Annotated in this window: 52 protein-coding genes and 3 pseudogenes (2 of these 55 only partly in view); 28 read left to right on the top strand and 27 right to left on the bottom strand. The window is 62.2% G+C overall.

All coding sequences use genetic code 11. The features are described from left to right. The 3 genes from ACIOAU_RS09145 to gpmI all read right to left on the bottom strand — a co-directional run. A protein-coding gene (locus tag ACIOAU_RS09145; RefSeq protein WP_150571520.1) for a S41 family peptidase crosses the window boundary here: on the bottom strand, positions 1–688 show its 5' portion. Its footprint begins 629 nt before the window's first position; only the first 688 of its 1,317 coding nucleotides appear in the window; the start codon lies at positions 686–688; its stop codon lies beyond the left edge, outside the window. A gap of 74 nt (positions 689–762) precedes the next feature. Further along, a complete protein-coding gene (locus ACIOAU_RS09140; RefSeq protein ID WP_401181465.1) occupies positions 763–2,064 on the bottom strand; it encodes a murein hydrolase activator EnvC family protein in 1,302 nt (433 codons plus the stop codon). Between the two features lie 118 nt (positions 2,065–2,182). After that, positions 2,183–3,715, bottom strand: a complete 1,533-nt coding sequence (gpmI, locus tag ACIOAU_RS09135; RefSeq protein WP_101315602.1) for a 2,3-bisphosphoglycerate-independent phosphoglycerate mutase — start codon at positions 3,713–3,715, stop codon at positions 2,183–2,185. 204 nt (positions 3,716–3,919) lie between these two features. On the opposite strand from gpmI, the gene ACIOAU_RS09130 reads away from it, so the two are divergent. From ACIOAU_RS09130 to secB, 3 genes are read left to right on the top strand one after another with little or no spacing between them, the layout of a single operon-like run. Continuing rightward, on the top strand, positions 3,920–4,333 hold the full coding sequence (locus ACIOAU_RS09130) for a rhodanese-like domain-containing protein (RefSeq protein WP_101315604.1): 414 nt from the start codon (positions 3,920–3,922) through the stop codon (positions 4,331–4,333). Position 4,334: 1 nt separating this feature from the next. Next, on the top strand, positions 4,335–4,589 hold the full coding sequence (gene grxC / locus ACIOAU_RS09125; RefSeq protein WP_101315605.1) for a glutaredoxin 3: 255 nt from the start codon (positions 4,335–4,337) through the stop codon (positions 4,587–4,589). Positions 4,590–4,627: 38 nt separating this feature from the next. Beyond that, positions 4,628–5,113, top strand: coding sequence for a protein-export chaperone SecB (secB, locus tag ACIOAU_RS09120; RefSeq protein WP_103435737.1), 486 nt, complete (start codon positions 4,628–4,630; stop codon positions 5,111–5,113). Positions 5,114–5,164: 51 nt separating this feature from the next. On the opposite strand, the gene trmL is transcribed toward secB, so the two are convergent. Then, a complete protein-coding gene (gene trmL, locus ACIOAU_RS09115; RefSeq protein ID WP_103435738.1) occupies positions 5,165–5,620 on the bottom strand; it encodes a tRNA (uridine(34)/cytosine(34)/5-carboxymethylaminomethyluridine(34)-2'-O)-methyltransferase TrmL in 456 nt (151 codons plus the stop codon). Between trmL and ACIOAU_RS09110 the strand changes: the two genes are divergently transcribed. Continuing rightward, entirely contained in the window at positions 5,619–6,056 is a 438-nt protein-coding gene (locus ACIOAU_RS09110) for a hypothetical protein (RefSeq protein WP_150571220.1), read from the top strand. The two genes, trmL and ACIOAU_RS09110, sit on opposite strands and share 2 nt — an antisense overlap. Positions 6,057–6,540: 484 nt before the next feature. Here ACIOAU_RS09110 and ntrC read toward each other — a convergent pair whose 3' ends face one another. The 4 genes from ntrC to glnA form a co-directional block, all read right to left on the bottom strand. After that, positions 6,541–7,977: a nitrogen regulation protein NR(I) gene (gene ntrC, locus ACIOAU_RS09105; protein WP_101315613.1), complete on the bottom strand. Its 1,437-nt coding sequence runs from the start codon at positions 7,975–7,977 to the stop codon at positions 6,541–6,543. Further along, on the bottom strand, positions 7,974–9,059 hold the full coding sequence (glnL, locus tag ACIOAU_RS09100; protein ID WP_101315616.1) for a nitrogen regulation protein NR(II): 1,086 nt from the start codon (positions 9,057–9,059) through the stop codon (positions 7,974–7,976). Before glnL ends, ntrC begins: the two co-directional genes overlap by 4 nt. A 262-nt stretch (positions 9,060–9,321) precedes the next feature. After that, positions 9,322–9,855: a chorismate mutase gene (locus ACIOAU_RS09095; RefSeq protein WP_401181457.1), complete on the bottom strand. Its 534-nt coding sequence runs from the start codon at positions 9,853–9,855 to the stop codon at positions 9,322–9,324. Between the two features lie 156 nt (positions 9,856–10,011). Then, positions 10,012–11,418: a type I glutamate--ammonia ligase gene (gene glnA, locus ACIOAU_RS09090; RefSeq protein ID WP_101315620.1), complete on the bottom strand. Its 1,407-nt coding sequence runs from the start codon at positions 11,416–11,418 to the stop codon at positions 10,012–10,014. A 502-nt stretch (positions 11,419–11,920) separates the two neighbouring features. Between glnA and thiI the strand changes: the two genes are divergently transcribed. The 4 genes from thiI (at position 11,921) to ACIOAU_RS09070 (ending at position 16,946) form a co-directional block, all read left to right on the top strand. Continuing rightward, positions 11,921–13,375, top strand: coding sequence for a tRNA uracil 4-sulfurtransferase ThiI (gene thiI, locus ACIOAU_RS09085; RefSeq protein ID WP_150571217.1), 1,455 nt, complete (start codon positions 11,921–11,923; stop codon positions 13,373–13,375). Between the two features lie 127 nt (positions 13,376–13,502). Then, positions 13,503–15,323, top strand: coding sequence for a translational GTPase TypA (typA, locus tag ACIOAU_RS09080; protein WP_101315624.1), 1,821 nt, complete (start codon positions 13,503–13,505; stop codon positions 15,321–15,323). 234 nt (positions 15,324–15,557) lie between these two features. Further along, positions 15,558–16,142 carry a 2OG-Fe(II) oxygenase gene (locus ACIOAU_RS09075; protein ID WP_150571216.1) on the top strand — a complete coding sequence of 195 codons (585 nt, stop codon included), beginning with the start codon at positions 15,558–15,560 and terminating at the stop codon, positions 16,140–16,142. A gap of 6 nt (positions 16,143–16,148) precedes the next feature. After that, complete coding sequence (locus ACIOAU_RS09070) at positions 16,149–16,946, top strand: hypothetical protein (protein WP_401181451.1); 798 nt, start codon at positions 16,149–16,151, stop codon at positions 16,944–16,946. Positions 16,947–17,940: 994 nt separating this feature from the next. Here the strand turns inward: ACIOAU_RS09070 and ACIOAU_RS09065 are convergent. Then, complete coding sequence (locus ACIOAU_RS09065) at positions 17,941–18,345, bottom strand: YkgJ family cysteine cluster protein (RefSeq protein ID WP_101315626.1); 405 nt, start codon at positions 18,343–18,345, stop codon at positions 17,941–17,943. Between the two features lie 183 nt (positions 18,346–18,528). Here ACIOAU_RS09065 and ACIOAU_RS09060 point away from each other — a divergent pair, with 183 nt between their 5' ends. The 3 genes from ACIOAU_RS09060 to ACIOAU_RS09050 all read left to right on the top strand — a co-directional run bounded on the left by ACIOAU_RS09060 (position 18,529) and on the right by ACIOAU_RS09050 (position 22,766). After that, positions 18,529–20,979, top strand: coding sequence for a glycogen/starch/alpha-glucan phosphorylase (locus ACIOAU_RS09060; RefSeq protein WP_259074558.1), 2,451 nt, complete (start codon positions 18,529–18,531; stop codon positions 20,977–20,979). Positions 20,980–21,155: 176 nt separating this feature from the next. Next, positions 21,156–22,166 (top strand): class 1 fructose-bisphosphatase, encoded by a 1,011-nt coding sequence (locus tag ACIOAU_RS09055; RefSeq protein WP_101315630.1) that lies wholly within the window; start codon positions 21,156–21,158, stop codon positions 22,164–22,166. 3 nt (positions 22,167–22,169) lie between these two features. Beyond that, a complete protein-coding gene (locus ACIOAU_RS09050; RefSeq protein ID WP_101315633.1) occupies positions 22,170–22,766 on the top strand; it encodes a DUF924 family protein in 597 nt (198 codons plus the stop codon). A 53-nt stretch (positions 22,767–22,819) separates the two neighbouring features. Here ACIOAU_RS09050 and ACIOAU_RS09045 read toward each other — a convergent pair whose 3' ends face one another. Together ACIOAU_RS09045 and ACIOAU_RS09040 are read right to left on the bottom strand one after the other, a co-directional pair. Beyond that, the gene (locus ACIOAU_RS09045) at positions 22,820–23,605 is read right to left on the bottom strand and encodes a methyl-accepting chemotaxis protein (RefSeq protein ID WP_375140264.1); all 786 of its coding nucleotides are present in this window, start codon (positions 23,603–23,605) and stop codon (positions 22,820–22,822) included. 69 nt (positions 23,606–23,674) lie between these two features. Then, positions 23,675–24,712: pseudogene (locus tag ACIOAU_RS09040) on the bottom strand (cache domain-containing protein); the annotation flags it as partial. A 222-nt stretch (positions 24,713–24,934) separates the two neighbouring features. Here ACIOAU_RS09040 and bamE point away from each other — a divergent pair. Both bamE and ACIOAU_RS09030 read left to right on the top strand, forming a co-directional pair. After that, positions 24,935–25,189, top strand: a complete 255-nt coding sequence (gene bamE / locus ACIOAU_RS09035; protein ID WP_101315637.1) for an outer membrane protein assembly factor BamE — start codon at positions 24,935–24,937, stop codon at positions 25,187–25,189. After that, a complete protein-coding gene (locus ACIOAU_RS09030) occupies positions 25,186–25,758 on the top strand; it encodes a lipocalin family protein (RefSeq protein ID WP_150572667.1) in 573 nt (190 codons plus the stop codon). Before bamE ends, ACIOAU_RS09030 begins: the two co-directional genes overlap by 4 nt. Positions 25,759–25,762: 4 nt before the next feature. Here the strand turns inward: ACIOAU_RS09030 and ACIOAU_RS09025 are convergent, their stop codons facing one another. After that, positions 25,763–27,127 carry a formimidoylglutamate deiminase gene (locus ACIOAU_RS09025; protein WP_401181445.1) on the bottom strand — a complete coding sequence of 455 codons (1,365 nt, stop codon included), beginning with the start codon at positions 27,125–27,127 and terminating at the stop codon, positions 25,763–25,765. Positions 27,128–27,272: 145 nt separating this feature from the next. Between ACIOAU_RS09025 and hutC the strand changes: the two genes are divergently transcribed. The 7 genes from hutC to hutG all read left to right on the top strand — a co-directional run bounded on the left by hutC (position 27,273) and on the right by hutG (position 35,592). Then, positions 27,273–27,983, top strand: a complete 711-nt coding sequence (gene hutC, locus ACIOAU_RS09020) for a histidine utilization repressor (protein WP_178080811.1) — start codon at positions 27,273–27,275, stop codon at positions 27,981–27,983. Further along, positions 27,980–28,552, top strand: a complete 573-nt coding sequence (locus ACIOAU_RS09015) for a HutD family protein (RefSeq protein WP_401181442.1) — start codon at positions 27,980–27,982, stop codon at positions 28,550–28,552. The genes hutC and ACIOAU_RS09015 overlap by 4 nt, the downstream gene beginning before the upstream one ends. A gap of 167 nt (positions 28,553–28,719) precedes the next feature. Then, on the top strand, positions 28,720–30,393 hold the full coding sequence (gene hutU / locus ACIOAU_RS09010; protein ID WP_401181439.1) for a urocanate hydratase: 1,674 nt from the start codon (positions 28,720–28,722) through the stop codon (positions 30,391–30,393). A gap of 72 nt (positions 30,394–30,465) precedes the next feature. Further along, positions 30,466–31,998, top strand: coding sequence for a histidine ammonia-lyase (gene hutH, locus ACIOAU_RS09005; RefSeq protein WP_401181436.1), 1,533 nt, complete (start codon positions 30,466–30,468; stop codon positions 31,996–31,998). Positions 31,999–32,153: 155 nt separating this feature from the next. Beyond that, positions 32,154–33,557, top strand: a complete 1,404-nt coding sequence (locus tag ACIOAU_RS09000) for an amino acid permease (protein ID WP_188035177.1) — start codon at positions 32,154–32,156, stop codon at positions 33,555–33,557. A 15-nt stretch (positions 33,558–33,572) separates the two neighbouring features. Then, positions 33,573–34,778: an imidazolonepropionase gene (gene hutI, locus ACIOAU_RS08995; protein ID WP_220632931.1), complete on the top strand. Its 1,206-nt coding sequence runs from the start codon at positions 33,573–33,575 to the stop codon at positions 34,776–34,778. Positions 34,779–34,788: 10 nt separating this feature from the next. After that, the gene (gene hutG / locus ACIOAU_RS08990) at positions 34,789–35,592 is read left to right on the top strand and encodes an N-formylglutamate deformylase (RefSeq protein ID WP_188035179.1); all 804 of its coding nucleotides are present in this window, start codon (positions 34,789–34,791) and stop codon (positions 35,590–35,592) included. A 52-nt stretch (positions 35,593–35,644) separates the two neighbouring features. Here hutG and ACIOAU_RS08985 read toward each other — a convergent pair whose 3' ends face one another. Beyond that, positions 35,645–35,854, bottom strand: a complete 210-nt coding sequence (locus ACIOAU_RS08985; protein ID WP_188035180.1) for a hypothetical protein — start codon at positions 35,852–35,854, stop codon at positions 35,645–35,647. A 186-nt stretch (positions 35,855–36,040) separates the two neighbouring features. Between ACIOAU_RS08985 and pip the strand changes: the two genes are divergently transcribed. From pip to ACIOAU_RS08950, 7 genes are all read left to right on the top strand, one after another. Then, complete coding sequence (gene pip, locus ACIOAU_RS08980) at positions 36,041–37,012, top strand: prolyl aminopeptidase (protein WP_101315661.1); 972 nt, start codon at positions 36,041–36,043, stop codon at positions 37,010–37,012. Next, the gene (gene dtd / locus ACIOAU_RS08975) at positions 37,009–37,446 is read left to right on the top strand and encodes a D-aminoacyl-tRNA deacylase (protein WP_401181431.1); all 438 of its coding nucleotides are present in this window, start codon (positions 37,009–37,011) and stop codon (positions 37,444–37,446) included. Before pip ends, dtd begins: the two co-directional genes overlap by 4 nt. Before the next feature lie 263 nt (positions 37,447–37,709). Next, a complete protein-coding gene (locus ACIOAU_RS08970; RefSeq protein WP_224785537.1) occupies positions 37,710–39,425 on the top strand; it encodes a glucan biosynthesis protein G in 1,716 nt (571 codons plus the stop codon). Next, entirely contained in the window at positions 39,418–41,982 is a 2,565-nt protein-coding gene (gene mdoH / locus ACIOAU_RS08965; protein ID WP_401181428.1) for a glucans biosynthesis glucosyltransferase MdoH, read from the top strand. Before ACIOAU_RS08970 ends, mdoH begins: the two co-directional genes overlap by 8 nt. A 193-nt stretch (positions 41,983–42,175) precedes the next feature. Further along, positions 42,176–42,973, top strand: coding sequence for a transporter substrate-binding domain-containing protein (locus ACIOAU_RS08960; RefSeq protein WP_101322924.1), 798 nt, complete (start codon positions 42,176–42,178; stop codon positions 42,971–42,973). Positions 42,974–43,052: 79 nt separating this feature from the next. Continuing rightward, entirely contained in the window at positions 43,053–44,015 is a 963-nt protein-coding gene (locus ACIOAU_RS08955; protein ID WP_150571204.1) for an amino acid ABC transporter permease, read from the top strand. Further along, positions 44,008–44,742, top strand: a complete 735-nt coding sequence (locus ACIOAU_RS08950; RefSeq protein WP_101322925.1) for an amino acid ABC transporter ATP-binding protein — start codon at positions 44,008–44,010, stop codon at positions 44,740–44,742. The genes ACIOAU_RS08955 and ACIOAU_RS08950 overlap by 8 nt, the downstream gene beginning before the upstream one ends. Before the next feature lie 41 nt (positions 44,743–44,783). Here the strand turns inward: ACIOAU_RS08950 and ACIOAU_RS08945 are convergent, their stop codons facing one another. The 13 genes and pseudogenes from ACIOAU_RS08945 to ubiE form a co-directional block, all read right to left on the bottom strand. Beyond that, positions 44,784–45,647, bottom strand: coding sequence for a methyl-accepting chemotaxis protein (locus ACIOAU_RS08945; RefSeq protein ID WP_375140263.1), 864 nt, complete (start codon positions 45,645–45,647; stop codon positions 44,784–44,786). Continuing rightward, positions 45,639–46,727 (bottom strand): annotated as a pseudogene (locus ACIOAU_RS08940) (methyl-accepting chemotaxis protein); the annotation flags it as partial. The gene ACIOAU_RS08945 and the pseudogene ACIOAU_RS08940, both read right to left, overlap by 9 nt. Before the next feature lie 151 nt (positions 46,728–46,878). Next, entirely contained in the window at positions 46,879–47,592 is a 714-nt protein-coding gene (locus ACIOAU_RS08935) for a methyl-accepting chemotaxis protein (protein WP_401181846.1), read from the bottom strand. 141 nt (positions 47,593–47,733) lie between these two features. Then, positions 47,734–48,762: pseudogene (locus ACIOAU_RS08930) on the bottom strand (methyl-accepting chemotaxis protein); the annotation flags it as partial. 133 nt (positions 48,763–48,895) lie between these two features. Further along, positions 48,896–49,603, bottom strand: coding sequence for a 16S rRNA (uracil(1498)-N(3))-methyltransferase (locus tag ACIOAU_RS08925; protein WP_101315675.1), 708 nt, complete (start codon positions 49,601–49,603; stop codon positions 48,896–48,898). After that, on the bottom strand, positions 49,600–50,391 hold the full coding sequence (gene tatC / locus ACIOAU_RS08920) for a twin-arginine translocase subunit TatC (RefSeq protein WP_101315677.1): 792 nt from the start codon (positions 50,389–50,391) through the stop codon (positions 49,600–49,602). Before tatC ends, ACIOAU_RS08925 begins: the two co-directional genes overlap by 4 nt. Then, positions 50,388–50,804 carry a Sec-independent protein translocase protein TatB gene (tatB, locus tag ACIOAU_RS08915; protein WP_401181424.1) on the bottom strand — a complete coding sequence of 139 codons (417 nt, stop codon included), beginning with the start codon at positions 50,802–50,804 and terminating at the stop codon, positions 50,388–50,390. Before tatB ends, tatC begins: the two co-directional genes overlap by 4 nt. A gap of 3 nt (positions 50,805–50,807) precedes the next feature. Then, positions 50,808–51,092 carry a twin-arginine translocase TatA/TatE family subunit gene (locus tag ACIOAU_RS08910; protein ID WP_101315681.1) on the bottom strand — a complete coding sequence of 95 codons (285 nt, stop codon included), beginning with the start codon at positions 51,090–51,092 and terminating at the stop codon, positions 50,808–50,810. Between the two features lie 124 nt (positions 51,093–51,216). Next, positions 51,217–51,552: a phosphoribosyl-ATP diphosphatase gene (locus ACIOAU_RS08905; protein WP_101315683.1), complete on the bottom strand. Its 336-nt coding sequence runs from the start codon at positions 51,550–51,552 to the stop codon at positions 51,217–51,219. Position 51,553: 1 nt separating this feature from the next. Further along, positions 51,554–51,946, bottom strand: a complete 393-nt coding sequence (gene hisI / locus ACIOAU_RS08900; protein WP_101315685.1) for a phosphoribosyl-AMP cyclohydrolase — start codon at positions 51,944–51,946, stop codon at positions 51,554–51,556. Between the two features lie 73 nt (positions 51,947–52,019). Further along, entirely contained in the window at positions 52,020–53,630 is a 1,611-nt protein-coding gene (gene ubiB, locus ACIOAU_RS08895) for a ubiquinone biosynthesis regulatory protein kinase UbiB (protein WP_101315687.1), read from the bottom strand. Beyond that, complete coding sequence (locus ACIOAU_RS08890) at positions 53,627–54,250, bottom strand: SCP2 domain-containing protein (protein ID WP_181105772.1); 624 nt, start codon at positions 54,248–54,250, stop codon at positions 53,627–53,629. The genes ubiB and ACIOAU_RS08890 overlap by 4 nt, the downstream gene beginning before the upstream one ends. After that, positions 54,250–55,020: a bifunctional demethylmenaquinone methyltransferase/2-methoxy-6-polyprenyl-1,4-benzoquinol methylase UbiE gene (ubiE, locus tag ACIOAU_RS08885; protein WP_101315691.1), complete on the bottom strand. Its 771-nt coding sequence runs from the start codon at positions 55,018–55,020 to the stop codon at positions 54,250–54,252. Before ubiE ends, ACIOAU_RS08890 begins: the two co-directional genes overlap by 1 nt. 124 nt (positions 55,021–55,144) lie before the next feature. Between ubiE and ACIOAU_RS08880 the strand changes: the two genes are divergently transcribed. Then, positions 55,145–55,420, top strand: coding sequence for a polyhydroxyalkanoic acid system family protein (locus ACIOAU_RS08880; RefSeq protein ID WP_101315693.1), 276 nt, complete (start codon positions 55,145–55,147; stop codon positions 55,418–55,420). 98 nt (positions 55,421–55,518) lie between these two features. On the opposite strand, the gene ACIOAU_RS08875 is transcribed toward ACIOAU_RS08880, so the two are convergent. Continuing rightward, positions 55,519–56,420, bottom strand: the end of a protein-coding gene (locus ACIOAU_RS08875) for a hypothetical protein (protein WP_401181417.1). Its footprint extends 3,829 nt past the window's final position; only the last 902 of its 4,731 coding nucleotides appear in the window; the start codon falls outside the window, past its right edge — the gene reads right to left on this strand; its stop codon occupies positions 55,519–55,521.

Raw genomic sequence — 56,420 nt, 5'->3', positions numbered from 1 at the left:
GCTTGGCCAAGGCCTTGCCGACTTCTTCGCCGGTCTTGACCTGGAACTGGGTGATGCGGATATAACCGTAGCCGCTTTCCAGCAGCTGGCTCTTGACGCTCTTGACCTGAATGACCGCACGGGCGAGGGTCACGTCAAAAGGCGTGCCGCCATCGCGGACCAGGGTCAGGGTGATCTTGTCGCCGATCTTGCCGCGCATCTTGTCGACCGCTTCGGTCATGCTCTGGCCACGGGTCGGCGCGCCATTGATCTTGACGATCAGGTCGCCGGCTTCGATGCCGGCACGCGAGGCCGGGGTGTCGTCGATGGGCGAGACAACTTTGACGAAACCGTCTTCCATGCCCACTTCGATGCCCAGGCCGCCGAACTCGCCGCTGGTGCTTTCCTGCAGTTCCTGGAAGTCTTCCGGGCCGAGGTAGGCCGAGTGCGGGTCAAGGTTGCTGAGCATGCCCTTGATGGCGTTCTCCAGCAGGGTCTTGTCGTCCACCGGTTCGACATATGCCGCTTTGATGCGGTCCATGACTTCGGCAAAGGTGCGCAGCTCTTCCAGCGGCAGCGGCGACTTCGCCGTGGCCTCGGGAGCTGGCGTTGCGGCTGGCTTGGCCGGCTCGGCGGCATAGGCCAGGGGCGCGCCGATCGCCAGGGCGACGGTCAGGGCCAGTTGGGTGAGGCGAGGCGAGTGCAGCATGTCGAACGAACTCCTGATCCTGTTGGCGCTCCCGCAGGAGCCTCGGTGCAGCCACCGTAAATAAGTTGAAATGCCTAGCCACGGCACCATTGCGCCGGGTCGCTCGGGCGGCCCTGCTGACGAATGGCAAAGTACAGACCTGCGCTTTCCTGGCCACCGCTGTCACCCACGGTGGATATGGCTTCCCCAGCCTTGACCACATCACCGGCGCTCTTGAGCAGGCGTTGATTGTGGCCATACAAGCTCAGATAGCCATTACCATGGTCGAGAATGACCAGAAGTCCAGCCCCACGCAACCAATCGGCAAATACCACTCGGCCGCCGTGCACTGCGCGAACCTGGGTGCCACTGCTGGCGCTGATCATCACACCATCCCATTTGGCGCGGGCATCACCACCACGGGCATCACCGAAGCGTGCCAGCAATCGACCATTGACTGGCCATGGAAGTTTGCCCCGCGCTGCAGAAAACGCACCGCCATAGCTGGCGCCATCGCCGGAAACCATCGGGCCGAGGGTGGTCAGGGCCTTTTTCGGTGGCTCGGCCGGCGCCTCGGCTGGGGCCTGGCGTGCGGCCAAAACCTCCTGCTGGCGGCGTTGTTCGGCTTCGCGCTGAGCGATCAGGGCTTTTTGCCGCGCCTCCTCAGCTTCGCGGGCCTGGCGCGCGAGGGTTTCTTCGATGGTCTTGAGCACCTTGCCCAGCTCGGCCTGGTCCTGCTCGCGGGCTTGCAGCTTCTGGTCGCGCTGCTTCAAGTCGCTGTTGAGCTTGGCCAATACCGCCTTGCGCTTGTCGCGCTCGGCTTCGAGCTCCTGCCGGCGGCTGTCGAGGTTGCCGCTCTGGGCGAGCAACTGCGCCTGCTGGCTGGCAATGTCCTTCTCGACATTGGCCAACTGACGCAGGGTCTCGTTGAACACGCGCAACTGCTCCATACGCGCCTTGCTCAGGTAATCGTAATAGGTGAGGGTGCGGGCAAATTTCTCTGGGTTCTGCTGGTTGAGCAGCAGTTTCAGGTATTCCTCGCGGCCGTTGTTCTGATAAGCCGAGCGGGCCTGACTGGCAATCAGGCCTTGTTGTTCAGTGCGGGCGGACTGGAGTTTTTTTTTCTCGGTATCAAGGCGCTCCAGTTCGCCCTCGGTCTTTTTTAGTTCTTGCTGCAGGGCCTCCACCTGCTTTTCCAGGTTACCGATGTCGGTTTCGGTGCTCTTCAGGTCTTTTTGCACACCGGATTTTTCTTCCTGGAGCTTGCCCAGCATCTTCTTGAGCTCGGCGATGTCCTGGCGGGTGGCATCCAGTTGTTGCTGGGTCTGTGCGCGCTCATCGGCAAAGGCCGGGCTGAGCAGGCATGACAGGGCGAGAAGGATCAGGGCGCGGAACATGGAGTGGGCGTACCAGGGATGGAGACTGGCCTAGTATGCCCGCCTGGGCCTGCAAACAAAACGCCCCGCGGCATCTGCAGCGGGGCGTTTGTCTGGAAACAGCGGTGTAGCGGGCGGTTTATTCGACCAGAATCGAAGTCCCGGTCATTTCTGCCGGGATTTCCAGGCCGAGCAAGGTCAGCATGGTCGGTGCTACATCGGCCAGCACGCCGCCTTTACGCACCTTGAGCTGGCGCTTGCCGACATAGATGAACGGCACGGGCTCGGTGGTGTGCGCGGTATGCGCCTGGCCGGTGCTCTCGTCTTCCATCTGCTCGACGTTGCCGTGGTCGGCGGTGATCAGTGCTTCGCCACCGACTTTGTCCAGGGCATCGACAATGCGCCCGACGCAGGTGTCGAGCGCCTCGACGGCTTTGACCGCAGCGGCAAATACGCCGGTATGGCCGACCATGTCGCCGTTGGCGTAGTTGACCACGATCACGTCGTAGCGCTGCTGCTCGATCGCTTCGACGATGCGGTCGGTGACCTCAGGCGCGTTCATCTCGGGCTGCAGGTCATAGGTAGCAACCTTGGGCGACGGGATGAGAATACGTTCTTCGCCTTCGAACGGCTCTTCGCGGCCACCGGAGAAGAAGAAGGTGACGTGAGCGTACTTCTCGGTTTCGGCAATCCGCAGTTGGGTCTTGCCGTTTTTTGCCAGGTATTCGCCAAGCACGTTGTCCAGGCTGGCCGGGGCGAAGGCTGCCGGCGCGGGGATCTTCGCCGAGTACTGGGTCAGGCCGATGAAGGCTGCCACTTTTGGCTGGCGGGTGCGGGCAAACTCGTTGAAGTCAGGCTCGACGAACACCCGCGACAGTTCGCGGGCGCGGTCGGCACGGAAGTTCATGAAGATCACCGCATCGCCATCTTCGACAGTGACCGCTTCGCCAATCCGCGTGGCCTTGACGAATTCATCGCTCTCGCCGCGCGCGTAGGCGGCCTCAAGCCCTTCCACAGCGGTAGCCGCAGTGTGGTCGGCGCTGGAGTCGACGATCAGGTTGTAGGCCGCGGCGACGCGGTCCCAGCGGTTGTCCCGGTCCATCGCAAAGTAGCGGCCGATGATGCTGGCGATGCGGCCCTTGCCCAGTTTGGCGAACGCTGCGTCGACCAGTTCGAGCGACGACTGCGCGCTGCGTGGCGGCGTGTCGCGGCCATCGAGAAACGCGTGCAGGTAGATCTTCTCGGCGCCGCGCTGCGCGGCCAGTTCGGCCATGGCGATCAGGTGATCCTGGTGGCTGTGTACGCCACCGTCGGAGAGCAGGCCGAGGATGTGCACGGCCTTACCGGCGCCGACAGCCTTGTCGACTGCATCGCAGAGCACCGGATTGGTGAAGAACTCGCCATCGCGGATGGCCTTGGTCACCCGGGTGAAGTCCTGGTACACCACGCGGCCAGCGCCGAGGTTCATGTGGCCGACTTCGGAGTTGCCCATCTGCCCGTCAGGCAGGCCGACGTCCATGCCCGAACCCGAGATCAAGCCGTTCGGCTGGGTAGCGCAAAGGCGATCGTAGACCGGCGTCTGCGCGGCAAGGATGGCGTTGTATTCGACGTGTTCGCTGTGCCCGAAACCATCAAGGATGATCAGGACCAGAGGCTTGGGGGTGTTCGTCATCAATCGCACTCACGGTTGCCAGAAGATGATAAAGACCCGATTTTAGGGCAAATGCGCCACCCCAGGCGAAAATTCATCGTGTTTGCCGACTGGCGCTGCAACGTTTGCAGATGAATGCTGCACGCCTGCCCGGCGGGCGGGCTTTGGTGGGCCTTGGCTGCTGTGTATACTGGCCGACATTTTCAATCGCGTGGAACACACCTGATGGTTGCTAACCTGATTACATTTGCCACAAACCACTTCATTCTGGTGGCGATTTTCTTTGTTCTGCTGATCCTGCTGTTGCTCAACGAAATCCGTCGTGGCGGCCAGAGCCTGAGCAACGGCCAGCTGACTGCGCTGGTCAACGCCGACAAAGGCGTGGTGCTCGACATCCGCACCAGCAAGGAATTCGCGGCCGGCCACATCGTTGGCGCCCTGAACATCCCGCAAGACAAGCTCGCCAGCCGTATGGCCGAGCTGGAAAAGCATAAAGACAAGACCCTGATCGTGGTCGACAGCATGGGTCAGCAATCCGGTACCCATTGCCGTGAACTGCTCAAAGCTGGTTACACCGCGGCCAAGCTCAGCGGTGGCATTTCCAGCTGGAAAGCCGATAACCTGCCCCTGGTGAAGTGATATGAAGCCCGTCATCGTCTATTCCAGCGACTACTGCCCGTTCTGCATCCGCGCCAAGCAACTGCTGCAAAGCAAAGGCGTGCCGTTCGAGGAAATCAAGGTCGACGGCAAGCCCCAGGTTCGCGCCGAAATGAGCCAGAAGGCCGGCCGTACCTCGGTACCGCAGATCTGGATCGGCAGCACCCACGTCGGTGGTTGCGATGACTTGTACGCCCTCGAGCGCGCGGGCAAGCTCGACAGCCTCCTCGCGGCCTGAGTCACACCGCATTCAACCCATTAGGATTAGGATCAGCCATGACTGAGCAACAGAACAACGGCGCTGCCACTGACGACAACGCAGCACAATTCTCCATGCAGCGTATCTACGTGCGCGATCTGTCTTTCGAAGCACCGAAGAGCCCGCAGATCTTCCGTCAGCAGTGGGAGCCGGCTGTTTCGCTGGACCTCAACACCCGTCAGAAAGCCCTCGAAGGCGACTTCCATGAAGTCGTGCTGACCCTGTCGGTGACCGTCAAGAACGGTGACGAAGTGGCTTTCATCGCGGAAGTGCAGCAGGCCGGTATCTTCCTGATCAAGAACCTTGACCCGGCTTCCATGAGCCACACCCTCGGCGCGTTCTGCCCGAACATCCTGTTCCCGTACGCTCGCGAAACCCTGGACAGCCTGGTAACCCGCGGCTCGTTCCCGGCGCTGATGCTGTCGCCAGTGAACTTCGACGCCCTGTACGCGCAGGAAATGGAGCGCATGCAGGCCGCTGGCGAAGCACCGTCGCTGCAATAAGCACGGCTGCCAGACCGAGAAAAGCGCCCTGTTGGGCGCTTTTTTTGTGGCTCAGACAAAGCCCTGCTGGCGCCAGGCCTCATATACCGTCACCGCCACGGTGTTGGACAGGTTCAGGCTGCGGCAGCCCGGGCGCATCGGCAGGCGCAGCTTCTGCTCGGCGGGCAGGGCGTCGAGTACTTCGGCCGGCAAGCCGCGGCTTTCCGGGCCGAACAGGAAGGCATCGCCTGGTTGGTAGGCAACCTCGTGAAACGGGTGCGAGCCCTTGGTGGTGAAGGCGAACAGACGCGGCTGGCCGAGGCTTTCCAGGCACGCCGCCAGGCTCTCGTGGCGCTTGAGCGTGGCATACTCGTGGTAGTCCAGCCCGGCCCGGCGCAGGCGCTTGTCGTCCAGCTCGAAGCTGATCGGCTCGATCAGGTGCAAGGCGCAGCCGCTGTTGGCACACAGGCGGATGATATTGCCGGTATTCGGCGGAATTTCTGGTTGAAAAAGGATGACGTGAAACATGCACGGCTCCAAGCGTGAAGATGACGAGCATTCTACCCCTGAACCGGATCAGCGTTCGAAAGCGTTCCCGCGGGTAATGCTGTCGCTGGCCATCGTCGGGGTGATGGTCGGCTTGATGATCGGCCGCCTGACCACGCCTGAAGAGCGTGTGCTGGAGCAGATCGGAGTAGTGCAGGGCGGGCTTGACCTGTGGTTCAACGAAGAGCCAAAGCTGCATGGCGAGAACGTCGAAGGTACGGTGGCGATTGTGTTCGAAGCGAAGGGCAAGGCGCAGCGCGGGCAACTGATGCTGGAGGAGAAGCCGGTCGGCTGGCGTTTGCAGAACAGCGACAAGGGCTTGCTGCTGACGGTGGTGGCCGCGCGCCCCCTGCAGGGCGAATGGAGCGCTGCAGAGGACGCGGGACGTTGGCGTGTGCAGGTGAGGCTGCACGAATAAAAGAGGGGATTCCCGGCCTGCCTGTACCGAGGTCCCCAGAACTTGCTCGACTTGCGAATAAAATAGGGGTCACCCGGCCTGCCTGTACCAGGGCCCCCGAAACTGGTTGTGCAATAGCTATTGCAGGGGGCGTGCCAGGTTTTCAAACGCTGTGTTTGTTAGGGTTTGCGGGTGATTAGGTCGGGATTTGATGTCGTTTGTGCCTTGCTGCGGTGCGTTGGGCACGATCTCGGTGCATGGTACAGACTGCGCAGATCCGCAACCGAGCGCGGTCCCTGTAGGAGCGGCCTTGCCGGGGCGCCGGACCGGTCGGAAAGGCCAGCGGAGCTGGCCCGGCGATTCCATGGCGTTGCGCAGATCCTGGACCGCTACGCAGCCCTTTCCGACCGGTCCGGCGCCCCGGCAAGGCCGCTCCTAGAGGGGCGCGATGGACCGGTCGAAAAAGGCCGCTATGCGGCCCGGCGTGTATGGCGTCAAGCGTGGATCAATGATCGTCGCCGTCATCCTCATCGCCGCCGTCGATCTTCATCCCCAGTTCTTTGATCTTGCGGGTCAGGGTGTTACGCCCCCAACCCAGCAACACCGCAGCATCACGCCGACGCCCGGCGGTATGCTTGAGTGCGGTCTCGATCATGATCCGCTCGAAACTCGGCACCGCGCTGTCGAGCAGGTTGGACTGCCCCCGCGCCAACGCCTGATCCGCCCACTGGCGCAGTGCTTGCTCCCAGTTGGTCACCGGCGCAGCATCCTGCGGCAGGTTGAGCAGCTCCGGCGGCAGGTCACCCACCAGCACTTCGCGGCTAGAGGCCATTACCGTGATCCAGCGGCAGGTGTTCTCCAGCTGGCGCACGTTGCCCGGCCACGGCAGGTTGCGCATGAACTCTTCGGTCTCCGGCTTGAGCAGCTTTGGCTCGACCGACAGCTCTTGCGCCGCTCGGCCGAGGAAGTGCCTGGCGAGGGTGGGGATATCCTCACGGCGGTCGGACAGTCGCGGAATATGGATGCGGATCACGTTCAGGCGGTGGAACAAGTCCTCACGGAATTTGCCCGCCTGGACCAGGGTTTCCAGGTTCTGGTGCGTTGCGGCAATGATGCGTACATCGACCTTGACCGGGATATGCCCGCCCACGCGGTAGAACTCACCGTCAGCCAATACCCGCAGCAGGCGGGTCTGGGTGTCGGCTGGCATGTCGCCGATTTCGTCGAGGAACAACGTGCCGCCATCGGCCTGCTCGAAGCGGCCACGGCGCAGGTTGGCAGCGCCGGTGAAGGCGCCTTTCTCATGGCCGAACAGCTCTGACTCCATCAGATCCTTGGGGATCGCCGCCATGTTCAACGCAATGAACGGCGAAGCAGCCCTTGGGCTGTGACGGTGCAGGGCGTGGGCAACCAACTCTTTACCGGTACCCGACTCACCGTTGATCAACACGGTGATGTTGGAGTGGCTGAGGCGGCCGATGGCGCGGAATACTTCCTGCATCGCCGGCGCCTCGCCAATGATCTCCGGCGTGCGCGTCAGCGTCGGCGCGACATGCAGGCCTTGCTGCTCCTGAGCATGTTGGTTGGCCCGCTTGACCAGCGAGACCGCCTCGTCAACGTCGAACGGCTTGGGCAGGTACTCGAAAGCGCCGCCTTGATAGGAGGCTACCGCACTGTCCAGGTCCGAATGCGCGGTCATGATGATCACCGGCAAGCGCGGATGTTGTTCGCGAATCTGCGCCAGCAGGTCCAGGCCGCTGGCGCCAGGCATGCGGATGTCGGAAATGATCACGTCCGGCTGCTGCCGGGCCAGGCGACCCATGACTCCGTCAGCGCTGTCGAAGCTCTGGGTGGTCATGCCCTCCTGTTGCAGGGCTTTTTCCAGGACCCAGCGGATGGAGCGATCATCGTCGACGATCCACACGGTTTCACTTCGGCTCATGGGGCAGTGGCTCCTTGTTCCAGAGGCAGGAAGATCGAGAAGGTGGTGTGGCCGGCATGGCTCTCACACTCGATCAGGCCCTGGTGCTGGCTGATGATGTTCTGGGTAATGGCCAGGCCGAGGCCGGTACCGTCCGGGCGCCCGCTGACCATGGGATAGAAGAGGGTGTCCTGCAGTTCCGCCGGGATGCCGGGGCCGTTGTCGGTGATTTCGACGCGGGCTACCAGGCGATGACGGATGTGGCCAATGGTGAACTGGCGCACGGCGCGGCTGCGCAGGCTGATGCGGCCCAGGCGCAATTCGTTCTGGCTGCTGATCGCCTGCATTGCGTTGCGCACGATGTTAAGTACGGCCTGGATCATCTGCTCGCGGTCGATCAACACGTCCGGCAGGCTCGGGTCGTAATCACGCACCAAAGTGATGCAGCCTTGGCTTTCGGCCTCGACCAGGCTGCAGACGCGCTCCAGCACTTCGTGAATGTTGGTCATCGCCAGCGACGGCAGCTTGTTCGAGCCGAGCATGCGGTCGACCAGGTTACGCAGGCGGTCGGCTTCTTCGATGATCACGTTGGTGTAATCACGCAGGCCATCATTGGGTAGTTCACGGGCCAGCAACTGCGCCGCGCCACGAATGCCGCCGAGCGGATTCTTTATTTCATGGGCGAGGCCACGCACCAGCATCTTGGTGGTTTCCTGTTTGGACAGCTGGGCCTCTTCCTTGGTGATACGCAACAGCCGGTCACGCGGGTGCACCTCGAGCAGCAGCAAGGTCTGGCCTTGATGCAGGATCGGCGTAACCGCGTAATCGACGGTAATGCTTTGCCCGGTCAGCGAGGTCAGTTGCGCCTCGCGCTTGGTGAACGGGTGAGCCTGTTCAACGGCCTGGCGCAGTGAGTTGAGCGCCTCGGTCGACTCGGTGAACAGCTCGCTGATGAACTGCCCATGACTGCGCTGACCGCTGACCGCCAGCAGCATCTCTGCGGCCGGGTTCATGTACTCCAGGCGCAGTTCGGCATTGAGCAGCAGGGTCGCTGTGGTCAGGTTGTCCAGGAGTAGACGGTGCTGCGCATCGCTGATGGTCATGGGGCGTCGTCGACCTCTTTTGGCACATGGGTCGCCCTTGGCTGAGCCAAGAGCGGGCGCGCTGGTGATCCGCGTGATGGTTTGAAAATGCAAGAAACAAACCAAGGCTCCGAAAAGAAGCGCAATTACCGGAAAAAGCCCTGTTCATGCGCTATTGCAGGCCAAAAACTATCGATGAAACGATTCACTTGAACCATATTGGGCTGCATGGCAGAGCAGTAGGCCCCGCCATGCACCAATATAGAGCATCTTGCTCACTTGCTCAGTCGCAGAGCTGCCCGGTGGCGCGGATCATGCCGGTACGGTGCAGTGCATCGCCTTGGCGTTGCGCCAATGCCAGGGCCAGCTTGCGCGCGCACTGGCGGCTGCGGGTTTGATCGAAAGACGCCAATTGGTGCAGCAGGTCTGTCTGCAGGCCGTCCAGCCGCGGGCGGATGATGCGTTGCAAGTCATGTCGTGGCAGTGCCGGCGCCGCTCCGGCGAGCTGCCATTGCGACAGCCGCGCATACTGCACCAGCTTGTTGGCCTCTATCTGATCATCAAAGAACGCCGCTGCACGCGCAGGGTCAAGGCCATAGCCAGGCGCCGCGTTGCGCACGGCAGCAATGATGGCTTGCTCGCGCTCGGTTGCCTGGACGGGCTGGGCGTTATCCCATTTATGCAGCGCCACCACATCGGCCACGGCCAGTCGCCGCTCGACCAGGTCAAGCAGGGGTGAGAAGGTGGGGTCGTCAGAGGTGGCGCTGCAGCCGCTCAGACCGAGGGCGCAGGCGAGGATAAAGGGGGCAAGGCGCATCGGCAGTCTCCTTTTCAGTGGAGGCTGGAAGTGTGCGGTGATGCTGAGGGTGCGCAAGTCGGACGCTTCTGAAAATCCTGTCTGGCGAAACGGAAAACGGCCTCCCGAGGGAGGCCGTCTTCAGTTGATGCCTAGCGACGACAGGCGTCGCTTACATCAGCAGCTGTAGTACAGCTCGTATTCCAGCGGGTGTACGAAGGTGCGCACCTTGATTTCTTCTTCGCTCTTCAGCTCGATGAAGGCATCGATGAAGTCGTCGGAGAACACGCCGCCCTTGGTCAGGAACGCACGGCCTTTATCCAGCTCTTCCAGAGCTTCTTTCAGGCTGCCGCAGACTTGCGGAATGTCCTTGGCTTCTTCTGGTGGCAGGTCGTAGAGGTTCTTGTCGGCAGCATCGCCTGGGTGAATCTTGTTCTGGATGCCGTCCAGGCCAGCCATCAGCAGGGCTGCGAAGGCCAGGTATGGGTTGGCCGACGGGTCCGGGAAGCGCGCTTCGATACGGCGAGCTTTCGGGCTGCTGACGTAAGGAATACGGATCGATGCGGAACGGTTACGGGCCGAGTAGGCGAGCATTACCGGTGCTTCGAAACCTGGGACCAGACGCTTGTAGGAGTTGGTCGACGGGTTGGTGAAGCCGTTCAGTGCCTTACCGTGCTTGATGATGCCGCCGATGAAGTACAGGGCGGTATCGGACAGGCCGGCATAGCCTTCGCCAGCGAAGGTGTTCTTGCCGTCTTTCCAGATCGACATGTGCACGTGCATGCCCGAACCGTTGTCACCGTACAGTGGCTTCGGCATGAAGGTAGCGGTGCGGCCGTAAGCGTCGGCAACGTTGTGCACGACGTATTTCAGGGCCTGGACTTCGTCAGCTTTCTTCACCAGGGTGTTGAACTTGACGCCGATTTCGTTCTGACCGGCAGTCGCCACTTCGTGGTGGTGAACTTCAACGATCTGACCCATTTCTTCCAGTGCGTTGCACATGGCAGTACGGATTTCGTGGTCGTGGTCGAACGGAGGTACTGGGAAGTAGCCGCCTTTGACGCCTGGACGGTGGCCTTTGTTGCCGCCTTCGATGTCAGCACCGGTCATCCACGAGCCTTGCTCGGAGAAGATCTTGAACATCGAACCGGAGATGTCGGACTGGAACTTCACTTCGTCGAAGATGAAGAACTCAGGCTCTGGACCGGCGAACACGGTGTCACCCAGGCCAGTGCTCTTGAGGTACTCTTCAGCGCGCTTGGCGATAGCACGTGGGTCGCGATCGTAGCCGAGCATGCTCGACGGGTCGACGATGTCGCAGGTGATGATCAGGGTTGGCTCTTCGGTGAACGGGTCGAGCACAGCGGTATCGTCAACCGGCATCAGGATCATGTCGGAGGCTTCGATGCCTTTCCAGCCGGCAATCGACGAACCGTCGAACATCTTGCCGACTTCAAAGAAGTCTTCGTCCAGACCATCACGCGCCGGCATGGTCACGTGATGCTGAGTGCCTTTGGTGTCCGTGAAACGCAGATCAATCCACTTGACGTCATGATCTTTGATGAGTTGAACCGACTTCGACATGTTGTCCTCCGGAGGGTCTAGAGCGCGGTGGGCCGCTGCCCTGGAAAAAGGGTGTTGCTGGGCGCGGATAGTCGGCCAAGCTTACCTGCCTCACAAGAGAGCAAATTGCATGCCAGTGCCCGAAAATGGCGAGTCTGAGATAAAAGCGGGCGTTCAGGGGCACTTATTGGTAGTGGTCCGAGCAAAAGCGCACCTTTTAGATGCGGAAATTGCGAACTGCGCACCAAATTAGTGCGCATCTTTGCGGGGGCGTTTTCTGGAACCTCTTCGCGGGTAAACCCGCTCCCACAGAGATAGCGGTGGAGTCGGGCATTGCACCATCCTGTGGGAGCGGGTTCACCGGGACGCCGGATCGCCGCTAAAGAGCCGGCACAGGCGCGGCAAAATCAATCTCTTGCACTCATCTCAAACCTTTCTGTTCAAAAGTTGGTCAAATCCTGAGCAATTTCCGCTATAATTCGCGCCCCTCATTTTCGGCAGGCCCTGGGCGCGCTGTTTACCCATGAAACTCATCGTCAAAGTCTTCCCAGAAATCACCATCAAGAGCCGGCCGGTGCGCAAGCGCTTCATCCGTCAGCTCTCGAAGAACATCCGCAACGTGCTCAAGGATATCGACCCTGAGCTGAAGGTTGACGGTGTCTGGGATAATCTCGAAGTGGTCACCCGCATCGAAGACGAGAAGCTTCAGCGCGAGATCATCGACCGGCTGTCGTGCACGCCGGGGATCACCCATTTCCTTCAGGTAGAGGAATACCCGCTGGGCGACTTCGACGATATCGTCGAGAAGTGCAAGGCGCACTACGGCCATCTGCTGGCCGGCAAGCGCTTCGCCGTACGCTGCAAGCGTGGCGGCCACCACGACTTTACTTCGATGGATGTCGACCGTTATGTTGGCAGCCAGTTGCGCCAGCAGTGCGGCGCCGCCGGTATCGACCTGAAGAACCCGGAAATCAAGGTGCGGATGGAAATCCGCAATCAGCGCCTTTACGTCATCCACAATCAGCATCAAGGTATCGGCGGTTACCCGTTGGGCGCGTTGGAGCAGACTCTGGTGTTGATGTCCGGTGGTTTCGATTCCACCGTGGCTGCCTACCAGATGATGCGTCGCGGCCTGATGACCCACTTCTGCTTCTTCAACCTCGGCGGCCGTGCCCACGAGTTGGGGGTGATGGAAGTCGCTCACTACCTGTGGAAAAAATACGGCAGCAGCCAGCGCGTGCTGTTCATCAGCGTGCCGTTCGAAGAAGTGGTCGGCGAGATTCTCGGCAAGGTCGACAACAGCTACATGGGCGTTACCCTCAAGCGCATGATGCTGCGCGCAGCGGCCAACATCGCTGACCGCCTGCAGATCGACGCGCTGGTCACTGGTGAGGCGATTTCCCAGGTGTCGAGCCAGACCCTGCCCAACCTGACAGTGATCGACCAGGCCACTGACAAGCTGGTCCTGCGTCCGCTGTTGGCCAGCCACAAACAGGACATCATCGATACCGCTTATCAGATCGGCACAGCCGAGTTTGCCAAGCACATGCCAGAATACTGCGGCGTCATCTCGGTCAACCCGACTACCTGCGCCAAACCGCAGCGGGTTGTATATGAGGAGGCCCAGTTCGATATGCAGATCCTGGAGCGCGCGCTGGAACGTGCTCGCTTCATCTCGATCGACCATGTGATCGACGAACTGAGCCAGGACATTCAGATTGAAGAGGTGGCCGAGGCCACTCCAGGCCAGATCGTCATCGACATTCGTCACCCCGATGCGCAAGAGGATCAACCTCTGGTGATCGACGGTATCGAAGTCCAGACCATGCCTTTCTATGCCATCAACAGCCGCTTCAAGCAGCTCGATGGCAACCGTCAGTACCTACTTTATTGCGACAAGGGCGTCATGAGTCGCCTGCATGCGCATCATCTGCTCAGTGAGGGACATGCCAATGTGCGTGTTTATCGTCCGGCATAAACTGCCAGGGCTGTATGGCGGCAGCATCCGCCATCGCCCTCCCGACCCGCGGGCCCGCTGAGCCTTTTACCTTCATATTGGCCGTCTAGAATAGGCGGCAACCGAATCCTCTGATCGAGATACATTTGTGATCGAAAATCTGCGTAACATCGCCATCATCGCCCACGTTGACCATGGTAAAACCACTCTGGTCGACAAACTCCTGCGTCAGTCGGGCACCCTGGAGCGTAACGAGCTCAATGACGAGCGCGTCATGGACTCCAACGACCAGGAGAAAGAGCGCGGTATTACCATTCTGGCGAAAAACACCGCCATCAACTGGAATGGCTACCACATCAACATCGTCGACACCCCCGGCCACGCCGACTTCGGTGGCGAAGTTGAGCGTGTAATGTCGATGGTCGACTCCGTGCTGCTGCTGGTCGATGCCCAAGACGGCCCTATGCCGCAAACTCGCTTCGTGACCAAAAAGGCATTCGAAGCTGGCCTCAAGCCAATCGTTGTAATCAACAAGGTTGACCGTCCGGGCGCGCGTCCTGATTGGGTTCTGGACCAGATCTTCGATCTGTTCGACAACCTCGGCGCTACCGACGAGCAGCTGGACTTCCAGGTCGTCTACGCCTCGGCCCTGAACGGCATTGCCGGTCTGGACCACACTGCCATGGCCGAAGACATGACCCCGCTGTACCAAGCGGTTGTCGACCACGTTCCACCACCTGCTGTTGACCGTGACGGCCCGTTCCAGATGCAGATCTCCGCTCTGGACTACAACAGCTTCCTCGGTGTTATCGGCGTTGGCCGTATCGCCCGTGGTCGCGTCAAGCCGAACACCCCGGTTGTTGCCATCGATACCGACGGCAAGAAGCGTAACGGCCGTATCCTGAAGCTGATGGGTCACCACGGTCTGCACCGTGTCGACGTTGAAGAAGCTGCCGCCGGCGACATCGTCTGCATCAGCGGTTTCGACGAGCTGTTCATCTCCGACACCCTGTGCGACCCGCTGACCGTCGAGGCGATGAAGCCTCTGACCGTCGACGAGCCAACCGTTTCCATGACCTTCCAGGTCAACGACTCGCCATTCTGCGGTAAAGAAGGCAAGTTCGTGACCTCGCGTAACATCAAGGATCGTCTGGACAAAGAGCTGCTGTACAACGTTGCACTGCGCGTTGAAGAAGGCGACTCGGCAGACAAGTTCAAGGTTTCCGGCCGTGGTGAGCTGCACCTGTCGGTACTGATCGAAACCATGCGTCGCGAAGGCTTCGAGCTGGCCCTGGGCCGTCCGGAAGTGATCATTCGTGAAGTGGACGGCGTCAAGCAAGAGCCGTTCGAAAACGTCACCATCGACATCCCAGAGGAAGCTCAGGGCAAGGTCATGGAAGAGATGGGCCTGCGTAAAGGCGACCTGAGCAACATGGTCCCGGATGGCAAAGGCCGTGTGCGTCTGGAATACAACATCCCTGCTCGTGGTCTGATCGGTTTCCGTAACCAGTTCCTGACCCTGACCAACGGTGCTGGCATCCTGACCTCGATCTTCGATCGCTACGCTCCAGTCAAGTCGGGCCACATGTCCGGCCGTCAGAACGGCGTACTGGTTTCGGTTGAAACCGGCAAGGCTCTGACCTACTCGCTGGAAACCCTGCAGGCGCGCGGCAAGCTGTTCGTCGAGCACGGTCAAGAGATCTACAACGGTCAGATCATCGGCCAGAACAGCCGCGACAACGACCTGGGTGTAAACCCAACCAAAGGCAAGAAGCTCGACAACATGCGTGCTTCGGGTAAAGACGAAACCATCGCTCTGGTTCCGCCGGTTCGCTTCACTCTGGAACAGGCTCTGGAATACATCCAGGAAGACGAGCTGTGCGAAGTCACGCCTAAGTCGATCCGTCTTCGCAAGAAGATCCTCGACGAAAGCGAGCGTACCCGCGCTGCCAAGAAAGCCAAGATCTGAGTCCAGATCTAGCTGATTGAAACGCCCCCGGTCGAAAGGCCGGGGGCGTTTTTTTTGCAAGTTTCATAATTCGCTACGATGCACTGCTGAAGAATAGCGCTCGTCGTAGATGTGAGTTTCATAAAGCCATCAGCGACAATACCTCCCCCGCAGCCTATATTTCCCGCTGTGCAGCTCTCTTGTGCTGATTTAACTTCGGTCTTCACTTGTTATGTTTGATAAGGAGATTGAACTATGTCGGTTGTCATTGCGGGTGAACGTATTTGTGTGATTGATGATGGAATAACGGACGAAGAGCATACCAAGATCTTGAAACTGCTGACCGGCTCGCTTTGGCGATATGGCTGGCCCTATCCCTATTCACCTCTTGATCGTCCCTGCTGGCACAGCTTTATTGCAGGTACTCGCAGAGACGAGCTTGAAGATTGTGAGCTAGAGCTGCGGGCTCGACCTGATTGGGCATTTCTCGCGGATATCTGGGCGCGGATCAAAGCGGTGCACCTACCCTCGGCAAAGCTATTAGGTGTCTACGCCAATGGCCAAACAAGTAGTCAGGACGGTCCTATCCACCACGACAATACAGTCGAGCTGCCCGGCAAAACGGTCATGCTGTTCTGCAGTGAGTATTGGGCTACATGTTGGGGAGGAGAGCTGGTCTTTTACGATACTGCCAAAGAAAATATTATGCTGTCCGTGCAGCCCAAGCCGAAGAGAGTCGTAGTGTTCAATGGCGAGGTGCCGCATGGCGCGCGGGCGCCGGCAGCAAATTGCAACAGGCTGCGCATGAGCATCGCTTTCAAGACTCTGATCAGGGAGTAACGAACGATGTCGAAAAAATTCGAAATCATTCTGGGGTACGTCGATAAGCCCGTAGCGGTGGGCGGCGCAGCTGCCTCCCTTACGGATCAGTACAACACGGATAAGTCCGGGTTCTCCCTCGTCAACCAGACAGCACAAACCGGTGCTACAGTCGCGAGCGTGATCTCTATCGTAAAACTGACCGCGGGATTCACACCGTTTCTCAACATAAAAGCCAACACGCTTGCGGCGACGACGGTATTTCTAAAGATCACAGCTGAATACAAGACTAATCAAAAATTTGATAATGGAGATGTCCTGAGTCTTATTGGTAATGTTGCCGGGATTGTCGCAAGCATTACTTTGCTCGCCGGTGCAGGCGGTCCAGCACTTGTATTTACTGGCGTAGGTGTTACCGCAACTGCCGCGGGGATAGTCACCTCCGATGCGGTTAAAAATTTGTATCAATCTTTGATTTTGCCAGTTGTCGAAAAACATTTCGCCACAAATACGAATGCGGCATATCCAGATTATTGGGTGGCGCCGGATTTGGCACTTGTGTCGCTCGCGAAAATCAGCGCAAGCTATACGAGCCAAATTGCTGTCAGTCGCTGGGACCCTGACTCACATGAAGTAGGGCTGGGGCGTGACGATACCTATCCGTACGGAATAACCGCCGGCGGTGGGGGGTATTTCGAGCCCGGTGGAGACGGTGGCGTTATGATATTCCCGTTGCCGGAGTATCCAGGGTGGAGCATTGACATCGGACCCATTCAGGTCATCGCGCCTGGTGGGGGTGGTGCTGGGCTTGATAGATATCACTAAGGGCCGGCGGTGCCGATGTGCCCGGCTTGAGTAAGGGGGGCATTTGTACTCATTTTCCGAGTTCTTGCGATTATTAAAAGTGTCTCCTCCCTTGAGGTCCTCGGGAGCGCTTTCGGCTTGTTTAGTTACCATGCTTGCGTGCATTGCACTTTTTGTCAGTCAGCGTGAAGTGTACGTTGCCCCTGATATGTCTAAGTTGACAGCCCTCGAGGGGAGAGTCTCTGGTTATCCAAGCAGTTGGGAAGTTGATCGTTCGTTGATGCACTTCAGTGTAGCGTACACGCTTGATGGGAAACGGGAGGGAAAACGTATTTATACGCCCCATAAGCTGTACAAAGCCTCTGGCCTTCGGATCAATTCCAAGGTGGTGCTCGTGGCAGAACGCGTAAATGGTGGGAGCGTAGTGCGTGAGCTGGCTACGTTGGACGGTCGAGTTCTCTTCAATGATCGACTCTATCGACAGGTTGTGGATATGAACAACGCCTCGATAGAAGCGGCAGTCGTCATGGGTAGTGTGGTTGCACTACTGCCTGCCATAGGTGTGATAGTCATGCTGGTGCGTCATCGGCGCCAGCGTGTCTCGCAGAGCACGTTCGAAACATAGCGCCTTCACAGTCGCTCTGCTGGGGGTGAGCACCGGCGTTGCAGGCTGCTTATGTGTACCTGGACCACAGAAAAAATGCCCCCTGTCAAAAGGCCGAGGCGTTTTTGTCTGAGGATTTTGGGGTCGCGCAGCAGCGCTAGGATTTCAGCTTCGCGGCCGATATCGCCGGGCCAGCGCTGCTGGCCTTTCGCGACACAAGGCCGCTCCTACAATTGACCGCGCATGCCGATCGTACGCGGTGCGTGTAGGAGCGGCATTGTGTCGCGAAAGGGCTGCGCAGCGGCCCCAGATTTCAGTTTAGCGCTGCTGGCTTTCCGACCGCTCCAGCGCCGCAGCGAGCCGCTCAGGAGGGCGGCTTAGGTGGGAGAGGCCGCGACGCAGCCCCGACCATCAGCGCCCGACCACCTTCGGTTTGTACGCGCAGAAGCCCGGCCGTGGGCCGACCTTGGGGTGGTTGCGGCAGGTATCGGGGCGCTTGTCATAAATGGTGCACAGGCGGCTCTTACGATCCAGATAGAGACAGTCATCGTTGCTCATTCGGGTCAAGGTGAAGATCCCCGACTTCTGATTGAAACGCTCGATGATGCCGTCCTTCTGCAGGCGCTTGGCAACGTTCTTGGCCGGCTCGTCCTTGTCGAAGTCGTCGACCACGCCAATACGGATCAGATCTTTGATCTTCACTTCCACCGGCAGCGTGCAGCAGGTCGAATGGCAGCCCCCGCACATATGGCTGGAGTAGCGCTGCCAGGTATCGAGGCGGTCGACTTCAGCCGCGGCAATCAGGGTCGGTTTCATAGTTATAAGGAGCGAATCACGGTGGAGGGGCGCGCGATGATACCGGAGTTGTTCAAATTGTGAACAACCTTTCGCCCGATTATGCTTGTCGGCATGAAAACTGCGAACAACAACTGCCAGCCCCTGTCGAAGGGTCTAGTCTGAACACTCTCCTGCCTTCGCCCACTTGCCCGAGGATGTCACATGTCTCAGCAACCCAAAGCACGTGACGTCGAGGTCACCGAGTTCCGTGCCGCTGTATTGGCCAAGCTGACCTACGCGGTCGGCAAGGACCCGGAGCACGCCTTTGATCACGACTGGTTCGAAGCCATTGCCCTGGCTGCGCGCGACCATATGGTCGATCACTGGATGGACCACACCCGGCAGGCCTACCGACGTAGTCAGAAACGCGTCTACTACCTTTCCCTCGAGTTTTTGATCGGCCGGCTGCTGTACGACAGCCTGAGCAACCTCGGCTACCTGGAAATCGCCCGCGAGGCGCTGGATGGCCTCGGTGTCGACCTTGATCGTATTCGCCTGCTGGAGCCGGACGCCGCGCTCGGCAATGGCGGCCTTGGCCGGCTGGCGGCGTGCTTCATGGAAAGCATGTCGACTCTGGGCATTGCCGCCCATGGCTACGGTATCCGCTACGAGCACGGCTTGTTCCGCCAGGCCGTGGTCGATGGCTGGCAGCAGGAGCAAACCGAGAACTGGCTGGATTTCGGCAACCCGTGGGAGTTCGAGCGGGCCGAGGTGATCTATCCGATCAGCTTTGGTGGTGGCGTCGAAACCGTGACGGCTGCCGACGGCCAGCAACGGCAGATCTGGACCCCTGGCGAAACCGTGCGGGCGGTTGCCTACGATACGCCGGTAGTCGGCTGGCGCGGGTCCAGCGTCAACACCCTGCGCCTGTGGCGTGCACGCGCGCTGGAAGAGCTGCACCTGGAGCGCTTCAACGCCGGTGACCACCTGGGTGCAGTCGCCGAGGTGGCCCGCGCCGAGAGCATCTCGCGCGTGCTCTACCCAGCCGACAGCACCGAGGCGGGCCAGGAACTGCGCCTGCGCCAGGAGTACTTCTTTGTTTCCGCCTCGCTGCAAGACCTGCTGCGCCGGCACCTGAACATGCACAAGAGCTTGCTCAACCTGCCTGATGCGGCGGCGATCCAGCTCAACGACACCCACCCCTCGATTGCGGTGGCTGAGCTGATGCGCTTGCTGGTCGACCAGCATGAAATTCCATGGGACAAAGCCTGGGAAGTAACCGTCGGTACCCTGGCCTACACCAACCACACACTGTTGCCCGAAGCGCTGGAAACCTGGCCGGTGGCGCTGATGGAGCGCATGCTGCCGCGGCACATGCAGATCATCTATCTGATCAACGCCTACCATATCGATGCCCTGCGGGCCAAAGGCCAACACGATTTCGACGTGTTGCGCGCGGTGTCGTTGATCGAAGAAGACAACGGCCGTCGCGTGCGCATGGGCAACCTGGCGTTTCTCGGTTCGCATAGTGTCAACGGCGTGTCCGCGCTGCACAGCAAGCTGATGAAGAGCACGGTGTTCGCCGAGCTGCACAAGCTCTACCCGGATCGGATCAACAACAAGACCAACGGCGTCACCTTCCGCCGCTGGCTGCACCAGGCTAACCCGCAGCTGACTGCGATGCTGATCGAGGCCCTCGGGCGCGAGGTGCTGGATGACGCCGAGGTGCGCCTCAAGGACCTTGAACCGTTCGCCGAGCAACCGGCGTTTCGCAAGCAGTTCGCTGCGCAGCGGCTGCACAGCAAGCGTGCCTTGGCGAGTATCATCCAGGACCGCGTCGGCGTGACGGTCAACCCCGAAGCGATGTTCGACGTACAGGTCAAGCGCATCCACGAGTACAAGCGCCAGCTGCTCAACCTGCTGCACACGGTGGCGCTGTATCAGGCAATTCGCGCCGAACCGAGCACCGACTGGGTGCCGCGGGTGAAGATCTTCGCCGGCAAGGCGGCCGCCAGCTATCACCAGGCCAAGCTGATCATCAAGCTGTCCAACGACATCGCCCGGGTGGTCAACAACGATCCGACCGTGCGCGGTCTGCTCAAGGTGGTATTCCTGCCCAACTACAACGTCAGCCTGGCCGAGAGCATCATCCCGGCGGCGGACTTGTCCGAGCAGATTTCCACCGCCGGCTATGAAGCGTCCGGCACCAGCAACATGAAGTTCGGCCTCAACGGCGCGCTGACCATCGGCACCCTGGACGGCGCCAACGTCGAGATGTGCGAGCAGGTCGGTGCAGAGAACATGTTCATCTTTGGGCTGACGGCGCAGCAGGTCGAGGCGCGCAAGCGCGCGGGTGACTTTGGTGCCAGTGCAGCGGTGGCCGAGTCGCACCGCCTCAGCGATGTGCTGCACGCCATTCGCAGCGGGGTGTTCTCGCCGGATGACCCGTCGCGCTATACCCAGTTGATCGACTCGCTGATCGACCATGACCGCTTCCTGGTCTGCGCCGATTTCGACGCCTACTGGGACGCCCAGCGCAAGGTCGATGAGCTGTGGCATCAGCCGGAACAATGGTGGCGGATGGCGGTGCTCAATACCTCGAGGATGGGCTGGTTCTCATCGGACCGGACCATCCGCGAGTACGCCACCGAGATCTGGAAAGCGTTGGATTGAGCTGACCATCGCAGGGCACCGGGCCGACCACCGGCCGGTGCCGTGCTGAACTAGACTCCGGTTCGACCGTCTGATCGGCCAGGCGAGTGTGTTTGCTCGCTAGCCTTTACGCCAAACCATCGGCATTACTGTAAACTGCGAGGGTTTTTCACCCTCTTTCCCTTTCGGAGCCATACATGTCCCGCGTTACCCTGAGTCGCTATCTGATTGAGCAGACCCGCAGCAACAATACTCCTGCCGATCTGCGCTTCCTGATCGAGGTGGTGGCGCGCGCGTGCAAGGAAATCAGCCACCACGTGTCCAAAGGCGCCCTCGGCGGCGTGCTGGGCAGCATGGGCACCGAAAACGTACAGGGCGAAGTGCAGAAAAAGCTCGACGTGATCTCCAACGACATTCTGCTCGAAGCCAACGAGTGGGGTGGTCACCTGGCCGGCATGGCGTCCGAAGAAATGGACAACGCCTACCAGATCCCGGGTAAATACCCTAAGGGTGCCTACCTGCTGGTGTTCGACCCACTGGACGGCTCGTCGAACATCGATGTCAACGTTTCGGTCGGCACTATCTTCTCGGTTCTGCGCTGCCCGCAGGAATACCTGAGCCAGAACGAAACCCTCAACGAAAACGCCTTCCTCCAGCCTGGCACCGAGCAGGTCGCCGCCGGTTACGCGATCTACGGCCCGCAGACCATGCTGATCCTGACCCTGGGCAACGGCGTCAAAGGCTTCACCCTGGACCGCGAGCTGGGCAGCTTTGTCCTCACTCACGAGAACATCCAGGTGCCGGAGACCACTGCCGAGTTCGCTATCAACATGTCCAACCAGCGTCACTGGGAAGCGCCGATCCAGCGCTACGTCGGCGAGCTGCTGGCCGGTGAGACCGGGCCGTTGAAAAAGAACTACAACATGCGCTGGATCGCCTCGATGGTGGCTGATGTGCACCGCATCCTCACCCGTGGCGGTCTGTTCATGTACCCACGCGATTCGCGTGAGCCGAGCAAGCCAGGCAAGCTGCGCCTGATGTACGAGGCCAACCCGATGTCGTTCATCATCGAACAGGCCGGCGGCGCTGCCACCAACGGTGAGCAACGCATCCTCGACATCCAGCCGGACAGCCTGCACCAGCGCGTTTCGGTAATCCTCGGCTCGAAGCAAGAGGTCGAGCGCGTTACGGCCTACCACAAGGAATAAATCATGCTCGCACCTTGGCAGCCGTTGCTGGAGTGGTGGTTCGGTCCGGGCAAGAGCCCGCAGGCCGTGGCTGACGAGAAGAGCACGCTGTGGTTCGGCAAGCACCATGATGACGAGGCGCGCGAGCGTTTCGGCGCGCTGTGCGAGCAGGCCCTGGCGGGTGGTCTCGAAGACTGGCAGCAAAGCCCGCAGGGCTGGCTTGGCCTGATCCTGCTGCTCGATCAACTGCCGCGCATGATCTACCGCGACACGCCGCGCGCCTTTGAAGGTGACCGGCGCGCGCAGGTGGTGGCCATGCAGGGTTTGCAGCATGACTGGGATTACCAGTTACTGCCGATCCAGCGGGTGTTCGTGCTGTTGGTGCTGGAACACGCCGAGGTGCTCGACTGGCAGCACCTTAGTGTCGAGCGCTATCGGCAGTTGCTGGACGAGCAACCGGAGGCCAACCGCCGCCTGTTCGAAGGCTTCCTTGACTACGCCGAGCAGCATCAGCGCGTCATCGAGCGCTTTGGCCGGTTCCCGCAGCGCAATCTGCTGCTGGACCGTCCGAGCACCGATGAAGAGATGGATTTCCTGCTCGAGCCGGGTTCACGGTTCTGATGCAGCGTTGAGCGGCTGCCCCATCTGCGTAGGCGAATGGGGCAGCACCCGGCTCAGATTCTGAAACTGCCAACCAACTGTTGCAACCGTTCGACCTGGTGTTCCAGGTCGTTGCAGGCACGCAAGGTGCTCTGCAGGTTGTGCACGCCTTCCTGATTCAGCGTATTGATCTCGCTGATGTCGAGATTGATCGACTCGACCACCGCCGTCTGCTCTTCGGTGGCGGTGGCAACCGACTGGTTCATGCCGTCGATCTCGCCGATGCGCTGGGTCACGCTGCCCAGGCGTTCACCGGCCTGGTTGGCAATCCCCACGCTGTGCTCGCTCTGCTGCTGGCTCTGGTTCATGGTGCTGACCGCCATCTGCGCCCCGGCCTGCAGCTCTTCGATCAAACGCTGTACCTGCTGCGCTGATTCCTGAGTGCGGTGGGCCAGACTGCGCACCTCATCGGCAACCACGGCAAAACCACGCCCGGCCTCGCCCGCGCGGGCGGCTTCGATGGCAGCGTTCAGCGCGAGCAGGTTGGTTTGCTGCGAAATGCCGGTGATCACATCGAGGATCTGGCCGATGTTGCTGGTGTGCGAATTGAGTGTCTGGATGTTCTCGCACGAGTCACTGATGCGCGCCGACAGCTGATGCATGGTGCTGATGGTTTGCCCGACCACCTGCTGGCCTTCTTCGGCCAGACCGCGCGCGGCGGTCGAATGCTGCGAGGCGAGCGCGGCGTTCTGGGCGATTTCATGGGCGGCGGCACCGAGCTGATTGATTGCAGCGGCAACGCTGCTGGTGCGGCTCGACTGCTGATCGGCGTTGTTGATCGAGGCGTTGGACGCAGTCACCACCTGGCCGGCCACGGCATTCACCTGGCCGGTCGCCGAGGCCACTTCGCGGATCGACTCGTGGATACGCTCGACAAAGCGGTTGAACGACTGGGCAAGGCTGCCGAATTCGTCCTGAGCATGGATGGTCAGGCGCCGGGTCAGGTCGCCTTCACCCTCGGCAATGTCGCGCATGGCGCGACCCATGGCGTGCAGCGGCTGCATCAGCACGCGAATTAACAGGCCGAGCAAGGCAATGATGGCGATGATCGCGATCAGCGTCGCCACGGCTGCCGACGTGCGCAGCTCGCCGAGCATGGCGAAGGCGGCATCCTGGTCGAGCACCAGCGCGACATACCAGTCGACCGACGAGATGCCGTCGACGTGGGTGAAGTTGATGAACTGCTTGCGCCCGTCGAACTCGACTTCCTTCATCCCGCTGCTGATCTGCGGCGTGTCGCCAGGGAACAGATCGGCGAGGGTTTTCAGGGCCAGCTCAGGCTTGGGGTGGATCATGATCTTGCCTTCGCCGTTGACGATGAAGGCATGTCCATTACCATCGAAGTCCAGCGCGTTGATCAGCTTGCTGATGGTCTGCAGGTCGGTGTCGACGCCACTCACGCCGAGCAGGCGACCGCCCTGTTGCACCGGCGTGGCCAGGGTGATCACCAGCTTGCCAGCCGAGGCGGAAATGTACGGCTCGGTGACGATAGTCTGGTTGGCAGCAGTCGCCGCCTTGTACCAGCCACGCTGGCGCGGGTCGTAGTCGGCGGCGCGGTTGCCGGCGGGTACCGATTGCATGCTGCCGTCCTGGCCGCCGAAGTAGCTCAGCTGGAAGTTGTTGGCATACACCGGCAGTGCCAGGGCACGGTCCAGGCTCGGCTTGCCGGGGCCATCGACGGCCACTTGCTGGGCCAGGCTGTCGAGCACCTGCACGCGGCTGTCGAGCCAGTTGCGGATGTTGCCTGCAGTCAGGCTGCCCAGGTCCTGCAGCGACGTCTGCGTGTCGCTGCGCAGCGACTGGCGTTGCCGGTAGTCGTTGAACAGTACGAAGCAGGTGAAGGCGACCGCGACTACGAGGGCTGCGGCCAGCAGGATCTTGTGGCTGAACTTGAGATTTTTGGTCATGGCTGAGTCTGCGCGAATGCACGTCGAAGGGCAGGGGGTAGGGCAGGCTGCTGCTCCACTGCTCGTTGTGTCGACTTGTGCGGGTAAAACATGAGTCGTTGGCCGGTCAGACGACCAACGGCCGGCATTTAAGCGCTGCGGTCAGGGAACCACGGAGGCTTTTTGCTCTCCAAGGTCTCCACAGGCGCCTCGCCTGATGTCCGTGTCCAGGAGTGTCCCTTCATGTCGTTGCGTTCCCTCGCCCTGTTGTCGTTGTGCGTCGTGCTGACTGCGTGCAGCAAGATCAACCAGGAAAATTACTCCAAACTCAGCGCCGGCATGAACCGCGCGGCGGTCGAACAACTGCTGGGTACACCTACCGAGTGCTCGGGCGCGCTGGGCATGAGCAGTTGCACCTGGGGTGACCAGAACAGCTTTATCAGTGTGCAGTATGCAGCGGACAAAGTATTGATGTACTCCGGGCAGGGCCTTAAATGAGGCACGTGAGTCTGCTGCTTGGGCTGTGCCTGAGCCTGTTGCTGGGCGGCTGCGCCACGGGTAGCCATGACCCGTTGGCGCCGAAGACGGCAGGCGCCGTCGACCTCAAGCGCTATCAGGGCAAATGGTTCGAGCTGGCCCGCCTGCCGATGTACTTCCAGCGCGACTGCGCGCAGTCCGAGGCGCATTACAACGCCCGGCCTGATGGCAGCATCGGCGTGCTCAACCGTTGCCGCATGCTCGACGGCCAGTGGATCCGCGCCGAAGGCAGCGCCACGCCGCAGGAGGCCGGGCATACCGACAAGCTCTGGGTCGAGTTCGACAATTGGTTCACCCGCCTGGCGCCTGGTGTGGCCAAGGGCGAGTACTGGGTGTTGTACGTCGACTCGCGTTATCAGACCGCATTGGTCGGCAGCCCGGACCGCAAGTACCTGTGGATCCTGTCACGTACGCCGAGCCTGCCGGCCTGGGAGCGCGAGAGCCTGCTGGCCAAGGCGCGTCAGCAAGGCTACGACACCAATCGCCTGATCTGGCGCGTAGCCGACCGCGACATCGCCGCCGCACACTGAGCCCTCAGCCAAGCAACTGGCCGAGCACCTCGGCAAACGCTCGGTTGCTCTCGGCTTCCTGAGCATGGCGGCCCTGGCGCACCACCCACGCGCCGTTGACCATCACGTCGCGGATCTGGCGGTCGCCGCCGGCAAACAGCCAGCGGTTGAGAATGGCGTCGCCTTCGGCAGTAGCGATGTACGGGTCCTCACCGTCGAGCACCAGCCAGTCCGCGCGCTTGCCCACCGTCAACTCGCCGATCGGCTGCCCCAGGGCTTGCGCGCCACCGCTGAGCGCTGCGTCATAAAGGGTGCGGCCAACCATTGGCTGGTCGCTGCGATAGAGCCGATTGCGGCGCTGATCACGCAGTCGCTGGCCGTATTCAAGCCAGCGCAGTTCCTCGACCACACTGAGTGACACGTGGCTGTCCGATCCAATCCCCATGCGCCCGCCCCGAGCCAGGTAGTCGACCGCGGGGAAGATGCCGTCGCCCAGGTTGGCCTCGGTGGTCAGGCACAAACCAGCTACCGCGCCGCTTTCGGCCATCGCTGCGACCTCGTCCGGCGCTGCGTGGGTGGCATGTACCAGACACCAGCGGCGGTCGACCTCGACGTTTTCATATAGCCATTGCAGCGGACGACGCCCGCTCCAGGCCAGGCAGTCGTCGACTTCCTTTTGCTGCTCAGCGATGTGAATGTGTACCGGGCAGTCCTGCTCGCCGCTGGCCAGCACCGTGGCAATCTGCTCGGGAGTGACCGCGCGCAGCGAGTGGAAGCACAAGCCCAGGCGCTGCGCCGGTTGTGCCGTCAGCACTGGTTTGAGCTGTTCGTGCAGGCGCAGGTATTGCTCGCTGCTATTGATAAAGCGGCGTTGGCCCTCGCTGGCGGGCTGGCCGCCGAATCCTGCGTGGCTGTACAGCACCGGCAACAACGTCAGGCCAATCCCGGCGGCGCTGGCGGCGGCACTGATGCACCGTGACAGCTCGGCGGGATCGGCATAGCGCTGGCCATCGCGATCGTGGTGCACGTAATGGAACTCGGCGACCGAGGTATAGCCGGCCTTGAGCATCTCGATGTACAGCTGGCGGGCGATGACCTGCAGTTGTCCCGGGCTGATCTGGCCAACCATGCGGTACATCAGCTCGCGCCAGGTCCAGAAACTGTCGTTGGGGTTGCCTGCCACTTCTGCCAGGCCCGCCATGGCGCGCTGGAAGGCGTGCGAATGAAGGTTGGGCATGCCCGGCAGCAGCGGCCCGGCCAGGCGCTCGGCGCCGTCTGCCGAGGCATCGACCTGCAGGCTGGCAAGCTGGCCTTGGGCGTCGACCTCTAGACGGACGTTGCGCGCCCAACCGCTGGGGAGCAGGGCGCGCTCGGCAAAGTACACGGACATGTAAGCATCTTCCTGTTCTTGTTAGCTTGTATATACATATACAGGCGTTTGCCTGCCCGGTAAACTGCGGCAAGCTACTGCTCACTCAAACCGCACAAGGATCAAAGCCGTGCCGACACCTCCTGTCTCCGCGCTGGTTGCCCAGATGGGCGAAGGGCCGGCGCCGCTGTATGCCCGGGTCAAACAGATGATCGTCCAGCAGATCGAAAACGGCAGCTGGCCGCCGCATCACCGGGTGCCGTCCGAGAGCGAGCTGGTCAACCAGCTGGGTTTCAGCCGCATGACCATCAACCGCGCCCTGCGCGAGCTGACTGCTGACGGGTTGCTGGTGCGCATGCAGGGCGTCGGCACGTTCGTCGCCGAGCCCAAGAGCCGTTCCGCGCTGTTCGAGGTCAACAACATTGCCGACGAGATCGCCGGCCGTGGCCATCAGCATAGTTGCCAGGTGATCGTGCTCGGCGAAGAGGCCGCAGGTTCCGAGCGCGCCCTGGCGCTGGATATGCGCGAAGGCCAGCGGGTATTCCACTCGTTGATCGTGCATTACGAAAACGGCGTGCCGGTGCAGATCGAGGATCGCTACGTCAACGCCGCGATTGCCCCGGACTACCTCAAGCAGGACTTTACCCGGCAGACACCCTATGCCTACCTGTCGCAGGTGGCGCCACTGACTGAAGGCGAGCACGTGGTCGAGGCGATTCTGGCCGAGCCGGACGAGTGTCGCCTGCTGCAGATCGATGCCGGCGAGCCATGCCTGCTGATCCGCCGCCGCACCTGGTCGGGTCGCCAGCCGGTCACCGCCGCACGCCTGATTCACCCCGGTTCCCGCCATCGCCTGGAAGGACGCTTCAGCAAATGAGCCAGATGCAGTTGCTACACGCGGCGGATTACCCGCGCATGCCATGGAAGAACGGCGGCGGGTTTACCGAAGAGATCGCCCGCGATGCTGGCGATGGCCTGGATGGATTTGGCTGGCGCCTGTCGATTGCCGATATCGAAGAGTCGGGCGGCTTTTCCAGCTTTGTCGGGTACCAGCGGATCATCAGTGTGCTGCAGGGGGATGGCATGCGTCTGGTGGTCGACGGCCAGCTCAGCCGGCCGTTGCTGGCGTTCGATGCGTTTGCCTTCGGCGGCGAGAGCCAGGTTCAGTGCAAGCTGCTGGGCGGGATGATCCGCGACTTCAACCTGATCTACGCGCCGCAGCGGTATCGGGCGCGGTTGCAGTGGTTCGATGGCACCAGCCGCCTGTATAGCTCGGCGTCGACGCTGTTGCTGTTTGCCGCTGGTAGCCAGGTTGAAGTGCAGATGGCCGGGCGCGAGCTGCAGCGGCTTGGGTTGTATGACTGTTTGCGCCTGGAGGGCAACGACGGGTTGCTGGAGTTGGACGTGCAGGGGCGGTTTTGCCTGATTGAATTGATCACGGTTTGAGATTGCCGGGGCGCCGGACCGGTCGGAAAGGGGTGCGTAGCGCCCCCGGCTATCTAACGGCGAGCTCCGAATAATTTGGTTGTCCATGCTTGTACATACAAGTAAAGGTGTGTTTGTATATTACTCATCAACACCCCGCCGTCGGATGACCGCAAAGGACCTCTCCCGTGACTGACAACAACAAATACCGTGACGTAGAAATCCGTGCCCCACGTGGCAACAAGCTGACCGCCAAAAGCTGGCTGACCGAAGCGCCGCTGCGCATGCTGATGAACAACCTCGACCCACAAGTGGCCGAGAACCCCAAGGAGCTGGTGGTGTACGGCGGCATCGGCCGTGCTGCGCGCAATTGGGAGAGCTACGACAAGATCGTCGAGACCCTGACCCGCCTGGAAGACGACGAGACCCTGCTGGTCCAGTCGGGCAAGCCGGTGGGCGTGTTCAAGACCCACAGCAACGCCCCGCGCGTGCTGATCGCCAACTCCAACCTGGTGCCGCACTGGGCCAACTGGGAACACTTCAACGAACTGGATGCCAAGGGCCTGGCCATGTACGGCCAGATGACCGCAGGCAGCTGGATCTACATCGGCAGCCAGGGCATCGTCCAGGGCACCTATGAAACCTTCGTCGAGGCCGGCCGCCAGCATTACAACGGCAGCCTCAAAGGCAAGTGGGTGCTCACTGCAGGGCTTGGCGGCATGGGTGGCGCACAGCCGCTGGCCGCAACCCTGGCCGGTGCCTGCTCGCTGAACATCGAGTGCCAGCAGAGCCGCATCGACTTCCGCCTGAGCAGCCGTTATGTCGACGAACAGGCCAGCGACCTCGATGACGCCCTGGCGCGCATCGCCAAATACACCCAGGAAGGCAAGGCGATCTCGATTGCCCTGCTCGGCAACGCTGCCGAAATCCTGCCTGAGCTGGTCAAGCGTGGCGTGCGCCCGGACATGGTTACCGACCAGACCAGCGCCCACGACCCGCTCAACGGCTACCTGCCTGCTGGCTGGAGCTGGGAGCAGTACCGCGACCGTGCGCAGACCGACCCGGCGGCAGTGGTCAAGGCCGCCAAGCAGTCGATGGCGGTGCACGTCAAAGCCATGCTCGACTTCCAACAGCAAGGCGTGCCGACCTTCGACTACGGCAACAACATTCGCCAGATGGCCATGGAGGAGGGCGTCAGCAATGCCTTCGACTTCCCAGGCTTCGTCCCGGCCTATATCCGCCCGCTGTTCTGCCGCGGGGTCGGCCCGTTCCGCTGGGTGGCGCTGTCGGGTGACGCCCAGGACATCTACAAGACCGATGCCAAGGTCAAAGAGCTGATCGCCGACGATGCCCATCTGCACCGCTGGCTGGACATGGCCCGTGAGCGCATCAGCTTCCAGGGTCTGCCGGCGCGGATCTGCTGGGTTGGCCTGGGCCAGCGTGCCAAGCTCGGCCTGGCCTTCAACGAGATGGTCCGCAGCGGTGAGTTGTCGGCACCGATCGTGATTGGCCGCGACCACCTCGACTCTGGTTCGGTGTCCAGCCCCAACCGCGAAACCGAATCGATGCAGGATGGCTCCGACGCCGTGTCCGACTGGCCGCTGCTCAACGCCTTGCTCAACACCGCGAGCGGCGCGACCTGGGTGTCGCTGCACCACGGCGGCGGCGTTGGCATGGGCTTCTCGCAGCACTCGGGTATGGTCATCGTCTGTGATGGCAGCGATGAAGCTGCCGAGCGTATTGCTCGCGTCTTGACCAACGACCCGGGCACCGGCGTCATGCGCCACGCCGATGCGGGCTACCAGATCGCCGTTGACTGCGCCAACCAGCAGGGCCTCGATCTGCCGATGATCAACGGCTGATCAGCCGCCGCCGACAACGACGATACTGAATAACAAGAAGGGGCCTGCGGGCCCCGCCAATGGAGTAGCGAAGTGACCGAACTGACCCTCAAGCCCGGTACCCTGACCCTGGCCCAGCTGCGCGACATTCATGCCGCACCCGTCAAGCTACGCCTGGACGACAGCGCGGGCCCGGCGATCGATGCCAGCGTCGCTTGTGTCGAGCAGATTCTCGCCGAAGACCGCACCGCCTACGGCATCAACACCGGCTTCGGTCTGCTGGCCTCGACCCGCATCGCCCGTGAAGACCTCGAGAACCTGCAGCGTTCGCTGGTGTTGTCGCACGCCGCAGGCATCGGCGCGCCGCTGGACGACGCTCTCGTACGGCTGATCATGGTGCTCAAGATCAACAGCCTCAGCCGTGGTTTCTCCGGCATTCGGCGCAAGGTCATCGATGCGCTGATCAGCCTGGTCAACGCCGAAGTCTATCCGCACATTCCGCTGAAAGGCTCGGTCGGCGCCTCCGGCGACCTCGCGCCGCTGGCGCACATGTCACTGGTGCTGCTCGGCGAGGGCAAGGCCCGTTACAAGGGGCAGTGGCTGGAAGCTAACGAAGCACTGGCTGTGGCCGGCCTCGAACCGCTGACCCTGGCCGCCAAAGAGGGCCTGGCCTTGCTCAACGGCACCCAGGCGTCTACCGCTTATGCCCTGCGCGGCTTGTTCCACGCTGAAGACCTGTTTGCCGCCGCGATCACCTGCGGCGGCCTGACCGTCGAAGCCGCGCTGGGCTCGCGCTCGCCGTTCGATGCGCGCATCCATGAAGTGCGCGGCCAGCGCGGCCAGATTGACGCCGCGGCCTGCTACCGTGACCTGCTCGGTGACTCGACCGAAGTGTCGCGCTCCCACGAAAACTGCGGCAAGGTCCAGGACCCGTACTCGCTGCGCTGCCAGCCACAGGTGATGGGCGCTTGCCTGACCCAGTTGCGTCAGGCCGCGGAAGTGCTGGCGATCGAATCCAACGCTGTCTCCGACAACCCGCTGGTGTTCGCCGCCGAAGGTGATGTGATTTCCGGCGGCAACTTCCACGCCGAGCCGGTGGCCATGGCCGCTGACAACCTGGCCCTGGCGATTGCCGAGATCGGTTCGCTGAGCGAGCGTCGCATTTCACTGATGATGGACAAGCACATGTCCCAGCTGCCGCCGTTCCTCGTCGAAAACGGTGGGGTCAACTCCGGGTTCATGATCGCCCAGGTCACCGCCGCAGCATTGGCCAGTGAGAACAAGGCGCTGTCGCACCCACACAGCGTCGACAGCCTGCCGACCTCGGCCAACCAGGAGGACCACGTGTCGATGGCGCCGGCAGCAGGCAAGCGCCTGTGGGAAATGGCCGAGAACACGCGTGGCGTGCTTGCCATCGAATGGCTCGGTGCCTGCCAGGGCCTGGACTTGCGCAAGGGCCTGAAAACCTCGGCCAAGCTGGAGCAGGCGCGCCGCGCCCTGCGTGCCAAGGTTGCCCACTACGAGCGTGACCGGTTCTTCTCGCCGGATATCGAAATGGCCAGCGCGCTGCTGGCCGAAGGCACGCTGACCGGGTTGTTGCCGGCTGGAGTATTGCCAAGCCTGTGAAAAGCTGGGGGCCTGCTGCGCAGGCCTTCGCGGGTGAACCCGCTCCCACAGGTTACGGCGGCGCTGCAAATCCTGTGGGAGCGGGTTCACCCGCGAAGGGCCGCAAAGCGGCCCCCAACGCGCTAATCCGTCCATAAAAATAAAAGGGACGCAGCATGCAACAATCTCAAGGTCTAAAACGCGGGCTGACGTCCCGCCACATCCGTTTCATGGCGCTCGGCTCGGCGATCGGCACCGGGCTGTTCTATGGCTCTGCCTCAGCCATCCAGATGGCCGGCCCAGCGGTACTGCTGGCCTACCTGATCGGTGGCGCCGCCGTGTTCATGGTCATGCGCGCGCTCGGCGAAATGGCCGTGCACAACCCGGTCGCCGGCTCCTTTGGCCAATACGCCAGTACCTACCTGGGGCCGATGTCCGGCTTTGTGCTGGGCTGGACCTACGCCTTCGAGATGATCATTGTCTGTATCGCCGACGTGACCGCCTTCGGTATCTACATGGGCTTCTGGTTCCCTGAAGTGGCACGTTGGATCTGGGTGTTGGGCATCGTCTTCCTGATCGGCGGGCTCAACCTGTGCAACGTCAAAGTGTTCGGCGAGATGGAATTCTGGCTGTCGCTGCTCAAGGTCGGCGCGATTGTCGCGATGATCCTCGCCGGGCTTGGCATCATGGCCTTCGGCATGGGCCAGGTCGGTAGTGGCTCGGCGGTCGGCGTGAGCAACCTGTTCGAGCATGGCGGCTTCATGCCCAACGGCATTGCCGGGGTGATCGCCTCGTTTGCCGTGGTGATGTTTGCTTTTGGCGGTATCGAAATCATCGGTATCACTGCTGGCGAAGCGAAAGACCCGCAGCGGGTCATCCCCAAGGCAATCAACGCCGTGCCGCTGCGTATCCTGCTGTTCTACGTGCTGACTCTGTTTGTGCTGATGAGCCTGTACCCATGGCCGCAGATCGGCAGCCAAGGCAGCCCGTTCGTGCAGATATTCAGCAACCTTGGCATCGGTTCGGCTGCTGCTGTGCTTAACGTAGTGGTGATTTCTGCGGCAGTGTCGGCGATCAACAGCGACATCTTCGGTGCCGGGCGCATGATGTACGGCCTGGCCCAGCAGGGCCATGCCCCGCGTGGCTTCGCCCAGCTGTCCAAACACGGTGTGCCGTGGCTGACGGTGGTAGTGATGGGCGCGGCGCTGCTGATCGGCGTGGTGCTCAACTATCTGATCCCGGAGAACGTGTTCCTGCTGATCGCCTCGATCGCCACTTTCGCCACGGTCTGGGTCTGGCTGATGATCCTGCTCACTCAAGTGGCGATGCGCCGCAGCATGAGCCGTGAGGAAGCAGCCAAACTGAAGTTCCCGGTACCGTTCTGGCCCTATGGGCCGGCCCTGGCGATTGCCTTCATGGTGTTCATCTTTGGTGTGCTCGGCTACTTCCCGGATACTCAGGCAGCGTTGCTGGTCGGGGTGGTGTGGGTGGTGTTTCTGGTCGCGTCCTACCTGCTCTGGTGCAAGCCGCGTGCAGGTCAGGGTCAGTTGGCCGAGCAGCAGGCCGAGCTGCACCGCTAGTAACGGAGGAAGTGTATGGCAACGTTATGGCAGCACTGCCATGTGGCAAGCATGGTCGGCGGCAGCTATTCGATCATCGAGGATGCGGCGATCATCACCCGCGCCGGTCTGATCGAATGGATCGGCCCACGCGCCGAGCTGGCGCCACAGGCCGACCTGGAGACGGTCGATCTGGGCGGTGCCTGGGTCACCCCGGGGCTGATCGACTGCCACACCCATGCGGTGTTTGGCGGTAACCGCAGTGGCGAGTTCGAGCAGCGTTTGCAGGGTGTCAGCTATGCCGAGATTGCCGCCCAGGGCGGCGGCATTGCCAGCACCGTGCGCGCCACTCGCGCGGCCAGCGAAGAGCAGCTGCTGGCCAGCGCCCGGCAGCGGGTCGAAGCGTTGATGCGCGATGGGGTGACCACCCTTGAGATCAAGTCAGGCTACGGCCTGGACCTGGTCAACGAACGCAAGATGTTGCGCGTCGCTCGGCGTCTGGGCGAAGCGCTGCCGCTGACCGTGCGCAGCACCTGCCTGGCTGCCCATGCGCTGCCGCCGGAATATGCCGGGCGCGCCGATGACTACATCCAGCATATCTGCGACGAGCTGCTGCCAGCGTTGGCCGGCGAAGGCCTGGTCGATGCGGTCGATGCCTTCTGCGAACACCTGGCGTTCTCGCCGGCGCAGGTCGAGCGGGTGTTCATCAAGGCCCGCGAACTGGGCTTGCCGGTCAAGCTGCATGCCGAGCAGTTGTCATCGCTGCACGGCTCCAGCCTGGCTGCCCGTTATCAGGCGCTGTCGGCCGATCACCTGGAGTTCATGACCGAAGACGACGCCATTGCCATGGCCGCGGCGGGCACCGTCGCGGTGCTGCTGCCGGGCGCGTTCTACTTCCTGCGCGAAACCCAGCTGCCACCGATGGACGCGCTGCGTCGGCACGGGGTGAAGATCGCCCTGGCCAGCGACCTCAACCCTGGCACCTCGCCTGCCCTGTCGCTGCGGCTGATGCTCAACATGGGCTGCACGCTGTTCCGCATGACCCCTGAAGAGGCGTTGGCCGGGGTTACCGCGCATGCCGCCACGGCACTGGGCCTGGGCAGCACTCACGGCACGCTGGAAGCCGGCAAGGTCGCCGACTTTGTCGCCTGGCAGATCGATCGCCCGGCCGACCTCGCGTACTGGCTGGGCGGCGACTTGCCCAAGCGGGTAGTGCGCGGCGGTGTGCAATCAACTTTTTGAGCGAGGCCTCATGGACAACGTATTGAGCTTTCACCAAGGCCGCCTGCCGCTGCTGATCAGCATGCCCCACGCCGGCCTCGGTTTGACCGCCGCCGTGCGTGACGGCCTGGTCGAACAGGCGCGCAGCTTGCCCGATACCGACTGGCATATCCCACGGCTGTATGACTTCGCCCGTGAACTGGGTGCCAGCGTGGTCGCCGCGGAGTACTCGCGGTTCGTCATCGACCTCAATCGGCCAGAAGATGACCAGCCGTTGTATGCCGGGGCCACCACCGGGCTGTTTCCGGCCACCCTGTTCGACGGCGAGCCGCTGTTCGTTGCCGGCCTTGCGCCGTCTGCGGCGCAGCGGGCGGAGTATCTCGAGCAGATCTGGCGCCCCTACCACGACACCCTGCGCGGGGAACTGGCGCGTCTGCGTGAAGAGTTCGGCTATGCACTGCTGTGGGATGCGCATTCGATCCGCTCGCACATCCCGCACCTGTTCGACGGCAAGCTGCCGGACTTCAACTTCGGTACCTTCAATGGCGCCAGTTGCGACGCGGCACTGGCCGAGCAACTGCAGCGCACCTGCGCCCAGGCGCCGGGCTACAGCCATGTGCTCAATGGACGCTTCAAGGGCGGGCACATCACTCGTCACTACGGCGCCCCGGCCCAACACGTGCATGCCGTGCAGCTGGAGCTGGCGCAGAGCACCTACATGAACGAAACCGAGCCGTTCGCCTATCGTGAAGACCTGGCCCAGCCTACTCAGGCAGTGCTGCGCCAGTTGCTCGAAGTGATGCTTGCGTGGGGGCAGGCGCGGTACGCGCGCTAGACGCGCACGGCACAGGGCTGTGCAGTTGCTCGAGACCAGGCAGGCGCAGGCTTCACTCGGGCGCGGACGCCTGGTAAGCCTGCACTCCAGCGGCGGCGTCGCGCCGCAGGTATTTCAGATTGCCGTGCTGGTCGTGCACGTTGATGACGATGTTGTAGCCCTGCGCTACGGCGGCTTGCTGGGCCGCATCGGCCATCAGCATGGCGCTGCGCAGCTCCAGGCGCGGGTCGTCGGAAGCAGCGAACGCAGCAGGCGCGAGCAACGCCAGCAGGGCGACATGCAGGATTTTCTTAGGGTGTTTCCGGCTGTTGAAAGAGCGGGTCGCTATCCTAAAGGCGGTAGCACTGCGCAGGTGACGCAGACTGTTAGCGTGCGTTGCCGATGCGCCCTGACATGATTCGGGTTTATGATGGCGGCAGCCGAAGAATAGCCCTTCATGGAGTGCGCAATGCAGACCCTGTACCCGCAGATCAAACCTTACGCCCGTCACGATCTGGCCGTGCAAGCGCCGCATGTGCTGTATGTCGACGAGAGCGGTTCGCCAGAAGGTCTGCCGGTGGTGTTCATCCACGGTGGTCCGGGTGCCGGCTGCGACGCGCAGAGCCGCTGCTATTTCGACCCGAACCTGTACCGCATCATTACCTTCGATCAGCGCGGCTGTGGCCGCTCCACCCCGCACGCCAGCCTGGAAAACAACACCACCTGGGACCTGGTCGAGGACATGGAGCGTATTCGCGAGCACCTGGGCATCGACAAATGGGTGCTCTTCGGCGGCTCGTGGGGCTCGACCTTGGCCCTGGCCTACGCACAGAAGCACCCAGAGCGCGTGCACGGGCTGATCCTGCGCGGCATCTTTCTCGCCCGCGCCCAGGAGATCCGCTGGTTCTACCAGGAAGGCGCCAGCCGGCTGTTCCCTGACTACTGGCAGGACTACATCGCACCGATCCCGCACGACGAGCGTGGCGATCTGGTCACGGCCTTCCACAAGCGCTTGACCGGCAACGATCAGATCGCGCAGATGCACGCCGCCAAGGCCTGGTCGACCTGGGAAGGCCGCACCGCCACCCTGCGGCCCAATCCGCTGGTGGTCGATCGCTTCTCCGAGCCGCAGCGTGCACTGTCGATTGCCCGTATCGAATGCCACTATTTCACCAACGATGCCTTCCTCGAACCCGATCAGCTGATCCGCGACATGCCCCGCATCGCCCACCTGCCGGCGGTTATCGTGCATGGCCGCTATGATGTGATTTGCCCGCTGGACAACGCCTGGGAGCTGCACCAGGCCTGGCCCAACAGCGAGCTGAAAGTGATCCGCGACGCCGGCCACGCCGCGTCCGAGCCGGGTATCACCGACGCGCTGGTGCGCGCCGCCGACCAGATGGCCCGGCGCTTGCTGGACCTGCCGTTGGAAGAAGCGTGAAGGCCCTGCTGCAGCGCGTGCTGAACGCCCGCGTCGAAGTTGCCGGCGAAGTGGTCGGTGCGGTCGAGCAGGGCTTGCTGTTATTGGTGGCGGTCGAGCCTGCAGATACACGCGAGCATGCCGACAAACTGTTGCACAAGCTGCTTAACTACCGGGTGTTCAGTGATGCCGATGGCAAGATGAACCTGTCGCTGAAGGACATTGGCGGCGGCTTGCTGCTGGTGTCGCAGTTCACCCTGGCGGCCGATACCCGCAGTGGCATGCGCCCGGGCTTCTCGACCGCCGCGCCACCTGCACTTGGCGCTGAATTGTTCGAGTATCTGATGGGTCAGGCGCGGACGTCACACGACGACGTAGCCAGTGGCCGTTTTGGCGCAGATATGCAGGTCCATCTGGTCAATGATGGCCCCGTAACATTTATGTTACAAATCTGAGGCGAAATAACCGCTTGTTTGTACAAAACAAGAGGGTTTTGACGATAAATAGTTGTTGCCGCCTGATGCGTTGTCACGCGGCCTGCTAGATAATCGCGCGGCTGTAGGGACCTGCGTTCGCAGGTTCGTTGTACCAAGACTTGAGGACTGTCTGGAGCCGTTTGGGGAATCATTGAGCCCTTACGGGGTCCGAACAGTGCTCGCCAACCCGGCATTTGTAGCTGGCCGTTGGTTTCATGATCTGTTTTCGGCGAGGGTTGCTCGTGATTGTAAGTCCCCGTAATGCACCAAAGATCCCCGGCAATCGGTTGCGTACCGCCCTGGCGGCTGGCGTGGCCTTGGTCGGCCTGCTGAGCGCGGGTCAGCTGTGGGCATTCAACCTTGACGATGTCGCCGCCAAGGCGAAGGATCTGGCCGGTCAGAAGTACGAAGCACCGAAGAGCAATCTGCCGACGGTGTTCCGTGACATGAAGTACGCCGACTACCAGAAGATCCGCTTCCTCCAGGAAAAGGCCGAGTGGGCTCAGGACAAGACCCCGTTCAAGCTGTCGTTCTATCACCAGGGCATGCACTTCGACACGCCAGTGAAAATCAACGAAGTCACTGCCTCCAAGGTTGAAGAGATCAAGTACGACGCCAGTCGTTTCGATTTCGGCGACGTGCCGCACGACGCCAAGACCGTGGAAAACCTCGGCTACGCCGGTTTCCGCGTCCTCTACCCGATCAACAAGGCTGACAAGCAAGACGAAATCATGACCTTGCTTGGCGCCAGCTACTTCCGCGTAGTCGGTAAGGGCCACGCCTACGGCCTTTCTGCACGTGGCCTGGCCATCGACACCGCGCTGCCGTCGGGTGAGGAATTCCCGCGTTTTACCGAATTCTGGGTCGAGAAGCCCAAGCCTGCCGACAAGCACCTGGTGATCTACGCCCTGCTTGATTCGCCGCGCTCCACCGGTGCCTACAAGCTGACCGTACGCCCGGGCAACGACACCATCGTCGACGTCAAATCGCGCATCTACCTGCGTGACCACGTCAGCCGTCTGGGCGTTGCACCGCTGACCAGCATGTATCTGTTCGGCCCTAACCAGCCGTCCAAAGTGCTCAACTACCGCCCAGCCCTGCACGACTCCGAAGGCCTGGCGATCCATGCAGCCAATGGTGAATGGCTGTGGCGTCCGCTGAACAACCCGCGCCACCTGGCCGTGAGCAACTTCAGCGTGGAAAACCCGCGTGGTTTCGGCCTGATGCAGCGCCACCGCGCCTTCAGCGACTATGAAGACCTCGACGACAACTACCAGAAGCGTCCAAGCGCCTGGATCGAGCCGCAAGGCGACTGGGGCAAGGGCACTGTCGATCTGGTCGAGATTCCGACCGCAGATGAAACCAACGACAACATCGTTGCCTTCTGGAGCCCGGAAACCCTGCCTGAGCCAGGCCAGTCAGCGGATTACAACTATCGCCTGCACTGGACCATCGACGAGGCCAAGTTCCAGGCCCCTGATCTGGGTTGGGTCAAGCAGACCCTGCGTTCCACCGGTGACGTCAAGCAGTCCAACCTGATCCGTCAGCCGGATGGCAGCGTAGCCTTCCTGGTCGATTTCGCAGGTCCCGTGCTTGCCGCTCTGCCTGAAGACAGCACCGTGCGCAGCCAGATCAGCGTTGGCGACAATGCCGAGGTGGTCGAGAACAACCTGCGCTACAACCCAGAAACCAAAGGCTGGCGCCTGACCCTGCGGTTGAAGATCCAGGATCCGAAGAAGTCCACCGAGATGCGTGCAGCGCTGCTGCAGGACGTCCCGGTAGAAGCGCCAAAACCGGCCAAGGACAGCAAGCATGCCAAGGCTGCGGCCAAGCATGCCAAGGCTGAAAAGCCTGCCGAGCAACCTGCTGCAGACGCGGCAGCCACCCCTGCGGCCCCGGCCACCACCGAGAAAGTGTTGACCGAGACCTGGACCTATCAGTTGCCTGCCGATGAGTAATTCGAACCTACGGCCAGTCTCGGTTGCCGAGTATCTGGCCCACCTGCCCCTGAGTGACGAGCAGCGCGCGCAACTGGCCGACTGCAACTCATTCAGCGAGCTGCACCAGCGTCTGGCGGCCGATCCGGCCGCCGGCTCTGCCGAGGCGTCGGTGGCTGCCCGCCTGACCGTCGGCAGTGCCGGCGAAATGGAAGAGGCCGAGATGCTCGGCGTTGACAGCAATGGCAACCTGAGCCTGAAGATCGCTCCGCCGATCACTCGCACCCGGGTGTTGCCAGAGCCATGGCGGACCAATGTGCTGGTGCGCATGTGGCGGCGCATGACCGGCCGCCCCAACGCCCCGCAACCACCCCAGCGCGAGCTGCCGGCGGCACGCTGGCGCTGGGTCGGCTCGATGCGCCGTTACATCCTGCTGACCTTGATGCTCGGCCAGACGATTGTTGCTGGCTGGTACATGAAGGGCATCCTGCCGTACCAGGGCTGGTCGTTCGTCGACCTTGACGAAGTGTTCAGCCAACCGCTGTGGGACACCGTGGTGCAGGTCTGGCCGTATGCCTTGCAGACCTCGATCCTGATCCTCTTCGGCATTCTCTTCTGTTGGGTTTCGGCCGGCTTCTGGACCGCCTTGATGGGCTTCCTGGAGTTGCTCACCGGGCGCGACAAGTACAAGATTTCCGGCAGCAGTGCCGGCAACGAGCCGATCGATGCCCAGTCGCGTACTGCGCTGGTCATGCCGATCTGCAACGAAGACGTGCCGCGGGTATTCGCCGGCCTGCGCGCGACCTTCGAGTCGGTCGCCGCCTCGGGCAACCTCGACCGCTTCGACTTCTTTGTACTCAGCGACTCCAACGATCCGGATATCGCCGTGGCCGAGCAACAGGCCTGGCTAGAAGTGTGCCGCGAGGCCAAAGGCTTTGGCCGGATCTTCTATCGCCGCCGCCGCCGCCGCGTCAAACGCAAGAGCGGCAACCTCGATGACTTCTGCCGTCGCTGGGGCAGCGAGTACAAGTACATGGTCGTGCTTGACGCGGACAGCGTCATGAGCGGTGAATGCCTGAGCAGCCTGGTGCGCCTGATGGAGGCCAACCCGGACGCCGGTATCATCCAGACCGCGCCCAAGGCGTCGGGCATGGACACCCTGTATGCGCGTCTGCAGCAGTTCGCTACCCGCGTGTACGGCCCGCTGTTCACCGCTGGCCTGCACTTCTGGCAGCTGGGCGAATCGCACTACTGGGGGCACAACGCGATCATCCGCATGAAGCCCTTTATCGAGCACTGCGCGCTGGCGCCGTTGCCGGGTAAAGGTGCCTTTGCCGGCGCGATCCTCTCCCACGACTTCGTCGAAGCAGCGCTGATGCGCCGTGCCGGCTGGGGTGTGTGGATTGCCTATGACCTGGACGGCAGCTACGAAGAATTGCCACCCAACCTGCTCGACGAGCTCAAGCGTGACCGTCGCTGGTGCCACGGCAACCTGATGAACTTCCGCCTGTTCCTGGTAAAAGGCATGCACCCGGTGCACCGCGCGGTGTTCCTGACCGGGGTGATGTCGTACCTGTCCGCGCCGTTGTGGTTCTTCTTCCTGGTGCTGTCGACGGCGTTGCTGGCGACCAACACCTTGATGGAGCCGCAATACTTCGTTGAGCCGTTCCAGCTGTACCCGCTGTGGCCGCAATGGCACCCGGAGAAGGCCATTGCGCTGTTCTCCACCACGGTGGTGTTGCTGTTCCTGCCCAAGCTTTTGAGCATCATCCTGATCTGGGCCAAGGGCGCTACCGAATTCGGTGGGCGCTTCAAGGTGACCGTGTCGATGCTGATCGAGATGCTGTTCTCGATGCTGCTGGCGCCGGTACGGATGATCTTCCACACCCGCTTCGTGCTTGCCGCGTTCCTCGGCTGGGCAGCGACCTGGAACTCGCCGCAGCGTGATGACGACTCCACGCCGTGGAGCGAAGCGGTGCGTCGGCATGGTCCGCAGACCCTGCTCGGTGTGGCCTGGACGGTGCTGGTAGCCTGGCTCAACCCAAGCTTCCTGTGGTGGCTGGTGCCGATTGTTGGTTCGCTGATGCTGTCGATTCCGGTATCGGTGATTTCCAGCCGCGTGGGCCTCGGTCTGCGCGCCAAGGACGAGAAGCTGTTCCTGATTCCTGAGGAATACGCCACGCCAACCGAGCTGCTCGCCACTGACCAGTACACCCACGAGAACCGTTGGCATGCATTGAACGAAGGCTTCGTGCGGGCTGTGGTCGACCCGCGGCAGAATGCGCTGGCCTGCGCCATGGGCACTGCCCGGCATGGCCAGTCGGCGGCGATCGAGGCACTGCGTGAAGAGCGCATCGCCAAGGCGCTGGAAGTCGGCCCGGCCGCGCTGGATGGCAATACGCGCCTGGCGCTGTTGAGCGACCCGGTCGCGCTGTCGCGTCTGCACGAGCGGGTCTGGGCTGGCGAACATGCAGCCTGGATCGACGCCTGGCGCAGTTCGATCAACAGCGATCCGCATTCGCCGTTGTTGCCGTTGCATCCCGAGGGTGATGGGCAGCCGACGTTGGTCGGCGCCTGATACAACCCTGAGGGCCGCGCTGCGGCCCTCAGGGCCCCCGTGATACGCATTCTTTTTGGCCAACAAAGTCCCCCCCAGCTCTAGGTCCCGAGCCGCGCATGCGTTAGCATCGCTTCCGGTATTCCGAGCAGGCCAGTACGGCCGTGCCAACAATAAGATTCGTACTCTTTCTTTGCTAGGGGACTTGGTGATGATGAAGAAATACCTGTCGCGACTGCTGGTCGGCGTCACGGCGCTGGTCGCGGTGACTGCGGCCCAGGCCGGCGCCATCGACGATGCGGTCAAGAGCGGCACCCTGCGGGTCGGTATGGACCCCACCTACATGCCGTTCCAGATGACCAACAAGCGTGGCGAGATCATCGGCTTTGAAGTCGATATCCTCAAAGCCATGGCCAAGTCCATGGGCGTCAAGCTGGAGACCGTCTCCACCGCCTACGACGGCATCATCCCTGCTCTCCTGACCAACAAGTTCGACATGATCGGCAGCGGCATGACTCTGACTCAGGAACGCAACCTGCGCCTGAACTTCAGCGAACCGTTCATCGTGGTCGGCCAGACCCTGCTGATCCGCAAGGAACTGGCGGGCGAGATCAAGTCGTACAAGGACCTGAACAGCGACAAGTACCGCATCACCTCCAAGCTCGGCACCACCGGCGAGATGGTTTCCAAGAAGCTCATCAGCAAAGCCAAGTACCACGGCTATGACAACGAGCAGGAAGCGGTCATGGACGTGGTCAACGGCAAGGCCGATGCCTTTGTCTACGACGCCCCTTACAACGTGGTGGCGGTCGAGAAGGCCGGCGCTGGCAAGCTGCTGTTCCTCGAAGAACCCTTCACCTACGAGCCACTGGCATTCGGCTTGAAGAAAGGCGACTACGACAGCATCAACTTCATCAACAACTTCCTGCACCAGATCAAGCACGACGGCACCTATGATCGGATCCACGACAAGTGGTTCAAGAACAAGGACTGGCTCAAGGAAATGGAATAAGGGCCCAGGCCACAAGCCCAGGCTTTGACCCCCGACGCGCAGGCAAACCCTGCGCGTTCGCATTTACGGAAGTACCCACGTGATCAAACACAAGAAAGCCCAGTGGCCCTGGCACGGGCTGACCGCGCTGGTGCTGGTCGGTCTGGCCATCAGCCTGTACCTCGCCACGTCGATGATGGCCTACGAGTGGCGCTGGAACCGCGTCCCGCAGTATTTCGCCTACCAGGCTGAAGAAGCCCAGCGCGCCGCCAGCTATGGCACGGTTGCCGAGATCGTAGTCCAGGGCGACAACGCACGCGTTACCCTCAAGGGTGAAGACGGCGAGCAGCAAGTACTGGACGTGGTCAAAGACAGCCTGCAACTGAGCCGCGGCGATGACGTTGCCGAAGGCGACCAGATCGGTGTCACCCGCCATTGGGCGGCCGGGCCGTTGGCCTGGGGCCTGTGGACCACGCTGTGGCTGTCGGTTGTGTCCGGGGCGCTGGGCTTGGTGATCGGCCTGTTTGCCGGGCTGTGCCGGTTGTCCAACAACCCGACCCTGCGCGATCTGTCGACGGTCTACGTCGAGCTGGTACGCGGCACGCCATTACTGGTGCAGATATTCATCTTCTATTTCTTCATCGGCACGGTGCTCAACCTCTCGCGCGAGTTCGCCGGGGTGGCCGCGCTGGCGCTGTTCACCGGCGCCTACGTGGCCGAGATCGTGCGTGCCGGGGTGCAGTCGATTGCCCGTGGGCAGAACGAAGCCGCGCGCTCGCTGGGCCTGAATGCCAGCCAGTCGATGCGCCATGTGATCCTGCCGCAAGCGTTCAAGCGGGTGTTGCCGCCGCTGGCCGGGCAGTTCATCAGCCTGGTCAAGGACACCTCGCTGGTCTCGGTGATCGCCATCACCGAACTGACCAAGAGCGGGCGCGAGGCGATCACCACCTCGTTCTCGACCTTTGAAATCTGGTTCTGCGTGGCAGGGCTGTACCTGCTGATCAACCTGCCGCTGTCGCACCTCGCCAGCCGGCTCGAGCGGAGGCTTGCGCAAAGTGATTGAAGTCCGTGATCTGTTGAAAGTGTTCGACACCCGCGGCCAGATGGTGCGCGCGGTGGATAACGTCAGTACCGGTGTAGCCAAGGGCGAAGTGGTGGTAGTACTGGGCCCGTCGGGCTCGGGCAAGTCGACCTTCCTGCGCTGCCTGAACGGCCTTGAGCACTTCGATGCCGGCCACGTGTCGATCAACGGCATACCGCTGGCCGACCCGAAAACCGACATCAATGCTTATCGCCGCGAAGTCGGCATGGTCTTCCAGCACTTCAACCTGTTCCCGCATATGACCGTGCTGGAGAATCTGTGCCTGGCGCAAAAGGTCGTGCGCAAACGTAACAAGGCCGAGCGTGAGGCCAAGGCACGGGCGTTGCTGGACAAGGTCGGGATTGCCGAAAAGGCCAACGAATTCCCGTCGCGGCTGTCCGGTGGCCAGCAGCAGCGCGTGGCGATTGCCCGCGCATTGGCGATGGAGCCGAAGGTGATGCTGTTCGACGAGCCGACCTCGGCGCTCGACCCGGAAATGGTCGGCGAGGTACTCGACGTGATGAAGACCTTGGCCAAAGAAGGCATGACCATGGTCTGCGTGACCCACGAAATGGGCTTTGCCCGCGAAGTGGCCGACCGCGTGCTGTTTTTCGATCATGGCAAGTTGCTGGAAGATTCGGCACCGGCGGCGTTCTTTGACTCGCCCAAAGACCCGCGCGCTCAGGCTTTCCTGCGCCAGGTGCTGTAAGTGCAGGGCCCGTCGCCAGCCGGACTGGCGACGGGCTCGGGTTACAGGCTGAAGCGACCGACCATGCTGCGCAGTTGCCGGCCCAGCTGCTCCAGCTCGCCGCTTGAGGCGGCGGTCTGCTCACTCGCCGCGCTGGTCTGATCGGACACATCACGTACGCTCAGCACGCTGCGGTTGATCTGCTCGGCGACCACGCTTTGCTCCTCGCTGGCAGTGGCGATCTGCTGGTTCATACCCTGAATATTGGACACCGTCTGGGTGATCTGGCCCAAGGCATCGCCGGCTTTGCGGCTCAGCTCGACGCTGCGCTCGGTGAGCTGCTTGCTGTCGTCGAGCAGTTGCGTGACCTGATCGGTACCGCTGTGCAGGTTGTCGATCAACTGCTCGATCTCTTCGGTCGACTGCTGGGTTCGTTGCGCCAGGCCGCGTACTTCGTCGGCAACCACGGCAAAGCCACGGCCCGCCTCACCAGCTCGCGCTGCTTCGATGGCGGCGTTCAAGGCCAGCAGGTTGGTCTGGACCGATACTGACTTGATTACATCCAGAATACTGCCGATGCGCTGGCTCTCTGCCGCGAGGTGGTGCATGGCCTCCAGGCAGTGGTCCATCTGCGCGGCCAGCTGCTCGATCTCAGCCACGGCCAGGGTCACTACCGCATCTCCCTGTTGCGCCTGCTGATCGGCACTGGTGGCCGCCTGTGCAGCGTGCTCGGCGTTCTGCGCGACCTCCTGCACGGTGGCGCTCATCTGGTTCATGGCCGTGGCGACCTGGTCGGTATCCTCCTTCTGCTGGTTGATCCGCGCCTTGGTGTCCTGGCTGGCGACAGCCAGTTGCGAGGCAGCGCTGGAGAGCTGGCCGACGCCCTGATCGATGCCGCCGATCAGCTCGCGCAGGCTCACGGTCATGTCGCGCATGCTGGCCTGCAGCTGGCCCAGCTCGTCGCGCCGCTCAACCGTGTCCAGCTGGCTGAGGTCGCCGCGGGCAATACGCGCGGCCTGGGCCAGGGTCTGGCGCAGGGGCTGGATGATCTGGCCGGTGATCAACCAGGCGGCGATTACCCCGACCACCAAGGCCAACAAGGCGACGCTGGTCAGCAGCGAGCGGTCTTCAACCGCCTCATGGTCGCGCTGCTCGATCTTCTGCTTGGCCAGGGCAACGCTGGCGGCGCTCAGCTGGTCGCCGAGTTTCTCCATGTTGTCGTGCAGTTGCTCCACCTCGATCGCAGCGCTGCGGTACTGCTCGAGGCTGCTGCGATAGCGCGCCAGCTCGGTGCCTGGCCGCTCCCTCAGGGCGCGCGGCAGGCCCAACGGTGCAAGGGCACCGCGCAATTGCGCAAGCGTACTGTCGGCGGCGGCCAACGCCGAGTCGCCGACCTTGGCGAAGGCCTCCAGCGGCGAGTAGGTATAGGCCGGCAGCAGGCTTTGCTGGTTGGCACCCTCGACATGCCGCGAAAAGCTGTCCATGAGGCTGATCAGGTTGCTCTGTTGGCCATCGGCCGAGAGCTTGAGCAGGGTCTGGTTCTGCAACTCGTCGATGGCCTCACCCAGCGTGTGTTCCTGCTGCTGCATACCGACGCGCAGCTGGCCGCGTTTGGCCACGGCTTGCTGGAGCAGGCCGAAGTCTTCGCGCAGGCGCTTGAGCTGATCCAGTTTTTGCGTGAGCAGCTGGCGTGACTGGTCGACTGAGCTGCGTTGCTGGAGGGTGGCGAGCATGCTCTCGAGCTGCTCGATGATGGCACTGATGCGCGTCCTGCTGGTCTCGTCAGCGAGCACCCGGTAGGTGATCCGCTCTGCGCGCAAGTCCTTGCTCAAGTCATTGATACGGGTGATTTCGCTGAGCTGTTGCGAGCGACTGATGGCGCCGTCGAGGGCGTTCCAGCCACTTATTGTGGTGGCCAGGGTAAGCAGCAGCACCACGCTGAAGCCCAGCGCCAACTTGAGCCTGACGCTCAGGTTGCCGAGCGTGCGATTGATAAAGCCGAACATGGCATACCTCCGTCCATTCAAGATGACCACGGACTGTGGCCATGCCTGCTCATCGGCGCGGAGGTTGTAGGACTTGACCTGCAAATCCTGTAGGAAAGTTCACTGCGCGGCCTAGGAAAATTCCTAGGACGCACGCAGTTCGGCTGCTCGTCTAGAGCCGGAAGCGCCCCACCAGGCCCTGCAGGTGGGTGCCCAGGCGCGCCAGCTCGACGCTGGAGCTGGCGGTCTCTTCACTGGCGGCCGAGGTTTGGTCGGAGATATCGCGCACGTTCATCACGCTGCGGTTGATCTCTTCGGCGACCGCGCTCTGCTGCTCGGCGGCAGTGGCAATCTGCTGGTTCATGGCCTGGATCGACGACACCGTGCGGGTGATCGTCTCCAGCGAACCGCCAGCACGGCGGGTCAGCTCGACGCTGCTCTCGGTCAGGTCGCGGCTGGCGTCCATCACGCTGGCTACACGCTGAGTACCGCTCTGCAGGCCGGCGATCAGCGCTTCGATCTCTTCGGTCGACTGCTGTGTGCGCTGGGCCAGGCTGCGCACTTCGTCGGCCACTACCGCAAAGCCGCGCCCGGCCTCACCGGCGCGGGCGGCCTCGATGGCGGCATTGAGGGCGAGCAGGTTGGTCTGCTGAGCCACTGCCTTGATCACATCGAGCACGCTGCCGATCTTGTCGCTTTCGTCCTTGAGCTGATTCATCGCTTCGCTGGAGTTGTTCACCTCGCTGGCCAGACGCTCGATCTGAGCGATGGCTTCGCCGACCACGCGATCACCTTCACGGGCCTGCTGGTCGGCTGCCAGGGCCGCCTCGGAGGCCTGTTCGGCGTTGCGCGCAACCTCATGCACGGTGGCGGCCATCTCGTTCATGGCGGTGGCGACCTGATCGGTCTCGACCTTCTGATTATTGACCCCGGCGCTGGTCTGCTCGGTGACTGCCGACAGCTCTTCAGCCGCACTGGCGATCTGGGTGACGCCGTCGCCGATACCGCCGATCAACTCGCGCAGGCTCACGGTCATGCGCTGCATGCTGGCCTGCAACTGGCCGAGTTCATCGCGGCGGTCGATCTGCAGGTTCTGGCTGAGGTCGCCGCTGGCTACCCGTTCGGCTGCGGTCAGGGTGTAGCGCAGTGGCCCAACAATCTGGCGGGTGATGGCCCATGCCGCGATCAGGCCGAGCAACAGGGCCAACGCGGTGGCGCCGGCGAGCAGGGTCTTGGCTTGCTGGGTGCCCTGGTCGCGCACCTCGGTTTGCGAACTGCTCATCTGCTTGCTGGTGTCGATCAGCACAGCGCCTTGCTCGGTCATGCGCTGCAGGGCCTGCGCGGCGGCGGTCTGGGCACTGGCAAACTGATTGACCGCATCGCGGTAGGCGGCCAGCGCTGTGGAGGCGTCATCCAGCCCTGCGGCATATTCAGCCGGCAGCTTGGTCGGCAGCGCGTTGAGCACGGCCAAGGCCTGGTCGATGGCCGTCAGAGCGGTCTGTTGGAATTCAGGTTTACCGCTGTAGGTGTAACCGCGCACCTGGAAGCGTGCCTGCTGCAGCAGGGCGCTGACCTCGACCGCGTGTTGGTACTGGTTGACATCGCCGGCCGCTAGCAGGCGCTGCTGGACCTGGCTGATCAGCGCAGCGGCCTTGTCGGCACTGTCGCCGAGCACGCTGCGGCTGGCATCGCGTCGCTGGCCGGCCTGGCGGATGTCAGCAAAGGCTTGCTGGTATTGACGCACCGCCTCACGTTGCTGCTCCAGGCGCTGTAGGTCGGCAGGTTGCTCAATTTGGCCGAGCATCAGTTGTACCTGACGGTCCAGGTTGCCCAAGGCTGTTTCCAGCGCGGCGACGCCTTTCTCGTCGCGGTCACGCTCATATTGCTGGCGAGCGATGCGCAGTTCCTGGGTGTACTGATGGATCACCGAGATGTTGCCCAGCGTGTCACCGCGCGAGGTAACGCCGTTGATGCCGGACCAGCCGGTCAAGGTGATTGCCAGGGTCAGCAACAGGACCAGGCCAAAACCAAAGCCGAGCTTGCGGCTGACACTCATATTTCCCAGAGACTGGGCAACCCACTGGAACATGTTCGACTCCCCCGGCGTTGGCGCTGCAGATTTTTTCTTGTGCTGCTCAGGGCATCGGCCTTGGCTGGGGAAACTTGACGGAAAAGTTCTGACCGATCAGTCAGAAAATGCGCGAGAGCAGGGCAGTGACGGCGGTCTCGACCCGCAGGATGCGTGCACCCAACTGCACCGGTTGCAGGCCTGCCTTGGCCAGCAAGTCGACTTCATAGGGGATCCAGCCGCCTTCCGGGCCGATTGCCAGGGTGACCGGCTGCTGCACGGCGCGAGGGCAGGCCGGGTAGTCGCCGGGGTGGCCAACCAGACCCAAGGTGTCGGCGGCGATGGCCGGTAGCCGGTCTTCGACGAACGGCTTGAAGCGCTTCTCGATGATGATTTCCGGCAGCACCGTGTCGCGCGCCTGTTCCAGGCCGAGGATAAGGTTTTCGCGGATTGCCTCGGGGGTGAGAAACGGCGTTTGCCAGAAGCTCTTCTCGACCTTGTAGCTGTTGAGCAGGATCAGCCGTGGCACGCCGAGGGTGGCGATGGTCTGGAACAGCCGGCGGAGCATCTTCGGCCGCGGTACGGCGAGGATCAGGGTCAACGGCAGCTTGGCCGGTGGCTGCTGATCAAAGCTGACCTGCAGCTCCGCTTCGTGCCCCTCCAGGCGAACCACGCTGGCTTGCCCCATCAGCCCGTTTATCTGACCCACGCGCAGGTTGTCGCCCACTGCAACGCGATGAATCTCCTGCATGTGGGTGAAGCGCCGATCAGCCAGCACGACGCGGTCGGCCGCGATGAAGTCGGCCTGTTCAAGCAGCAGCAGGTTCATGGCTGGGTCGCTGGCGGCTGGTCTTCCGGATCGTCGGCAGCGGGTTCATCGAGCGGGCCACGCTTGCGGATCAGGCCACCACAGAGCACGCCGATTTCGAACAGCAACCACATCGGTACGGCCAGCAGGGTCTGCGAAAAGATATCCGGCGGAGTCAGGACCATGCCGACCACGAAGCAACCGATGATCACGTAGGGGCGGATCTTGCGCAGGTATTTGACGTCGACCACGCCGATCCACACCAGCAACACCACCGCCACCGGGATCTCGAAGGCCACGCCAAAGGCGAAGAACAAGGTCATGACGAAGTCGAGGTAGCTGGCGATGTCGGTCATCATCGACACCCCTTCCGGGGTGGCGCTGGCGAAGAAGCCGAAGATCAGCGGGAATACCAGGAAGTAGGCGAAAGCCATGCCGGCATAGAACAGCACGATGCTCGAGACCAGCAGCGGGATCGCTATGCGTTTCTCATGGCGATACAGGCCCGGTGCGATGAAACCCCAGATCTGGTGGAGGATCACCGGGATCGCCAGGAACAGCGAAACGATCATGGTCAGCTTGAACGGCGTCAGGAACGGCGAGGCCACGTCAGTGGCGATCATCGTCGCGTTGGCAGGCAGGTGGTCGCGCAGCGGCGCCGAGACCAGGGTGTAGATCTGCTGGGCAAATGAGAACAGCCCGGCAAAGATCAGGAAGATCACCGCGATACAGCGCAGCAGGCGTGTCCGCAGTTCGGTCAGGTGCGAGACCAGCGGCATCGGCTGGTCGTGGTCCGGTCTATCGCTCATGGGGCTCGTGGCGTCTGGGGCGGCTCAGGGATGGCGGCCGGGGCAACAGGCGTGCTCGGCTCGGCGGGCACTGCAGTAGGGGCCTGCACGGTGGCTGGTGGCTCTGCCAGCGGCACGATCGGCGCGCCAGCGTCTACCGGCGGTTGGGCTGGCTTGGGTGGCTCTGCCTGTGGGTTGAGAATGCGCCGGGCCTCCTGCTCCATCGACAGGATGTGCTCGTTGTGCAGCTGACGGCGGATGTCGTCGGCGCCGATTTCGCGCTCGACTTCCATCTTGATGCTGTTGAAGCTGCGCTTGAGCCGGCCGATCCACAGCCCCGCCGTACGCGCGGCGCCGGGCAGGCGCTCGGGGCCGAGCACCACCAGGGCGACCAAGCCGACGAGCAGCAACTCGCTGAAGCTGATGCCGAACATGGGTCAGTCTTTCCGCTGCTGCTCTTGGACCGGCTGGGCCTGGCCCTCGAGGGTGGTGTGCGGTTGAGTCAGCGGCGCTGTGGTATGCGGCTGTTGGGTTGGCGGCACTGGCTGCACCGGCGGCGGGGTCTGCTCGGCAGGTTTGTGCTCTTCATCGCTCATGGCCTTGCGAAAGCCCTTGATCGACTCACCGAGGTCACCGCCGAAGTTTTTCAGCTTCTTGGTGCCGAACACCAGGACCACCACGACCAGCAGGACGATCCAGTGTTTCCAGTCAAAAATACCCATTTTGTACTCCTGAAAAAGGTGTGTCGGCTTCGCCAATACGCTCCTTGTACAGGAGCGGCCTTGCCGGGGCGCCGGATCGGTCGGAACAGGCTGCAAGGCAGCCCCATCAATCAGTGCATCACTATCAGGCCGAAGGCTGCCGCGCTGCCTTCTCATCATGCCCGGACAAACCAAAGCGGCGGTCCAGTTCATCCAGCACCGCCTGCGGATGTTGCCCCAGTGCCGAAAGCATCACCAGGCTATGGAACCACAAGTCAGCCGTTTCGTAGATGACATCACTGCAGTCGCCGCTGTGCGCAGCGTCCTTGGCAGCAATAATGGTCTCGACCGACTCTTCACCGACCTTCTCGAGGATCTTGTTCAAACCCTTGTGATAGAGGCTGGCAACGTAGGAGCTGTCCGGGGCCGCGCCTTTGCGGGCCTCCAGTACTTCGGCAAGACGGGTCAGGGTATCGCTCATGTCAGTGGCCTGCGCGGTAAATTGCATCGGGATCTTTCAAAACCGGGTCGACGCTGACCCATTGGCCATTTTCGAAGACGCGGTAGAAGCAGCTTTCGCGGCCGGTGTGGCAAGCGATCTGGCCCAGCTGCTCGACCATCAGAATGATCACATCGGCGTCGCAGTCTAGGCGCATCTCGTGCAGCTTCTGCACATGGCCGGACTCCTCACCCTTGCGCCACAGCTTGCCACGCGAGCGCGACCAGTAGATAGCACGGTTTTCGGCGGCCGTCAGAGCCAGCGCTTCGCGGTTCATCCAGGCCATCATCAGCACCCGACCGCTTTTATGGTCCTGGGCAATTGCCGGCACCAGGCCATCGCTGTCCCACTTGATCTCGTCCAGCCAGTCTTTCATCGTCGACTCCAAAACCGGGCCCGCTTCGCTATCGGGCCTGTTGCATTAGTGTGCCAGCCAGCAGCGTGGCTGGCTATCGGCGTACCACCAGGTACAGCCCGGCGCTGAGCATCAGCCAGGCCGGCCACGCCGCTGGCGCACCCAGGCTGACGGCGCCCGTGGCAAGGATGGCGCCACCAGCGAGCAGGCCGGCACCGAGCAGGCGCAGCGCCCATTGATCACCGTTACGACGGCGCTGGGGCATCTGCGGGTCGTGCAGGTGCGGTTGCGACAGGCGCTCGAGCAGGTCGCGGGTCATGTCGGCCAGGTGCGGCAGTTGCTCGGCCTGACTGTAGATATTGCCCAGTACCGCCTTGGGGCTCATGCGCTCGCGCATCCAGCGCTCCAGAAACGGCTTGGCCGTGCTCCACAAGTCCAGATCCGGGTACAGCTGACGGCCCAGGCCTTCGATGTTGAGCAGAGTCTTTTGCAGCAGGACCAGTTGCGGCTGGACTTCCATGTTGAAGCGCCGCGCGGTCTGGAACAGGCGCATCAGCACCTGGCCAAACGAGATGTCCTTCAGCGGCTTCTCGAAGATCGGCTCGCACACGGTGCGGATCGCGGCTTCGAATTCATTGACCTTGGTATGCGCCGGGACCCAGCCGGAGTCGATGTGCAGCTCTGCTACACGGCGATAATCACGGCGGAAGAAGGCGATCAGGTTGCGCGCCAGGTAGTCCTGGTCTTCGGCGGTGAGGCTGCCGACGATCCCGCAGTCGATGGCGATGTACTGCGGGCTCCATGGCTTGACCGTGCTGACGAAGATGTTGCCTGGGTGCATGTCGGCATGGAAGAAACTGTCGCGGAACACCTGGGTGAAGAACACCTCGACGCCACGCTCGGCCAGCAGCTTCATGTCGGTGCGCTGGTCGGCCAGGGCCACCATGTCGGTGACCGGCACGCCATAGATGCGCTCCATCACCAGCACCTTGGGCCGGCACAGGTCCCAATACACTTGCGGCACGTACATCAGATCGGAGCCTTCGAAGTTGCGCCGCAGCTGGCTCGAGTTGGCCGCCTCGCGGAGCAGGTCGAGCTCGTCATAAATAGTTTTTTCGTAGTCGCCGACCACTTCCACCGGGTGCAGGCGGCGGGCATCGGCGGACAACCGCTCGGCGCCCTTGGCGATCAGGAACAGCCAGGCCAGGTCCTGGGCGATGATCGGCTTGAGGCCAGGGCGCACCACCTTGACCACTACCTCTTCGCCGGTCTTCAGGCGTGCGCTATGGACCTGGGCGACCGAGGCCGAGGCCAGTGGCTCGACGTCGAAGCGGCTGAACACTTCGCTGACCTTGGCGCCCAGTTGCGCTTCGATCAGCGCCACTGCCTGTTGCGGGTCGAATGGCGGTACGCGGTCCTGCAGCAACATCAGCTCGTCGGCGACGTCGCTTGGCAGCAGATCGCGGCGGGTCGACAGCAACTGGCCGAACTTGATGAAGATCGGCCCCAGGTCCTGCAGCGCCAGGCGCACCCGTGCGCCTCGGCTGAGCGGCGAGGGCTTGCGCGGCAGCCAGCGCCAGGGCATGAGCAAACGCAGGCTCATCAGCCACCAGGGCAGCGGTTGCTCGAACAGAATGTCATCGAGGCGGTAGCGAATCACTACACGCTGGATACGAAACAGGCGGCGGACGGCGAGCAACTTCATGCGTTATCGCTGGTATCAAGGGATCGGGCAAGGCGGCGGATGCGCGCCTCGAGGCGTTCGACATCGACCTTGACGCGGTCGAGCTCGCTGAATGCGGCCTCGGCTTCGCGGCGGCCGACCAGGGTACGGGATTCTTCGGCAAGGTACTCGGAGAGGTTCTGGCTGAAGCGCGCCAGGCCCTGCCGGGTCCAGCGTGCACGCAGGCGCAGGTGGCCGGCGAGCAGGGCGGTGGGCACCGGGCCCAGCCAACGCGACAGCTCGTACTCCCAGTCCAGCTCAAGGTCTTGCAGCACGGCCACCAGGTCGAGCAACACGGCGCTGTCGCCGTGCAGCTGCACCTGCGGGCTGTGCAGTACAGCGGTCTTGTCCTTGGCCAGGGCCAACTGGACCAGGCTACTGGCCGGTGCGCGCAGGGTGCAGTCGGCCTCGCTTTCCCAATGCGCAGCCAGCAACAGGCCATCTTCATCGGGCAGGATGTACAGCTGCAGGGCCGGCTGCAGACAGTCGATGGCGATCACCTTGCCTTCCAGCGCGGCCAGCCGCGGCAAGGCCGTACTGTCCAGACGCAGGACGCGGTTGAGGCCATGCTCGACGCTGGCGAGCAGCCCGGCCAGCAACATCAGGGTTTGATCCCCCGGTGCACGGCGACGATACCGCTGGTCATGTTGTGATAGGTGACGCGGTCGAAACCGGCATCGACCATCATCGCCTTCAGCGTTTCCTGATCGGGGTGCATGCGGATCGACTCGGCCAGGTAACGGTAGCTTTCCGAGTCATTGGTGATCAGCTTGCCGGCCAGCGGCATGAAGGCGAACGAGTAGGCGTCGTAGGCCTTGGACATCAGCTTGCTGGTCGGCTTGGAGAACTCCAGCACCAGCAGGCGACCACCGGGCTTGAGTACGCGCAGCATGGAGCGGATGGCATCGTCCTTGTGAGTGACGTTGCGCAGGCCGAAGGCGATGGTCACGCAGTCGAAGTGGTTGTCCGGGAACGGCAGCTTTTCCGCGTCGGCCTGGACGAATTCGATGTTGCCGGCCACGCCACGGTCGAGCAGACGGTCACGGCCGACCTTGAGCATCGACTCGTTGATGTCGGCCAGCACGACCTGGCCAGTAGGGCCGACCAGGCGCGAGAACTTGGCTGCCAGATCACCTGTGCCACCGGCGATATCCAGCACCCGGTTGCCACTGCGCACACCGGACAGCTCGATGGTGAAGCGCTTCCACAGGCGGTGCATGCCGCCCGATAGCACGTCGTTCATCAGGTCGTATTTGGCGGCTACGGAGTGGAAAACCTCGGCGACTTTCTTCGCTTTCTGGCTTTCTGGCACATCTTTGTAGCCGAAATGAGTGGTGGGTTCGGCGTGTTCGCCTTTGCGCTGGTCGTTCATATCGCATCACCGGAAAAAAGTATCGCCATTCTAGGGGCAATGGGCGGATTTGTCTTGGCGGGGTGTGCCCTCGGGCAGGGGCGGGCATAATGGCGCCATTGTCTTTATATCCAGGATTGCCCGCATGACCCAGATCAGCGTTGAACGCAAACACGCCCTCGGCCGCGAAGCCGCCCGCGCCAAGGCCGAGGCGCTGGTCGACAAACTGACCCGCGAATATGGCCTGGAAGCCAACTGGCAGGGTGATCGGGTCGAAGTTTCGCGCAGCGGCGCCAAGGGCAGCGTCGAAATCGGCGACGACCTGATCCGCGTTCAATTGAAGCTGGGCATGATGATGTCGATGATGAGCGGCACCATCAAGGGCGAGATCGAACGGGCATTGGACAAGGCCCTGGCCTGAGCCTCCAGTCTTGAGGCATGTGCCGCCTCTGTGGGAGCGGCCTTGCATCGCGATGGGCTGCGCAGCCGTCCCAGTACCGCTACGCTCAGTAAGGCGTGCTAGGGGGCGGAAAACGGGAACAGGTCTTCGATCTGCTCCAGGCGTAGATCCCCGCGGTAGATGCGCACCCGCTCCGCCGGGTTGACTGTGCGCTGCAGTTGTTCTTCCCGGCTCATCGCGCGTGGCTCCCAGAACTTCAGGTGGCCTTTGGCAAACGCGCGTGGCGCGGCTTGTGCGCTGGAGTAATGGAAGTGCGCTTCCCATAGCTGCTGGTGCGGCATCGTGCGGTTGATGGCGTAGACATCCAGGTAATCCTTGTCCTTGAGCCGTTTACGCAGCGTGGTCGGCACGCGTTGGATCTGTACCTCGCCTTGCGCCACCAGAAAGTGCAACGCCTGGCTGTCAGGGTGGCGGGTATCAAGGTAGGCCTGCGTCAGCAGGCGGCGCTTTTCACTTTGCATTTGCCCGATGGCCTCACGCAGTTGGGTGGCAAGCGCCTGCTCCTGGCCGGCTTCAAGCTGCGTGGCAATGCCGTCCATGTCCTGGATGTGCCAGTCCAGCAGGTCGGCGAGGCTGTTGGGCTCGTTCAGGTAGCGGGCGGCCAGTGCGAGCCTGGCGTCCTTGCGCGCCAGCAGGCTTGAGCCAACACGGCGCAGGTAGGCGTTACCGGGCGGGGTCGGCGCGGCTTTGGCCGCCTCGGCCCATTGGCCGTCACGCTGCTCGTAGTGGCTGACTGCCTGGTCGGTGAGCGGATCATGCTGGACTGCAAGCGTTCCTTGATCGTTTTGCTCGGCGAGCAGCGGCTTGCCGCGAGCGGTGCGGATCAAACGACGGTTGCCCGGTCGTTCCCTGTGGGTCATCGGCACAACTGGCGGCGTGGCGCCACTGTCGTTGTCGCGCAGGGTGTTGCTCAATTGCTCGACGGTCAGTGCTTCCAGTTGGGAAAGCTCGCGGATGTAGT

Origin of the sequence: Pseudomonas sp. NPDC088322, assembly GCF_044740745.1 — a bacterium.
Classification (GTDB): domain Bacteria; phylum Pseudomonadota; class Gammaproteobacteria; order Pseudomonadales; family Pseudomonadaceae; genus Aquipseudomonas; species Aquipseudomonas shirazensis.
The sequence above is the reverse complement of the archived record's forward strand: the minus strand, read 5'-3'. Positions and strand labels throughout refer to the sequence as shown.

Excerpts from the sequence above, each read along its gene's own strand:
- ACIOAU_RS09140 (WP_401181465.1), bottom strand. The coding sequence starts at position 2,064 with ATGTTCCGCGCCCTGATCCTTCTCGCCCTGTCATGCCTGCTCAGCCCG.
- gpmI (WP_101315602.1), bottom strand. The coding sequence starts at position 3,715 with ATGACGAACACCCCCAAGCCTCTGGTCCTGATCATCCTTGATGGTTTC.
- ACIOAU_RS09130 (WP_101315604.1), top strand. The coding sequence starts at position 3,920 with ATGGTTGCTAACCTGATTACATTTGCCACAAACCACTTCATTCTGGTG.
- grxC (WP_101315605.1), top strand. The coding sequence starts at position 4,335 with ATGAAGCCCGTCATCGTCTATTCCAGCGACTACTGCCCGTTCTGCATC.
- secB (WP_103435737.1), top strand. The coding sequence starts at position 4,628 with ATGACTGAGCAACAGAACAACGGCGCTGCCACTGACGACAACGCAGCA.
- ACIOAU_RS09110 (WP_150571220.1), top strand. The coding sequence starts at position 5,619 with ATGCACGGCTCCAAGCGTGAAGATGACGAGCATTCTACCCCTGAACCG.
- trmL (WP_103435738.1), bottom strand. The coding sequence starts at position 5,620 with ATGTTTCACGTCATCCTTTTTCAACCAGAAATTCCGCCGAATACCGGC.
- ntrC (WP_101315613.1), bottom strand. The coding sequence starts at position 7,977 with ATGAGCCGAAGTGAAACCGTGTGGATCGTCGACGATGATCGCTCCATC.
- glnL (WP_101315616.1), bottom strand. The coding sequence starts at position 9,059 with ATGACCATCAGCGATGCGCAGCACCGTCTACTCCTGGACAACCTGACC.
- ACIOAU_RS09095 (WP_401181457.1), bottom strand. The coding sequence starts at position 9,855 with ATGCGCCTTGCCCCCTTTATCCTCGCCTGCGCCCTCGGTCTGAGCGGC.
- glnA (WP_101315620.1), bottom strand. The coding sequence starts at position 11,418 with ATGTCGAAGTCGGTTCAACTCATCAAAGATCATGACGTCAAGTGGATT.
- thiI (WP_150571217.1), top strand. The coding sequence starts at position 11,921 with ATGAAACTCATCGTCAAAGTCTTCCCAGAAATCACCATCAAGAGCCGG.
- ACIOAU_RS09075 (WP_150571216.1), top strand. The coding sequence starts at position 15,558 with ATGTCGGTTGTCATTGCGGGTGAACGTATTTGTGTGATTGATGATGGA.
- ACIOAU_RS09070 (WP_401181451.1), top strand. The coding sequence starts at position 16,149 with ATGTCGAAAAAATTCGAAATCATTCTGGGGTACGTCGATAAGCCCGTA.
- ACIOAU_RS09065 (WP_101315626.1), bottom strand. The coding sequence starts at position 18,345 with ATGAAACCGACCCTGATTGCCGCGGCTGAAGTCGACCGCCTCGATACC.
- ACIOAU_RS09060 (WP_259074558.1), top strand. The coding sequence starts at position 18,529 with ATGTCTCAGCAACCCAAAGCACGTGACGTCGAGGTCACCGAGTTCCGT.
- ACIOAU_RS09055 (WP_101315630.1), top strand. The coding sequence starts at position 21,156 with ATGTCCCGCGTTACCCTGAGTCGCTATCTGATTGAGCAGACCCGCAGC.
- ACIOAU_RS09050 (WP_101315633.1), top strand. The coding sequence starts at position 22,170 with ATGCTCGCACCTTGGCAGCCGTTGCTGGAGTGGTGGTTCGGTCCGGGC.
- bamE (WP_101315637.1), top strand. The coding sequence starts at position 24,935 with ATGTCGTTGCGTTCCCTCGCCCTGTTGTCGTTGTGCGTCGTGCTGACT.
- ACIOAU_RS09030 (WP_150572667.1), top strand. The coding sequence starts at position 25,186 with ATGAGGCACGTGAGTCTGCTGCTTGGGCTGTGCCTGAGCCTGTTGCTG.
- ACIOAU_RS09025 (WP_401181445.1), bottom strand. The coding sequence starts at position 27,127 with ATGTCCGTGTACTTTGCCGAGCGCGCCCTGCTCCCCAGCGGTTGGGCG.
- hutC (WP_178080811.1), top strand. The coding sequence starts at position 27,273 with ATGGGCGAAGGGCCGGCGCCGCTGTATGCCCGGGTCAAACAGATGATC.
- ACIOAU_RS09015 (WP_401181442.1), top strand. The coding sequence starts at position 27,980 with ATGAGCCAGATGCAGTTGCTACACGCGGCGGATTACCCGCGCATGCCA.
- ACIOAU_RS09000 (WP_188035177.1), top strand. The coding sequence starts at position 32,154 with ATGCAACAATCTCAAGGTCTAAAACGCGGGCTGACGTCCCGCCACATC.
- hutI (WP_220632931.1), top strand. The coding sequence starts at position 33,573 with ATGGCAACGTTATGGCAGCACTGCCATGTGGCAAGCATGGTCGGCGGC.
- hutG (WP_188035179.1), top strand. The coding sequence starts at position 34,789 with ATGGACAACGTATTGAGCTTTCACCAAGGCCGCCTGCCGCTGCTGATC.
- pip (WP_101315661.1), top strand. The coding sequence starts at position 36,041 with ATGCAGACCCTGTACCCGCAGATCAAACCTTACGCCCGTCACGATCTG.
- mdoH (WP_401181428.1), top strand. The coding sequence starts at position 39,418 with ATGAGTAATTCGAACCTACGGCCAGTCTCGGTTGCCGAGTATCTGGCC.
- ACIOAU_RS08960 (WP_101322924.1), top strand. The coding sequence starts at position 42,176 with ATGAAGAAATACCTGTCGCGACTGCTGGTCGGCGTCACGGCGCTGGTC.
- ACIOAU_RS08945 (WP_375140263.1), bottom strand. The coding sequence starts at position 45,647 with ATGACCGTGAGCCTGCGCGAGCTGATCGGCGGCATCGATCAGGGCGTC.
- ACIOAU_RS08935 (WP_401181846.1), bottom strand. The coding sequence starts at position 47,592 with ATGAACGAGATGGCCGCCACCGTGCATGAGGTTGCGCGCAACGCCGAA.
- ACIOAU_RS08925 (WP_101315675.1), bottom strand. The coding sequence starts at position 49,603 with ATGAACCTGCTGCTGCTTGAACAGGCCGACTTCATCGCGGCCGACCGC.
- tatC (WP_101315677.1), bottom strand. The coding sequence starts at position 50,391 with ATGAGCGATAGACCGGACCACGACCAGCCGATGCCGCTGGTCTCGCAC.
- tatB (WP_401181424.1), bottom strand. The coding sequence starts at position 50,804 with ATGTTCGGCATCAGCTTCAGCGAGTTGCTGCTCGTCGGCTTGGTCGCC.
- ACIOAU_RS08910 (WP_101315681.1), bottom strand. The coding sequence starts at position 51,092 with ATGGGTATTTTTGACTGGAAACACTGGATCGTCCTGCTGGTCGTGGTG.
- ACIOAU_RS08905 (WP_101315683.1), bottom strand. The coding sequence starts at position 51,552 with ATGAGCGATACCCTGACCCGTCTTGCCGAAGTACTGGAGGCCCGCAAA.
- hisI (WP_101315685.1), bottom strand. The coding sequence starts at position 51,946 with ATGAAAGACTGGCTGGACGAGATCAAGTGGGACAGCGATGGCCTGGTG.
- ubiB (WP_101315687.1), bottom strand. The coding sequence starts at position 53,630 with ATGAAGTTGCTCGCCGTCCGCCGCCTGTTTCGTATCCAGCGTGTAGTG.
- ACIOAU_RS08890 (WP_181105772.1), bottom strand. The coding sequence starts at position 54,250 with ATGTTGCTGGCCGGGCTGCTCGCCAGCGTCGAGCATGGCCTCAACCGC.
- ubiE (WP_101315691.1), bottom strand. The coding sequence starts at position 55,020 with ATGAACGACCAGCGCAAAGGCGAACACGCCGAACCCACCACTCATTTC.
- ACIOAU_RS08880 (WP_101315693.1), top strand. The coding sequence starts at position 55,145 with ATGACCCAGATCAGCGTTGAACGCAAACACGCCCTCGGCCGCGAAGCC.